This window comes from Mycobacteroides sp. PCS013, assembly GCF_049532645.1.
Lineage (GTDB): Bacteria > Actinomycetota > Actinomycetes > Mycobacteriales > Mycobacteriaceae > Mycobacterium > Mycobacterium gwanakae.
In genome coordinates, this window is the sequence record NZ_CP150131.1 from 3714833 (window position 1) to 3770066 (window position 55234).

A 55234-nucleotide genomic window follows, 5' to 3' on the forward strand; every position below is an offset into this window, starting at 1 on the left:
ATCACCAACGACTTCACCCGATTCCCTTCCGTCTACACCCAGATTGAAAGGGCCAAACCGGAACTCAAGACTGCATCGATAGCTGACTGGAACGTGCTGGAAAAGATTGCGCGGGGAGGTATCGGCGCCGACCAGGTTGTCCGCACACCCGCTATCGCCGGTGACGATTCCGAAAGCCAACTCGATGCGCAGACCTCGGCCAACGTCGCCAAGTCAATCCAGAACGACGGCCCCGACTTTCTCTTCACCCATCTGGACCAGGTGGACCATGCCGGCCACCTCTACGGCGGTGGATCTCAGCAGTACATCGGCGCACTTGAACGCACAGATACCAACGTCGGCACCATCATGGACGCGGTCCGGGCCCGGGAAGCGGCGACCGGCGAGAAGTGGACGGTGCTGGTGGTCACCGATCACGGACACCGTCCAGAGTTGGGTGTCGGGCATGGATTCCAGTCTCCGAACGAGACATCCACCTTTGTGATCGCCCGCGGCCCAGGCTTCACACCCGGCCAGATCAACCCGTCGTTCGGAATTGACGACATCACTCCGACCGCCCTGGGACTACTCGGAGTGCCGTCGCTTCCCGACTCCGACGGCACCGACCTGCGGTCACTCGTCGACCACGCCAGCACGCCAACCAATCGCAAGACGGCAATCAGCGACATGGTCAACGCCAACCACTATCCAGACCTGCTCACCCGGCTGCGGCTCGGAATCCGTTCGGTGATCAGCCTTCCCGCTGGCCCACTGCTCGACGGAATCGTCGATGGTGTCAACGGGGTACGGCAGCAGCTTGACGCGGTGGGCTCCTCCGGAGTGCCCGTGTTCTCGCAACTCGCCAGCGCCACGAGTTGGGCATTGGGGGCCTTCAACCAGGGACTCACGGCGGTGACCAACACGGTCGTCACGGTGGTCAACCGTCTCACTGGCGCGGGAGTCGTCGACGCTGCGCCCGGTGACAACGACCGCAGCCTGCCCCAGCAGGTGCTGCCGGCCCTCTGACCTAGTTGTCAGTGCGGCGCAATGCCGATGGCTTCACGGCGGTTCGATACCTGCAGTTTCTGGTAGATGGAACGCTGATGTGTCTTCAGGGTGTTGACCGACACCGACAGCTTCGCGGCGATCTCCGCTGCCGTCATCGGAGTCCGCAGGTATGCCAACACTTCTCGCTCCCGTGAGGTGAGTGCTGCGGCAGGGTTCTCCGTTGCGCCCGTCTCGCAGGCCAACAAGCACTCGGCGAGAAAGTCCGGATATGCGGTCCGTGAGCTGTGCGCCCCCAACAGCTCACGACACGACTGATCGGCGTTGTCCAGGAACGGGTAGCGCACGGATTCCGGTGCGGCCAGCGCGAGCGACTCCTCCAGGAGCCGGTGGGCTCGGGCATTGTCGGCCCGTTCCCACGCCAGCAGCGCACCGATCAGGGCGGCATAGGCACGCGTGTACGTGGCCACCGACTCGCCACGTGCATTGTCGGCCAGGGTCTGTGCGAGATCGGCGTTCCCGAGCCTTCGACATATACCCGCAACCATCGCAGAGGCGGTCGGCAGTGGGGTGACGTCGACGAGCCTCGCCGCGAGCTGTAATGCCTCGTGCGAGTGCCCCCGCATTTCGGCGATCCTCGCGAGTGCAGCGGCGCGGAAACTGCCTATCGGGACGGCCCTGTTGTCTCCCTCACCGATGCGCATGGCCACCGCTTCCAGTTGCGGGAGGGACAAATCGCATCCCTGGTTCCGCAGAGCTGCAGCACTGAACACCAACATCATGCGCCCGATGTCCGGGTAACCATCGCCTACCGCAGCATCCGCCACGGCGAAATCCTCGAGCGCCCCAGCCAGGTCACCCTGCCACATCTGGATGAATCCTGTTGTGAGACAGGATACCCCACCTCCTTCGTGGGAAAGCCAGGGAACCTCTGCCATGCTGAGTGACTGCAGGGCACGGCCGAACTGCCCGGCGTGGACATAGGCGAAGGCCAGGCTCTCGGAGGCCCTATCCGCGACCGCCGTCAGACCCAGCGTGCGGCATTCCTGTGCCGCCGACTCCAGCAGCCGCATCGAGTAACCGACGTCTCGCCGCAACCTGGTTTCGGCCCAGCCCAGCAGGAACAGTGCGCACGCATATACGCGGTCGGGCACGAGTGCACGATCGGTGAGAGCTTCGGATACCGCGTCGACAGCGGCCGCCATGACACTGTGATCGTCGGAGATCAGGATGCGGCTCAGATTCGCGACAAGGCGTACGCGCCGAGACTCGACGTGGCCATGCGCCAGGTCCTGGGCGCGTTCGAAATGCAGCTGTGCGCCCAGGCGATCACCGGCGACCTCCCGGCAGCAGGAACGCACCATCGCAATGTCGGCGGTCTCGCCGAATGCGTCGGCCACCGCGATGCAGGCACTCTCCAGTGCCACGGATCGGGCTTCCAGCAGCAGTTCGAGCCAGTGATCGGTGATTACCTCTGCGGCCAACCGCCCGTCCGCCCCGCGAACGGCATGCTCGACGGCATCCAACGGGTAGCGGTCACGCAACTCGCGTGCGGCCAGCAGGTTCAAGGCACTCCATCGCGCCGGGTCCGACTGCCTGAGCACTTCTCCACATCCGTGTGCGAACATCGAATGCCATTGGTAGATAGCATCTTCGCCAGATCCGAATCGTTCGATGAACAGGCCGGAGGTCGCGCATTCGGCGAGCAGTCCCGCGGCATCGGCTCGCCCGGAGAGCGCGGCGGCCAGGCGTTCATCCACCCGGGTGCATACCGTGGCGGCCAGCACGAATTCGGCAAGCTCGGGGCGCAGCCGCGCGAGAACGGCGGCACGGATGTATTCACTGAGTTCGAGATCATCTAGGGCACTGGGCATCTCGCTGTCCAAGAGCGCCAGCCGCACGGCCGCGGGCCAGCCTCCGGTGCTGTGCACAATGCGTTCGGCATCCCCGGCGGCAAGGTCCTGCTGGTGCACATGGCCGGCGGCCGACAGCACATCCTCGGCGGTGAAAGCCAATTCGCCCGCCGTCACCACCGCCACCTGACCATGCACCCGCAGCCTGGTGAGCAACGCCTCCGGCGCCACTGTGGTGACCAAGACCAACCGCAGCCAGGGCGGGCCGTGCTCGATGAACTCGACGAACTCCGTGGACTGTGTGACTCCGATGGCCTTCTGGAAATCGTCGAGCACGACCGTGACCGGGCCCGGCATCTGGATCGTCGACAGGGCGGTGAAGACCAGTCCCAGGGATGGCAACTCGAAGGCGGTAGCCAGTGCCCGCCGGACCTGGGCGTCGTCACCGTCACCCGCCGCGTGCCGCAGCGCCGTCATGATGCCGCGGATCAGCTCCGGGAAGTCTGCCGCCTGCTCCGTCACCGTCAGCCACCCGACCGAGCCCGGATGGTGCTGCCGCTGCGCGGCGGCCCATTGCCCCACCGCGACCGTCTTACCGAACCCGGATGGGGCGAGCACCACGACCGCCCGAGACTGCTGAACGTGCAGGTCAAGAGCACGATGCACATCCGTGCGGGCGATCATTCCCGGGCCCGATGACGGTGGCGTGGCCAAGAACCATGGGGCCGGGCTCCATGCCGTCGAGCCGGCGGGCGTCCCGCCTGCGGTCAGGTCGTCGCAGCCAGCCATCCGTTCATTGTCTCCGGAACCGCTGAACCCGAGTTAGCCACCCGGGCTCAGCGCTGTCACGTTGCCGATTGCCCGAGGGTGACCTGGACCGTGCGCGATGTTCCCGATTGGTCCGCGTAGGTGAGCGTCACCGCGTCGCCGGGTGCTTTGGACCGCACCGCGGCCACCAGCGCCTCGGGGCCGTCGATGATCTGGTTGTCGACCTTGGTGATCACGGCGCCCTTGGGCAGGCCGGCTGTTGCCGCCGCGCTGCCACTGACCACACCCGCCACGACCGCACCAGGCGCGTCGTCACCGGAGCCGAGCTGAACACCCAGCGAGGCATGCCGCACGGTGCCGGTGGAGACCAGCTCGTCCGCGATGCGCTTGGCTTGATCCACCGGGATGGCGAAGCCCAGGCCGATCGATCCGGCTTGTCCGCCGCCCTGCGAGTCCTGACCGCTGGACAGTGACGCGATCGCCGAGTTCACACCGATGAGGTCACCGTTCATGTCGACGAGTGCACCGCCGGAGTTTCCGGGGTTGATCGCCGCATCGGTTTGGATGGCACTCATCACCGAATGCTGTCCGCTCTGGTCATCACCGGTGCTGACCGGGCGACCGAGCGCGCTGATGATGCCGGTTGTCACGGTCCCCTGCAGGCCCAAAGGCGAGCCGATGGCGACGACGTTCTGGCCAACCTTCAAGTCTTTCGAGGAACCGATGGAGATCGGGGTGAGGTCGGAGACACCCTGGGCCCGGACGACGGCCAGGTCATCGTCGGGGTCGGCACCGACGACGGTGAATGGCACCGTTCGCCCGTCGGCGAGGGTCACGGTCGCCTTGACGCCGTCGCCGGTGTGGGCGGACGGACGGGTGCTGCGCCGGTCGTTGCCGTTGGGCACCTGCCCGTCACGGCCGTCTTGATAGTCGCCGGGCAGCTGTTCGCCGGGAAGGATGCCGGGCGGAAGGTTGGTGAGCGGCCCGCGCCGCGACGGGGCCGAGGGCGCCAGATCGCCGCTGCCCGACATGGCTGCGGCGACGACGTGATTGTTGGTCAGGATCAGCCCGTCAGGGCTCAGCACGATGCCGGAGCCCGACTCGCCCTCCTGCCCGCTTTGGATCTTCAGTTGCACGACGCTGGGCAGCACCTTGGCCGATACCTGCTCGACCGAACCGGCCGGGGCCGCGGCACCCGGCTGTCCGAGTATTGAACCTGTTGGCAAGGAAGGCTTTCCGGTGAGTCCCGGGCTTGATACCTGCGCTACAGGGGCGGGATGTCCGGACTGGTTCACCACGACGACGGCCGTGGTGGCGCTGGCGGCAATGGCCACCACAACGGCACCAGCGGTCAAGCCGACGGCACGAAGACGTCTCCGGCGCAGCGGGTTCGGAGCCAGTTCGGCACGGTCCGGGAACGTCTCGCCATACGCGTAGCGTGTCCGGGTGTCGGTGGCCGGACCGTGCACCTGCCGATAGCCGTGGTGGCCCAACGGGAATTCGTTTCCGTACGGCGGATGCCCAGGCTGGTAGTTCATTGATATGTCCTTCTTCCTCACGATGCAGCAGGGCACTGTCCGCCTCTGGTACGCACTGTCACAGTGCCTGCATCCGCTGAGGCCAGGCTGAGAATTTCCTCGATGCTGGCCAAGACTTTTCAGGAGGTGGCGGGAGTGGGTGGCGGTTGCTGTCCCGCATCCACCACCGCAAGAGGTGCCGTCGCGGGTTCGGACGAGTGCTCATCGCGGCCACGCCGGACAATCTCAAAGATGTTGATAGGCCACCAGAACCAGCGGCCCAATGCGGCCGCAATGGCGGGCGTCATGAATGCGCGGACGATCAGGGTGTCGACAATCAGGCCGATACCGATGGTCATGCCGAGTTGGCCGACCACGCGCAGGTCGCTGACGATCATCGACATCATGGTGAAGGCGAACACGAGGCCCGCGGCGGTAACGACGCGACCGGTGGCCCCCATACCGCGGATCATGCCGGTGTTGAGCCCGGCGTGGATCTCCTCCTTGAGGCGTGACACCACCAGCAGGTTGTAGTCCGAACCCACCGCCAGCAGGATCACCATCGATAGCGGAATCACGATCCACTGCACGCCGAGTCCAAGGATGTCCTGCCACAACAGCACTGACAGACCACATGCTGTGCCCAGGGATGCGGCCACGGTGCCGACGATGACCAGGGCGGCCACCACGCTGCGCGTGATCAGCACCATGATCGCGAAGATCAGAATCATCGAGGCGATGATCGCGATGGCCAGATCGACGGTCACGCCGTCCTGCATATCGGCGTACATCGATGCGGTGCCAGCCAGTGAGACCTTCGCATTGGCCAGCGGTGTGCCCTTTACCGCATCGGCGACAACGCCTTTGATGTCACGGACGTGCTCGATGCCTTCGACCGAGGCGGGGTCTCCCTGGTGGGTGATGATGAATCGGACTGCCTTGCCGTCCGGTGATACGAACATCTTGAGCCCGCGTTTGAAGTCCGGATTGGTAAACACGTCCGGCGGCAGATAGAAGAAGTCGTCGTTTTTGGCTTGGTCGAAGTAGAGGCCAATTTCCGTGGCGCCCTTGGCCAATTCTTGTTGTTGAGCCTGAGTACCCGCCTGGGTGCTGTGCATGGCGAGCATGAAATCGCGCATACGGCTCATCGAATCGATGGTCGTTCTCAGGACCGGCAGCATCTGCGGCATCAGCTGATCCATGCGATCCATATCGGTGACCAGACCACTCATTTGGTCGGCGAGCACGTCAACACTGTCCAAAACATCAAAGATCGATCGCAGCGACTGGCAGACCGGGATGTCAAAGCAATGCTTCTCCCAGTAGAAGTAATTGCGCAGCGGCCGGAAGAAATCGTCGAAATTGGCCAGGTTGTCACGCATCTCCTGGATGGTTGCCACCATCTCGTGGGTCCGGCCCACCATGCTGTGCATGGTGCCCGTGAGTTCCTGCATGATGCTGTACATCCGCTCCATGCTGGCGAGCGTCTTACTCAACTCGTCGGCCTGCTCCAGCATCTGAGCAGAACTGTCGTTGTTGAACTTTGCGGTCTGCAACGTGCCCGCGTTCTGCGCGCCCATGAGGAATGGGATCGAGCTGTGTTCAATCGGCGCACCGAGCGGGCGGGTAATGGTCTGCACCCGTTCGATACCGCGCATATGCACGATGCCCTTGGCCACCCTGTCGATGACGAGCATGTCTGCCGGGGTGCGCAGGTCGTGGTCGGCCTCCAGCATCAACAATTCCGGGTTCATGCGGGCCTGCGAGAAGTGGCGGTCGGCGACATCCATCGCGAGGTTGGCCGGCATATCGGCGGGCGTGAATTTCTGATCGTTGTACCGCGGCACATAGGTCATCAGGCTGACGAAGCCGATGATCGCAATCATGCTGGTCAGCAAGATAATAGGAATGGGCCAGCGCACCACCGAGGTACCGACCTTGCGCCACCCCGTGGTGGAGAGCTTGCCCCTGGGTTCCAGAAGCCCGAACTTCGAGGCCACCGTCAACACGGCGGGCGCCAGCGTTAGCGCCGCGACCACGATCACCAGCACCGAGATCGCACACGGCAAGGCCATGCTCTGGAAGTACGGGAGCGTGGTCATGCTCAAGCACATGCAGGCGCCGACAATGGTCAGACCCGATCCCAAAATGACGTGCGAGACCCCGTGATAGGCAATGTAATACGCGTCTTCGCGGCTGCGCCCTTTTGACCTTTCCTCGTGATAACGGCCAAACAGGAAGATCACGTAGTCGGTACCGGCTGCGAGCGCGAGCATCGTCACCATGCTGACCGCATAGGGCGTCAGGCCGATGACGTTCAAGTATCCGGCGGTAGCCGTAACACCCTGTGCTGCAAATAGTTCCAGGCCAATGATGACCATGGATATGAGCATGGTGACGATGGACCGGTAGATGAACAGGATCATCACGACGATCACGCCCACCGACACCAATTCCATGGTCGCCATGCTTTGGTGACCGGCAACCTGGGTGTCGGCGTTCAGCACGGTGGTGCCCGCGACATGCGCCTTGATGCCCGGCGGTGCGGGCATGGAGCTGACCATCTGGCGCACCGCGGCGACGGACTCGTGACTGGCACTGGTGCCCTGGGATCCGTTCAGGAAGATCTGCACGTAGGCAGCTTTACCGTCCACGCTCTGCGAGCCCGCCGCAGTCAGCGGATCGCTCCAGAAGTCCTGGACGTTCTGCACGTGCTCGTGATCGGCCTTGAGCTTGGCGACGATCTCGTCGTAGTACTTGTGCGCGGCATCGCCGAGTTTGTCGTCGCCTTCCAGGACGACCATCGCCGACGAGTCCGAGTCGTACTGCTGAAACACCTTGCCGATGTTCAGCATCCCCTGGTAGGACTCCGAGTTCTGCGGGCTCAGCGGCACCGACCGGCTGGCCGCCACTTCGTTGAGTGAGGGCGTGACGGTGCCCAGGATGACCGCCAGCCCGACCCAGAACAAGATGATCGGCAGCGAGAAGATCCGGATCATGTGACCGATAAACGGCCGGTGTGGTTTCGCGTGCGCGTTGCTCATACGGATTTCACCAAGCAGTAGATGAACGGTTTGACTTTGTCTGTGCTGGTTCGGTCGTCGCGCACGCCCCCGTCGACCGTCACGCGGCATCCAAGACCGCTGACGTTGCGATCGCCTTGCGCGACGATATTGGCCGACATGGACGGCATGGTGGTCACGATCGTGAAAGACCAAGGCAATGGGGCATTTTCGATGAGATGAGGCTGCCCGTTCTCATCGAGGTAGTTAAGGTTCGCGGTGCCGCCCGTCCCCACGATCTCGTAGGTGATGTGCTTCGGGTTGAAGTTGGCGGTGATTCCCGACCCCTCACCCGGCTTCGGCGGGCGCGGAATCGCCGAGCTGCGGATCTGCGCAATCGCGTATCCGCCGATCCCGACGACAATCACCAGCAGTAGCGGAATCCAAAACCGCTTCAACAGTCGGTACACCGCGCGCATCCCCTTCTGCTTCTGCCCTGCACGGGCCCGCGGATTCCTGCCGAAGAGGCAATTACCGCAGGCCGGCGCCAGGGGATTGTGTACCACCGGTCTATTACGGCAGCACCGTATCACGCTAATAGACCGGCGGTTCACTATCGAGAACCTCGTGGCGGATTAACATCGGGCCATGACCTTCCGTCGAGCGCGCAGCGAGGAGCAGCGCGAGGTCCGTCGGCAGGCCATCCTGGAAACCGCGTCGTCGATGCTCAGCGACATGCCGGTAAGCCAGATCAGCCTCAATGAGCTGAGCCGACGCACCGGCCTAGCAAAGTCGGCGATGGTGCGCTATTTCGAGTCCCGCGAGGCGGTGCTGCTGGAACTTCTCGACGCGTCACTACGCTGCTGGGTCACCGAAATTGTGGCGGAGCTCTCTTGCGACACGCGCTCCGGCTCGGCGCAGGAAAGGGTCGATCACCTGGCCGCACTGCTCAGCCGGTCGTTGCGGCAGCACCCTGTGTTGTGTGACCTCATGACCGCCCAACCAGGGGTGTTGGAGTACAACGTCTCGCCCGAGACACTGCTGTGTTTTCGGCGCTCTGCCCACAACACCATTGCCATCTACACCGACGCGATTCGCGACTTCATCCCCGAGCTTGGTGACGACGCTCGAAGCGTGTCCCTTTCCACCGTGGTGACCAGCGCCGCGCTGTGGATGTACGCCCAGCCATCGGCCAGCGCAGTCGCCGCCTGCGAGGCCGAGCCTGAATTGGCGGACATCTCGTTGAACTTCAACGATGACCTGGAGACCATGCTCGCCAGGCTCATCACCGGCGCCCTGGTCAAGCGCAGTTCCTGATCGGCCGTCCGCGCCGCACGCCCCAAAGCGGTGATGGCGCGGACTCGGAGACGTTCTCACATGTAAGCTCACACGCCGAGAGGTACTACCGGTTCCGCCGGACAGACCACTCTCCGCCGATGTAGTTCAATGGCAGAACATCAGCTTCCCAAGCTGAATACGCGGGTTCGATTCCCGTCATCGGCTCCACTCTGACCAGCGTAAATGCTGTTCGAATCTGTTCGACCGCGCCCCTCAGGGTCACAAAAGGTCACAACTCAGACGGAACTCGCGTTCGATCGGTCCAGTGATGCCCCCGCAGCCTTCAAGGCGTCATTCTGGGAGTGCGCGTAGACACGGAGCGTCAAATTGGGGTCAGAGTGCCCGATCCACGCCGCGATGACAGCTATAGGTACGCCGTCTAGGTGCATCAAAGTGGCCGCGGTGTGTCGCCCGCCATGGAGCTTTACATGGCGCATCCCGGCAGCTGCGACAGCCTTAGCCCAGTAGCGCGATAGAACGGCAGGGTTGTACGGCTCCCCAGCCTCATTGCAGACCACATACTCCCCCGCGCCGTAGTGCTCCCCAAGCGCCAGCCGTTCAACGGCCTGGCGCTTTTTCGCTGACCGCAGGACAGTTGCCAACCGACTGGGGAGCGGCAGCACGCGCCGCGACGCCGTTGACTTCGGGTCATTCTCGACAGTGGCCCCGCCAGCTGACACACGGTTATTAGCCACGCTCAAAGTCCCCGCCGTGAGGTCTATGTCGGCCCACCGGAGACCCGCAATCTCCCCGCGCCGCAGAGCGTATGTGGCGAGTTCCCACGCATGGCCAAGGCGGTCGGTGGCGAAGTGCTTCCGCAACTGTTCAATCTCGGCAACCGTGTAGGTGTCAACCTCGCTGTCGGGCACCGATACTCGCGCAACCTTCTCGGCGACATTCTTCGGGACAATCCCTTGCTCGCGCGCGTCTTCGAGCACCTGCGTCACAGTGGAGATCACCTTGTTTACCGCGACCGGGGACCAGGACCGGCGTTTACGCCCCTTGGCAGTGATGGTGCCACCTGCTACGAGATCTATTACCAGAGAATCGATATGGGCCTTAGTGAGCTTCTGTGCTTGACGATTACCGTGACGCTCCCGCAATGGCGCAAGATCGTATTCCAGCTTAGATAGTGAAGACGCGCGCAGATTATGCCGCCCCGCAACGTATTCCGCGCACATCTGCTCGACGGTGATTGTTGAGGGTGACACGTATGTGCCAGTTGCTGCCTTGTACTGGAGTTCTGACAGAAGCTTGCGTGCCTCGGCCTCGGTTCGGCAATGCCGCTTGGCCTGCTGCCGCTTGCCATCTACCGAGTTAGTCCCAACATCGACCTTAACCCGGTACCGATCATCCATTTTCCCGCTGACACGGTCTAGCACCTTGATCTTCTTAATCTGTGGTGGAAGCTGTTGCCTAGACATCGTCGCCTACCCCAAGGTCAAGTTTTAGCTGCTCAATTCGTTTGTCGTAGAACTCAATTTGTTCACGGATTTGGTCAAAATCCCCACGCTTCATCAGCGAGTATCTGTGAACCTTGGTCGTCTCTAGGTCGCGCCAGCCCTGCAGTTTTGACCTACTTTTTACCCAAGCATCCGCATCCGCCCACAATTGCTCTGCTTTGTTGCCATCCTTCTCGTCGCGGTGATCTCGATAAAATCCATTACCCGAGAACCACTCCGCTGCGCGCAGTTGAGTCAGTTCGACATGCGGGATTAGTTCCACCGTTGAGTCATACGGACCTGGGTACAGCAGCGTAACAGGCGAAATATTAAGCGCCGCAGAGATCATCGTCATTTCAACCGTCGTGAGATACCGCCGCCGACCGGTCTCCAAGTCGGATAGTACCGATCGCGATACACGATGCCCGAGCTCGTCGGTTCGATCCGACAACCACTGCATCGACCTACCTTCGCGCAGATCAAGGATCACCCGCGACAGGCGATAAGCCTCCCGCTCTGCCCAGTTCTTCGGCGGCGAGTCCTTCCAGTTCTCACGCTTGGGACGCTCAGTCATGACACGCAGGATAACGCACCCATTGCGTCGATACACGACGTGAGCGTATCCTTCGGTGTATCGACGTGTCATCTGGTCACTTAACGTCGATACACGCAAAGGAGGCGGAATGAACGATTGGGAGGCCACCGCAATCAAGCTGGGCGGTATCAGCAGGGCCATGGTTTTCCGACTATGGAAATCAGGCGGGCTCAAGTCAGTGCAGATTGGCTCGCGCAGATTCTCGACAGACGCCCAGATTGCCGACTACATCACCCAGCTCGAAACGGTTGCGGTATGAACACCCGCCCCCAAGAGGGTCACGCCGACCTCGGTCTGTGTGATGGCGACGACAACACCCCAGACATGCGAACGGCGCCCGTAACCCCTGGTGTTCGAGCACCAGGCGAGCGCCGCTCCGACTACCCATCCATTTCAAAACAGGAGCCATCATCATGCTAAACCTCAGTTCTGACACCGAGCAACCCACAACGCCCAGTTGGTGGCCACAAGGCATGGCCGACCGGGTAGACGAGACGGCTTGGGGTAAATGCCCGCCACCTCCAGGGGCCACCGAGGTTGGCGATTGGCGCATCAGTGGCGGGGCGTTCACCAATCCATATACCCGGACCATTGAGGGCGCACCAGCCGATCTCGATGACTGGGTGCGTTTCGTACCTACGTGTATCCAACTATCGGACGGGGCAGTGCGATCCGCCTACGTCGGCTTGGAGCGCATGAGTTTCGACGGCCAGTGGCTAGACACCGGGTTCGGTATCAACGCCGATGAAACACGCGCCCTGGCAAGGAAACTCAATGCAATGGCTGACCAGCTCGATTCCTGGGCGGGTGCGCGATGAACAGATGCGGATGCCGGTTCGATTGGTGTGACCAACAACCAGGCGACAACGAACACTTCACGATGGATTACTCCGGGGCCACAGCCGGTCTCGGTAATGAGGCTCAAAGCGATGACGTCAAGATGCTGACGGTCGGCGCGGGGCTCGCGTTCCATGAGGGGCTAGACGCCCAGCCGCGAATCATGGTCCACATCAACGGTGGTCGGTCCAACACCGACGCCGAGGCTGATCTGACCATCGCCGAAGCCGTCTATCTACGGATGGCGCTAGCCAAGTACATCAACGCCGCAGCGCAGGTCGTCGCCGCTGGCGTCGCCGTAGACCTCGGCGCAATAGAGCGCCGTCGAGCCGACTCCATGGGCGGGGGTGTGGCATGAGCACATGCGCGTACAGCTGGTGCATCAACGCTGGTGGACCTCAGCATCTTGATCACTACAGCGGTGGCGAGGTAACCGCAGCGTTGGATGACCCTGGGAGTGCGTTGATTTCGTGCGGCGTGGATGTCCAGCTCGGCGGAAAGATCTATGACGACGAGATCATCGTTGTCGTCAGATCAGTTGGCCAAACCGACTCGGCATCCCTCACTGTCGGCGAGGGAATCGGCTTGAGTCTGACAGTCCAAGAGGCGCAACAGCTTCGGGGCCTGCTCGACGTGGCAATGGCCAACCGTGAGGAAATTCGGGGGCGCGTTGGCTGACTACTACGACGAAACCGGGAGCCCCGAGAAGGCTAACCCGTACTCGGTGACGGGGGCGGATGTCCGCCCTTGTCCCGAATGCGGTGCGCCCTCGGGGCTCCCGTGTAAGTGGCCTAACGGGCGTCGGCGCAACATGCCCTGCTGGTCGCGGTGGCACCCTAAGGAGGTCGCATGAGTTTCGACAAGTGGAAGTGGTTCGACCTTGTCGTAGCGGAGCGACGTATCCCAGCGGGCGAGAAGATCGTGCTCGTTCGACAGGTGGTGAAAGCCGTATTGAATGGCCGGGACACATTCTGTGTGCGGCAGCAGACCGTAGCGGCCAGTACAGCGACTAATGAGCGAACCGTGCAGCGCGCCTACAAGCGCGCCATAGAAATCGGCTACTTGGAGCTAGTGACAGAGCGCCTACGCGGTAGCGGAGGCAAGTCCGACACGTACCGACTGTTGATGCCTGCCGACTCGGGAGTCGAAGAAGTACCCGACAAAAAGTCGGGTACTTCGGCCAAAAGTACCCGACTTTTAGTCGACGAGTACCCGACTATTAGTCCAAAAGTACCCGACACAGCCAACGCGCCTACCTGCGAAAACGACACCCCTATAAGTTCTTTAGAGAAGTTTCTAGGAGAAGGTGCGGCGCAGCCGCCCCCCGCCCCCAATCTCGATCATCTAGGACAACCCCGCTGCCGTAAGCACCGAGGCGTAGAGAATCCACCCGACTGCCCGCCATGCGGTCTAGAACGTGAACGCAAAGAAGCCCTTGATCAATTCAAGGCCGACCGTGTCGCGGCAGAACATCGTGCCATCCGGGCCGCTATCGACAGCTGCCCCAACAAGTGCGACGAATACGGACGCCTGACCGACCTAACTGATTGCCCCCTGCACCCGAACTTCCGGCGGAAGAGGGACGTGGCATGACGCAACTACGCCTGTACCAGAACTGCCCCATCTGCTTCCGCTTGGTCAACACCTACGAATCGGCGCCATACAGACACGGCCACGACGCCTGCGGTAAGGCCCTTTTGGGCTGGGACTGGGAAGCCATGGACGACACCGAAGACACAACTGCGGTCGTTAGCACCGCAGTTGCCAACAACTTGGCACCTCTACCGAAAGCTGAGACCAATGATCGACCTAGACGAGACCGAAGTGGAGAGGCTGTATTGGACCCCGCCACCGTGGAAAGACGAAGTGCTGGCCAATGACGACGAGTTCCGCAGGCTCGCGCGCTTGCACCTAGGCCGCCAGCACCGATGTCTAGACGATGACGAAATCAACTGGATGCTCTACCTGCAAGAGCTGGGGCACATCCTCAAAGACGAATACGACCACTGGCTCAAGGGGATTCAATTCGCCGTCGAACAACGCGGCTGGGAATGGAACCACGACAACTTCCTAAGACTCTGCAACTGAAAGGCAAGCCCAATGACCGACATGAACGACGACCAGATCGTCACCGAAGCCTTTACCCGACTCGAACTGCTCCGCGACCAGCTCAACCAGATTGACGCCGCCCGCGACAGCCAACCGGAGCGGCTGGCCGCAGCCCGCTCGGAAGCCGACGAGGCCCGTGGTTGGGCCTTGATCGAAGAACCCTGGACAGAGCTTGTCACCGCATTCCCGGCGCAGACGCTCGACGGGAAGCGCACGGGTGACGCCATCACCCTGCCGTCCATCACCGCCAAGGAACTGTTCGGCGCGCGGCTCGCATTCGACTTGCTGGATTGCGGCGATGATTTCGAGCGCATAGACGAAGTGCAGAACCGCTACTACGCGGCGCTTAGTGGCGACACGGGAACGCTGTTTCTCATCGCCTTCTCGGCGCTATCCACCATTGCCAGTGTCGTCATGCCACAGCTGCTAGAGGACATCGAGAAGCAGGGCAACTGGGACATGCGCGTGCTGCTCGCTTCGGCACGTACGAAGGCATGGCGAGATCGGGTGAGAGACATAGGCCCTGAGATCGGCGACGAGACAGTCCAGTGATCGACGGTTCTGCTGCCGCCGTCCCCCGTAAGCGCCGTTCGGGGGACAGCTGGCCAACCCATCGTGGCAAGCGCCGCAAGGCCAGCCGTGTCGCCAAGTTCAAAGCCCACCAACAACTGCAAGAGCAGTTGCGCAGCACCCCACCCCTCACACCCGGAGATTGCACACAATGAAGATCCTGATCGTGGCTCTACCCGTGTATCCCCGTGAGAGCGACTTCTGCGATGCCACCGTTGGTGAAGTCGCAGTGACTCACGGTCTCGTATGCACGAACCCAGAGAAGGCTGCCCGGTGTGGATGCGACACAACCCACCGCGGTCTCGGCTCCGGCCTGCGCACAACCACTGTCGCAGTGTCGGAGACAGACTGGTCATTCGATGAACTGGTGTCCATGTGCCGTAACGACCTACTCGAAGGCAACTGGGTGGAGATCTTCGGCGCCGACACCCTCGATGAGACAGCAGAGGAGCTGATCGTCCAGAGCATCCAAGTGGCACAGGATCACCCAACGGGGATGGTGCTGCGGCCACGCTTCGATCACACCCGTGAACTCTGGTACTACGACTGGGACGGTGAGCAGTGACCCTGATTTCTTCTGCCCATGCGCGCCCACCCCAGTTCCGTGTCCGCGATCTATCTACCGCAGAAAAAAATAACGGGGCAGCCACGCAGAAACCCTCAGTGACACCGGTTTTTTGTGCCGCCCCTGTCCACCCCGCGTCCGTGTTCGTGTCGCAATCTGTACGGGTTCCGGGACTTTTTACGGGTCTGGGATATGTCCGCTAGCGGACGGTGGGAGTCGCGGCGGCTGGAGGGCTTGACGGTCGCCGGGTCGGCGGTGGTTCTCACGGGGTCGGCGGCCAAAGCCGCATTACAGGCTGTTCTTGTGGCTATTCGCTCCCGAAAGGCCAATGGCGCTGGTGATTCCCTGGCGTACACGGTGCTGGCTCACGCCCTCGGTGATGCAGTGTCCGTTACCGGACATGCGGAAGTCCGTGAACCTGTTGATTCGCAAGACTTGTGGGTAGACGAACCAACAGTTTCGGTACCAGAAGCAGCACGGCGCTTAGGGATTGGTGAGCGGCAGATGCGGCGACTGGCCCGAGAGAAGTTGGAGGGCCGCAAGCGGGCCGGCAGCTGGTTCGTCAGAGAGCAGACGCTCAACGACTACATGGAGGACCGGAATGCCGCGATTAATAGCCAGGGCCCGAGAGCGGGTTGACCCCGATCTGGTGAAGCGGGTCGCCGTGCTCAATGAAGACGAACTACGCAGCCTGCTAGATCAGGCGCAGGGAGCCTCGCTCATCACGTTGGCGGAGATGGTGATTGAGGGCATTGCGCAGGACATCGGTACGTTGGCCAAGAAGCTCGGTGGCCGTGTGGTGCTGGACGACATCGGGCGCCGCTGCTGCACCCGCGACACCGCACGGGAGTTATTCGAGGAGAAGGCCGCAGCGGATAAGCGGCGAGCGGAGATGGACGCCCGGAACCGAGCGAGAGCCGCAGGGAACCAACCCGCCGTACGGGAGCACGTGCAGGCGGTTCGTGAACGCCAGACAGCCACAGGCGACTACTCGCTCAACATGGAACCGGACCCTTGGCACAACCGGTGAGCGCCGACATTTACACCAGGGGCAATGGTGAACTCCTTGGCGTCGAACAGAACAAGCGCATCATCACCGTCATCGCAGTGCCGTACGACGAACCGACTCAGGTGGCGATCGATGGGCAGTTGTGGACAGAGGTGTTTGACCGCACCGCGTTCCGCAGCCTGAGTGCCGCTGAAACAGTGCGGGTGAACCGCGATCACCGCAGTAGCAATGTGGTTGGCAAGGTCGTCGGCGCCAATCCCAATGACCCTCGGGGCCTGATCACCGAACTACGCATCGCCCGTACGGCATTGGGAGACGAAACTCTCGCCCTGGCTGACGACGACTGCCTCTCGGCCAGCATCGGTTTCCAGATCCGGCCCGATGGCGAGATCCGCAACAGCCGCGCCCGTACCCGCCGCGTCACCCGCGCCCGACTAGATCACGTGAGCCTCGTGGCCGATCCCGCCTACACGGGGGCACGAGTGCTGTCCGTCCGCAACAAGATCGAACTGGACATCGACCCCGACACGGACCCGGTATTCGCTTGGGCGCGCAGGCACCTCGCGCGCATAGGCGAGAACCAAGTACTGCGGAGACGACGTTGATCCCTTACCGCGTCCCACAGGGTATTTGTGCCATCACCACAGGCGGGGCCGAGTTGGTGTGGTGGGTCCACAACCACGACAGGGGCGGCACGCCAGCGTTGTGGGTGCCTACACCCGGAGGGGCCACACCCGGTATCGCCATCACCCTCACACACGAGGAACTGGAACGCATGCGCGACAGGGCCAACCAGATCCTAGAAACCACCCCCGAGGAACTGGAGGAGCAGCTCGACACCGTGGCCTCCGACCTCATGGCAGGACGGGGTGCAGACCATTAACCACAGGAACAGTCATGCGCTCCAAGAACGGCGACATCCACAACCGGCACTGGCGCAAGCTACGCGCACAAGTCCTCGCAGAAGAACCCTTCTGCCAGATCAAGGGACCCGGCTGCACGTACACCTCAACAACCGTAGATCACATCATCCCCAGAGCACACCGGCCCGACCTGACCATGGAGCGATCCAACCTGCGGGGAGCATGCAAGCACTGCAACTACAGCGCAGGTGCCACAGCACGCAAGCCACAGGCACCAGCCAAGGCGCTCTCGTTCTTCGACACCACCCCACCCCCGGATGCCCTCGGCGCCTAGAACACCCGGTTTTTTTCTACCTCGCCCCGCCCACCCCGAATGCGTGTTCGCGATCTATCTATCGCATTTTTTCCACCAACCACCAGTGATGGGTGTCTGACATGAAGTTCAAAGAGGGGTGGAGGATCTGGAGACTCGGGATTGGCCCGCTCGGTGCTCCACAGTTGGGTCCGCCACTGTCCGACAACACCTATACGTTGCCCGCGGTCTGGGACGGCAATACCGCGACGGCTCAGTGCATCCTCGGCTGCACGTCACCACCGGGACCCGAGTGCCGTTGCGGGCTCCGCTTTTATCCGCACACGGAGGGCTTCGTCAGGATCGCCGAAGGCATGGCCGCAAGGCGCACCGACGAGCTTCTGCATCACCGACCAGGATATTGGGAGAAGCCTGCAGTCATCAGCTACGGGGTACCTGTGGGCCCCTGCTACCAGGACCCGAAGACGGGCCTGCACGGGAGCTGGCGACAGTATTGGCGCACTGGGCGTTACGAGGTTCTAGCACTACTCGGCTGGCCGGAATATCCGATGCAGGTACTCAGTGCCCGCTACGGGGGCATCCCCACCTTCACCTTGGACACAATGCCGCCCGGCGAGCTCCTCGAGCGGATCGCTAGCAGCGTGGGGTAAGCACCGGGGGCAACTTCATTGGAAGGACGGGTAAATGGCAGGCATAACAGGTTGGTGGGCAGAGATTTTCATCGAGCCCGAACCGGCCACGGTGACGCTCACGGGCGGCGTACCAGATGTTGTGATCACCGAAGACGTTTTCATAGAGCCAACACCGGCAGTGCTGACGTTGACCGGTTCTCGCCCATCACTGGAGCAGACGGTACGTCCTGACCCGGCGACGCTGACCCTCACAGGCGGTGTGCCGATGGTCTCCGTCGGTCACACGGTTACGCCAACCCCAGCCACCCTGACACTTACCGGCGGCGTACCCACCGTGACGCTGACCGACAACAAGCTCATCACCCCGACTGCCGCAACATTGACCCTCACAGGCGGTGTCCCGACAGTGTCTGTGCTGAGCCCGATTTCCATCGATCAAGTCGGCACACCCGGCAGTGAGAACACGGGCAACCTGACGTGCAGCATCAACCCAACATCAGGGGCAGATGTTTTGGCGTTCGCCTGGTGTATCGACGCAGCGAGCAGCTGCTACCAAGCGACCTACAGCGGAAACCCCATGCGGTTCCTAGGCCGCGCCAAGCTCAACGGCGGCAGCCTGTCGGTGTTCCTCATCGAAAACATGAGCTCGGGTTCGGCGACCGTGACCGTCAACAAGTCCGGTTCAGGCTGGGCACAAGCTGCCGCTGTTACCTACACGGATGCAGTGGATTTCCGTCAAGCCAAGATCGCCCTCGGCTCCGGGACGTCGGTCTCTCAATCAGCCTCACCCGGACTGAGCTCTCGATCCATCCAGAGCTTCTGTCGCGGCGGCAACAGCGGCACATTTAGCTCGCTGTCCGGTGGGACCAACCGGATCAACGAAACCTCCGGGTTCGTGGCGGGAACCGTCAGTGACACAAGTACTTCGGCTACCTTCTCCGGAACACTGTCAACATCGGCGAACTGGGGCAGCGTGGTTATCGACGCCCTCCCACAAGCCATCACCACACCAAAGATCAACCACACCAGCGGTGTATGGAGCGAAGCCAACGGCGGCACACAGACATTCACCGTCAAAGCCGCGTCAAACGACTACATCGTTGTCGACATGGTGCAGGCCGCCAGCGGTGATCCATCTAGCGTGACCTGCGCCGGCACAGCCATGACGTTGATCGATACACAGACCTGGTCTCATCCGAGCACCGGCAGTGGGTTCCTCAAGCGGTACCGCAGCGGCCAACTATCCAGCGGAGACAAAACGATCAGCATCACAGCGACCGGCAGCCAGTGGTGGCATGCAGCAGGCGTGTCCATCTCCGGCGTCACATCATTTGGCGCCACCACCAAAACCAGCGGCACCAGCTCAGCACCAAGCCAATCGGTGACATGCTCTCCGGGCCAGCTAGTCCTGCAGAGCTTCGCAACAGGGGTAGCGGCTACCGATGTGAACGCCACGAACTACCACGACTCCCCAGGTGGATCACTGGTGTTCTTGTACCAGAACGTGGCCCTGGAAAGCGCCACGATCGCCGCCACGGGCTCCACCAACTGGGCAAGTCTGGCCACGGTGGTCTCCTGATAGGCGTCAGATGCCGGGATGTGACGGCTCACGCAATATCGCGCCAGATCAGGGCGTGAATGCTCAGAATGTCGTACCGTGGGCGTATTAGTTGGTGAGAACAAGGAGGACATCATGGCGATTGCCATCGCGTCGGCCGATGTGACCACCCTGGACGAGGACGGTTACGCCGATCTGTTTGATCGGATTGCCAAGAAGAACATGGGCCTGTCAGGTGCCGAGTTCCTCCGGCGTTGGGACGCCGGTCAGTACGAGGGCATCGATTGGGACTCAGTGGACGGTCTAGTGCCAGTAGCTATGTCAATCCGCCTTGTCCGTTGATCTTTGGGAATACCCTTTAGAGGGTGCCCGGTAGGTCCTGCCACGAAGCGGTCGAAAAGTATCTCGAGCCGATCTTTAATGCGGTCCGCATTCTTGTATCTAATGCCCAGCTCATAGGTGGCCCGAACTTCTACAATCGCCAAGTTGGCCAGTCGGGGTACTGGCGACTCGGTGGCGAGGACGGCCTTAGGCTTAGGAGTAACGACGGCCGCGACAGGACGTTTTACGCCGAACAGGCCTACACAATCATCGAGAGCGAACCGGATCGACGGGAAGCCGGCAAGTTCCGCGTCACCACCGACGAGTATGCCTATAACCTCACGGTCGACGGGATATTCGTTTGGAAGATGCATTGGCACCCCGAGGGGCGAAGTGAAGAGTGGCGCGCTCACTACCACCTAACATGCGGTGAAATTGCCGGAAATCACCTGCCTTCCGGCAGGCACACAATCGAAGATGCCGTCGAATGGTGCATCCGGTTTGGTGCCCAGCCAGAAGTGAGTGAGGAACGGTGGGCCGACGTACTAACTATGAGTAAGAAAAAGCACGAGCTCCACCGCGGATGGTCTGGTACGCCCGAACGGCTGAAAAACCCCTAGTCAAGGCTTTTGTGGATAGCTGTTAGGCGACCCCCGCCGACCCGCGGTACCGTCCGTTCAAGCCCCTCCGGTGGCTCTCTTGCGGAGGGGCCTTGTTTTACTCGGGGAGGTGCCACCCAACCGAGGGGGATTCGTTTAGATTGCTGGTCGTGCTGCTTGTCCCCGGACGTGAACCACAATGCGGTAGCGGCCTGCTTGGCCCAGCAAATTTGCTAGACCTAGACAACCATCTTTGTGGTGTGAGAGAGTGCGGCCACGGCTACTCACAGGAAGTTGTGAGGTTCCATGCAGAGGGGGGTTATCTGTGGTGATCAAGCATCGACGGCAGATGTCGATAGGTTTGCGCCGAGCGCTGGCAGCGGCAGGGGTGGCGGCGCTGATCGTTGGTGCGGTCAAGGTCACCAACGACTACTCAACCCCTGGCTTCTCTAGCATCGCCACGGGCGCGGCAGATCCCTCTGGCCCGACTGGGGGCCCTGGTGGGCCAGGTGGGATGAATGGCGCTCAGTTCCAACCACCCGGTTTACCGCCACAAATGCCTGATTACCAGGGCGGTATCAACCAGCCGCCGCTTGATCAAAACAACGGAATTTCGATCTACAACTCCGGAGCGCCTGGCGCACAGCAGGTTCCGGGCCAGCAAGGCGCGCAACAGCCCCAACAAGGCTGGGATCAGCCCGCGCACGGTACTCAGATACCCGACTACCAGACCGCGACCCCATACACCGACGGGCCAGGCCGTGCCAACCCCGATTACCAAGCACCGCAGCAGCAGTCACCGCAACAAGGCCAACAACCTCAGCAGCAGCCGAGTCAGGTTCCGTCGCAGACTCAGCAGCCGCAGAATAAACAGGACGACACCACGCAGCAACTCGATCAGAAAAGGCAACAGTGTCAAGCTGCTTCGGCAAAGCTGTGGAACGTTAGTACCCCGGTCGGTGGTGGCGGGCGTAGCCCGATTTGGTTTATTACGCCGCACAGAGAACCAACGCAAGATCCGGTCTATCCGACCAACATCGGTACGGTCGATGGTCCTATCTGGGTATACCCCACCCCGTACACGAAGCCACCGATTTTCTACACCCCGCCCGCTAGTGCCGCCCCGACAGGCCCGAATTACCTCCCGCCGACGAGGTTCGTGGGGTCTACGCCGGTAGATATCGCGGGACCTGAGGTGCTCGATCCGATCGCTGTCTATTGCACGGACAATTGCCCGGAGACAATTGCAAAAGACGGGCACAAGCTCTCCATGGAAGCTGCAACGTGGTATCACGATTGGAGCGAAATGGTGAAAGACATGAATGCCCTTAAAGCAAGAAGGCCATCACCGAATGACTACGCGGGAGTGGTGCGATTCAATGCCGAGTTGGATCAGCTGCTTTTGAAGCAATCCGACTTAATCTCTCAGGCAATGGATTTGGGCCTGCCGAAACCCGCCGTCAACTAAGGATATGGTGAAAGAGTGATGACCTGGATCTCTCAGTCAAAGACGTTGAGCAGTGCGCTACTTGGCGTAGTCGGCGTTGCCATCAGCGTCACCGCGTGCGGACCGACGCAAGCCGATCCCGCTAGCAGCTCCATCGATGACGCGCTGGTGGGCCTTCCAGATGCCAAGAGCCTGGCGGGAATCGACAAGCTGGAGCAGCAAGGCGACTCCCGCTCGGACCAGCCACGTCCCGACGCGAGCGCACCGGGCGCCTGTAGATCGGTCTTCGGACAGCAGGTTGCCTTCGGCACGAACTTCACCGAGTTTCGCAATGAAACCTACAGTGGGCAGGCCAACGGCGAACCGGGAAAACTCGCTCCGATGGTCGTCATATCCCAAAGTGTGGGCACATACGCTGATGATGCCGCAGCCCGAAAGAACCTGGCAGACCTCGTCCCGGCCCTCAACGAGTGCGCCGCCCTAGCCGACCCTGTCTTCAATATTCAGATAACCAAACAAGACCCGTCAGCGCTGGAATTGAAATCGCCAGCCAAGTATGCCGTCACCTACCGCGTCAAATCAGGCAAGCTGGTGAGCGTATCTGTAATCGGCCTCACAGATGCCGATCAAACCGCGAATAAGATCATCGACAAAATCGTGAGCCGGATCGCCTGAGAGTCTTCCGTGCCCAATTACGTGCGCTACCTGGCTCTGTCCACAGTTGCCGCAACATTGGTTGCGTGCCAGACACAATCCGTCGACCCTAAAAGCACTGAGACCAGCGGAGATGCTCGTGCCCTCGGCTTTGACTCAATCCCTGGACAGTTCCCACCCCAACCGGCCAACATCCCCGGTAACGCATTCGCGCCTGTGGGCGCATGCGTCAGCCTGGAACGCGTGGAGTACTCAACACTCAAGATCGTCGACTGCGGGTCGCCAACCAACGGCTACAAAATCATTCAACGCGTATCAACACCCGACCAGTGCCCGGCAGACGTTGCCCAGAAGTTCTACATGAACTACAGCGAGGGACAGTTCACCGCATGCCTGGACTATGCATGGAGCACCGCGGATTGTCTAAGCATCGGGAATATGACGGCTGTCCGCGCGGCCTGTGACGACACGTCAAAGCCAAACCGCGAGAGGCCGCTCAACATCGTCTTCAACACCACATCAAAGGCTGGGTGCCCCACGGGCGGCTTCACCCACGCGGCACGCAAGTTCACCATCTGCACCGAAACCCAGAAATAGCGACGCTAGCTAGTGTGCCCGTTGCGCACGCTCGCTGCGTTCTAAACAGGGACCTTCACGGTCTCCTGACTATCTCGTGAACGTCCTTTCACTAGAAGCATGAGGCGCAGCGGATCGGTGGGGTGAAGGTTCAAATCCGAAGTGCAAGTAGAACTGTTGGGCTTCTTCATGCAGAGCGGGGGTGCCGCCCCCAACCGTGGGGGTCCAGGGGACGAAGGGGGCGGCACCGACCGTGGGTGGGGTAATGGCTTGTGAATGAGCACCGCCCGCGGGGTTTGCAACCATGGTCACCGTGCGGGCGGCGCCCTGCGTTGATCTTGACAGAACCTGCACGTCGAACGGGGGCCATCGTCCGGATTGGGTACTGCTCTTGTAGTTCGCTGTTGTCATACCCCACGCCTATCGTTCGGTATGTGGTCGCACTTCATGTGGACAAGCTCTCGACTGGGCAGACGCGGGTCATCGTGCGCCACAACTGGGGCCGCGGAACTTGGACCGAGACCATCCCCGGCGATCTGCGTGAGGGCAAGGAATACGCCCGGTTCGAGGTCGAGCCTGGCGTTGAGGTTCGGATCCGCTGCGTTGGCGGCGAGCTCGTCGCCGAGACCCGAACCCCGAGCACGAGCTACGTCATCAAATCCACTTCCCCGCCTTGGCAGTATCGACGAGGATAGGAGGCTCATGCGTACCTACGACATTCAAGTAACCCGCGATGGCAAGTGGTGGATGATCAACGTCCCCGAGATCGACCAACTAACCCAGGCTCGCAAGGAGGGGGAAGTTGAAGAGATGGCACGCGATCTCATCGCCGTGCATCAAGACGTACCTATCGAAGACGTTGCCGTACGGATCATTCCGGGTTTTGACAGTCCTTTTGTGTCTTAAGGCACTCGGAGCATCCGCGACCGGCGCGAGGGACCACGACGATTTTCGTCGGCCCCTGGCGCGGTGTCAGGACGCGTTCGGGTGCTGGTGATTAGGTCCTCAACGTCTTGTTGGGTCATCCGCCATGTACGCCCAATCTTGTAGCCGCCGATCTTGCCAGCCCTCAAATACCGCGCCAGCCAGCCTTCGGGGTCATTCAGATCCGGCGGCAACACCATCCCCGTAACTTCAGCCAGGGAGTATGTCTTTAACGGCCGGTCACACTCTGCGACTTTCAACCGGATCCCGAGCTCGGCTCCAATGCCCACCAGGACATCAAGTGGGAACTTAGAAATCTTGCCTTGCAACAATTCAGAGACCCGCAACTCCGTGAGCCCAAGTCTCTTGCCAACCGCTGCCCGCGACCAATCTTCGCCCGCGACTCGCTCCTCGATGGCAATCATAAGTTCGGACCGCAGGCGCAAGCTCTCCGCTTCCCGCGGAGTATCGGTGATGTCATCCCAGATGCTCATAGTCCGTCCTTGCGCACACCCTCGACCAATTGGACCAGCCCTGCTAGTGCACGCACAGGGTCTTTATCCAGCCAGGACAGAGACGGAAACTCGGCCACGAGGGCAACGTATTCGTCGTCCTCGACAGACCACCGAACGCCGTAGCTGTGATGGTTCACTCGTCGTTCTCCGACTGCCGCTGACGCTGCCGGCGGCGGTCCGTTCGGTGTGACTTCTTCTTGAGCTTCTTGCGGATGCCCGCTCGCTGCATCCTCACGATCACGCGTCGCCAGCCGGTGAACGCATCCCATTCATCGGCAGTCGTCTTGTGCTCACTGCGCATGAACCAACCGTGACACCTGCAGGGCAATGCCGCAATGAGATTTAGTACCCGCCTGGCGGCTCCGAGGGCAATGCATCCAGCCACGCTTGGAGCTCCCGCACCAGATACAGAGGCTTTCGGCCTAAGTACCGCGGCGCGATGCGGCCCTCGCGCTTCTCGGTGTCCACCTGGGCTGGGGATATTCCTAGCGCCTTGGCGGCGTCTACGCGGTTCATGGCCAATACAGTCACTCGGGGATCATGGCGTAGCGCACGGCTGCCAGGGTCACGTGCGGGTCACAAGTCAGGTGGATCAGGGGATACGCAATGACACTCCGTGACACAGGTCCGCGCTGGTCATGACACTGCGGAAACCCATTGATACTCAGGGATACTCGCCCGTTCGACTTCCCAAGCTGAATACGCGGGTTCGATTCCCGTCATCGGCTCCACATCTACCAGGTCATGGAATTTCGCGAGTTTGCCAGAAAATCCAACTCAGCGAAATCCCGTACGTCCGACCAATCGCTCGACGCAGCAGCGAGTTTGGCAGCATCAACGTCGGTCTGCCCCCCTGCTGAAATCGCACTGAACAACTCGACTTGCGGACTGCCGGCCGCCGACACAATGCGGGCCAAGCGGCCTGGAACCTGTTGCACGTCAACCTGTGCAGCGAACCACTGCGCAGCAGTCCACCTCTCCGACCATCGTCCGGGCAACACCTCCACCTCGCCGTTAGGCACGGCGGGATGTGGCAGCGTGATCAGCGGAACATCAAACGCCGCAGCAAGAGTGAGCAACTCAGCCAGTTCGATTTTCGAGAGTGCCGTTCCGTGGATCGGGTGACCCATTTCTGCGCACCTGTCCGACAGTTCGACAGCGCTAATCCCCTTCGCGTCACACGCCGCCTTGACCGCGATACCGATCTGCTTAGACAACCGACGCGGCGTTCTGGTGATCGGCGCACCGTCAGGAACCGGAGCGCCTGATGCAGCATCGGCACTACCGAGCTTTTTCGTATCGCGATTCGAGAGCCCGGTCCCGGGCAGCCCCGTGGACAATGTGCGATAGCCCTTGCTGTTGGCGGTGGTTAGGGCGCCTCGAACGCCGCCGGTCAGTGATACCGACTTGGCGTTGAGATTGTTTTCAAGCCATATGCCAGCCTGACGCTCTTGCGAAAACGCACACCCATGTTGACCACTCCCTCTGGGCATCTGCGCAATGTCGCCCGGCCGAGATTAGTTGCTAGCACCGGCGAAATGATCGCGGCTTAGAGCGATCATCTGGACCGACTGAACGAGGCCTAACCCGGCAAAGCTTAGCTCTTGCGGTATTGCCCAAGCTGATGTGCTTGCCATCATCCTCGGCGAGTACGCGCTCTAGGTCGGCTCGGTCCTCGGCCAGTTCGGCAGCTTCAATGCCTTCACGCGACGGATCGGCGGACGAATGAGCAGCCTCATGACTCGGTCCTATTTGATCTAAAGTCGACTCTGTATAAAATAGATCAGGACAGGACGAGCTGTTAACGAATGTAGATGCGGGGATAGATCAGGTGTCGTACAGAACGTTGAAGTCGATCTTCCATCAGCGGGATCGTGCTGGCGTCGAAGCCGAGGAACGATCTCGACGAGAGTCTCCTGCCGCCATCCACTGGGACCTGATGATCGGCGGGTTCCAGATGTTCGCGCTGATGACGCCCGAAGTCGCAGCGTTGATCGAACGGATCATGAGCTTCGAGCCGAAGATTCAGGCCGAGTGGGACGGGCTGCCAGGAAGGGCACGAGTCGACTATCTAAACGGCATGGTGATCGACGAGATTCAGGCGACCAACCAGATCGAACAGGTCCGCTCGACCCGGAAGGAGATTAGCGCGGCGATCAAGGCCGTCCGGGCGGAAGGACCCATCGACAACAAGCGATTCACGGAGATGGTGCGGCTCTACCTCGACATCGGCAATGCCGAGGCCGAAAGCCCACAGACGCTCGACGACATCCGGGAGATCTATGATGCAGTAACCGCGGGCGAGATTCGTGACGAAGACGCCCCCGACGGCCTGCGGTTCCGGCAAGGGCCGGTGACGATCGAGTCAGGAACCAAAACCGTGCACACCGGTGTGGTGCCCGAATCGGCGATCGACGACGCGCTCACTATTATGCTGAGCCAAGGTCGCGACGACTCGATCCCCCAGCTGATCAGGGCCGTGGCCGCACACTTCATCTTCGAGTACACACACCCGTTCTACGACGGCAACGGCCGGACCGGGCGCTACCTTCTGGCCCTGGATCTCCGTCAGGTTCTGGCTTCGTACGCGAGCCTGGCATTATCGGCGACGATCGCCGAGAACAAAGATCGCTACTACCGAGCGTTCACTGACGCGGAGAATCCGTTGAACCGCGGCGATCTGACGCCCTACCTGATCGACATGCTGGAGATCATCGCTGAGGCGCAGCATCGCCTGCTACTCGACCTCTCCGACCGTCGGCAGAAGATCGACACAGTCGGGGCACGCATCCGCGTTCTGGTGGAGGACGAGCAATTCCCGCTGAACATCGGACTCGATCGCGAGTCGGCGCCACCGGTAGATCCCGATGACATCGCTAAAATCCTATTCATCCTGGGCCAAGCCCACCACTTCGATGTAAACCGCGCCGTCAAGTTGAAAACCCTGGCCGATGCGATGGGTCGATCCAGCCAGTTTGTCCGCCCGCGACTCCAGCGCCTAACCGACGCCGGGATCATTGAAACGGTGACGAGGAAACCACTACGCTTCCGACTCGCCCTACGGGGCGCATCGCTTCTCGAACTGGACGGGTAATGACTCTTCGTGGAGGACTACGAATTGGGGGGTGGTCTTCTTTCTGGGTTTCGGATTTCTCGCGCTGCGAGCGGTGCTCATGCTTGTCTAACGGGTCACCACCCCAGAGTTCTTCACCAAGAACGCATGGCACTCTGGGACGAAGAAGCCGCGCGCCGAGACACGTGAACCCGAATGTCCGGAGCCTGTCAGAGGCCTCGCCCGAACGTCAGAATTGCTTCACCAGGCTGACTGAGCGATTGACCTCCGAAAAACCCAACCCTTCATAAAGTCCCACGGCGCCGGTAGGGCTATCGGCATCGACATCCAGAACGGCGCGCTCAAACCCTTCGTTCTGGTAGGCGCGCATGGCATGCGTCAACAACGCCTGAGCGAGTTTGCGTCCGCGCCAGTCACGTCGTACACCTACGTGGGAGATGTATCCAAATGGGTGCGGGTTCAGTTCCCACTCCTGCTCATTGACTTCACTAAGCAGGTAGGCGACCACCACCTCTTCCCCTGTGACGTCGCGGGCAACGGCGACGAAGGACAGATCCGCCCGGAAAGTGCTCAGCCGCTGCTCGGATTCCCAGTCCTCGCGAGTGTCCGGCTGGCTGCCCCAATGGTCACGGAACGCCTCGTTATGGGCGTCACGGGTCTGTTCGGACCATTCTGGCCCGTAGGTCTCAACCCTCACACCAGCAGGCAGCACGATATCCCGGATGGGATCTGCGAGGTTCCTCTCCAGCTCTCGCCACCAGCGGGTTGATTCATATCCGTTGCGGTGAAACAGCTTTAGTGTCGCCGTCGCACTCTCTTCGGCTTTTGCGGCAAGCCATCCCGGCAGATGGCTATCGGATGCCACTAGGTGCTGGCGGCCTCGTTGTTCTTCCCAGCGCAGCAGGCCGGACCCAATTCCTTCACCACGGCGCTCGGGATGCACGGTGCCGTCGAGCGACACCCAGACGAGTGTCTCCTGGCTGGATTTCACAGTCGCCGAACCAAATGCGACCGCTTTCCCCGACGGATCCAGCGCGATCACCGAGTCGAGCTCCGGATTGAAGTCCTCGTCGTCGAATTCTTCTTCCAGCTCATCCAGCATGACCAGACACGTGGGTTGGTCGACGGCCCAGCTGGCGCGCCACAGCTCCAGAAGAGCAGGAAGATCACCCTTGGTGGCCGCGCGCCACGTCAAATCGCTTCCAGCCGACGGTATTTCCACCGCGTCCGGGGCATCGACTCGTTCACTCAGCCGGGTCTGAAACGCCTGAACCTCTGAGAACGTCACGCGTCCAACTTATTGATGACCCGAAATCACCGCAACGGGTTAACCACCTGCTTCCACGTGTGCCACAGTTGCCGCATGGACGACCACCGCGACCTCACGTTCGAAGAGGCGCGGCGCCGCACTCATCCCTGCCCGCTATGCCAAAGCCCCACATTCCACATGGAGCGCTATCCGCGTTCGGTCTGCGCCGATTGCGCGGCACGGGCCACCGACAGCACAGGCCGCACGATCACCGGTTACAACACGTCATTGGGCGGTGGGTTCCAGGCGGTGTTCACCGACACCCAACAGGAGTGTGACGAAGTCACCCGCAGCAATCGCTGCTGGATCGACGGGCACCCATGCGGCATCAACGAGGCGCGCTTCGGCGGCGTTGTCGTCGAAGCGCTGCCCCCATCCAGCTAGTGCCGTCCGGCCTTCACCGGCTTGTCGGGCATACTCGGCTTCTTCACCCCGATATCACAGAATGCCTTCTTGATGGTCCCGCCCAGCCCGCTCACCAGGTTCGGCGGCTTAGGACTGGGGGACGCGCCCAGAACGGGCGCGGACGGCACGGCCGGTAACGTCGGCGGGGAAATCCGGGAAGTCTGCCGCTTTGGCTTCACAGTCGTATTCGGCTGTGAAGCTGGTTCTTTCACTGGTTTGACAGCCGAATACGGAGCAGGATCGGCCACGACCGCCGGCGTGACCGGAATCGGCTTGGTCAGTGCGTCACGGATCGGCGCGATCGACTCGGAAACCCTGGTGGACACCGCCTGTACCGCCTCACCGACGTTCCCGGTGCCGCCCAGCGTCGTCAGGAAGGCATTCGGTACCCGAGTCACAATGAGCGTGAGCTGTTCTGTCGCATGGAAAGCCCACGTCCAACACCGCACTGCGCTCGGGCATGCCGGGCGGAGCATTCACACCAGCAGCTGTCGCAAGTACCGCTGACGCACATGCCACCGCGAGAAGTCTCACGCGGTAACCACGAACCAACCCACCGTCGGGTTCGATCGCGGCGAAACCGGTTAGGCCCCGGCTTCCTCCGGCACATCGTGGCGCACCACGCGGACCTTGCCGCGCGGAAGACTGGCTACGTACCCGTGGTACTTGCCATAGATCTCCCACGCCGTGTCAAAGTCGTGATGCGGCACGTCGATCGCGTGGTCATCGGAGAACTCCATGTGCAAATCGCCCTTGTCGTTCCACCTGGCCTCGGTGCACGTTGCACCCGAGATGCTGAAGAGCGGACGCTCCTCATCCAAGATCGCCTTCGGATCGACGCAAACAATTTCCCGTGGCCACCGCCCCGCAGGGGGAAGCGTGAGCCACATCGGCACGGCGATAACCACCTCGTTGTAGTCACCCAGGCTGATTACCAATCCGTCACGGAACATGATCCGCTGGACCGGCAAGCCCTCAATCCATGCTTCGGACATACCTTCACTCTGAACCCGCCCCTCAGCTAGCACAAGGGGTTGACGGCACAAGTTTTATTGTCGAAACTGGTCGAAACGTAAACGTTATTTGTGCTGCCCGCGAACCTGAGCAGCACACTGTTTTGCTTGGCTTTCTCGCCGTTTCCAGACTCCCGCTAAGACGGTGGCATCACCGTACTTGCCGGACGAATTTCGCTTGGGTGCCCTAGCATTCGCTATGAGCTAGCAGCGTGGCTAGCACAGGGGGCGAAAGGGACACCCATGACAGCGGAGCTATCGGAACCCATAGATCAACCGCGGATCACCCCGCGAGCCGCGCCCACCGAGCGCCCGCAACTGCCCCGCAGCGGTGACCTGACCTTTCGTGAACGCGCGATGGTCGAAACCTCCGCGCTCACCGATGTCGCCCTGCGCACCGTTGGCGCCCTGTCTGTGATGGGAGTCGTGGCCCCGAGCCTCATCGTCGACAGGGAATTCGTGGCGCGTGAGCGCGACAACCTGGCCTTTTACGGCGAGCTTGCCGCGATGGGCGATGCGGACCTTTCCTTCCCGGCACCGGAGACCACACCCGTGGTGTTCTCACGGCCCGCAGGTCCGCTCGCACAGGCCCTGGCCAAGGGCAACGTCGAGAACCTGGACTTCGAAAGCCCTTACGTGGCGCGCAATCCGGCCCTGCGTGACTACTGGCAACGCTTCCCGCACAACAGCATCGCGCGCGCCCAGCACTGGCGCCACGACGACGGTCCACGCCCCACCCTGTGCGTGATTCACGGGTTCTTCGGATCGCCGTATCTGCTCAATGGGGTGTTCTTCGCGCTCCCCTGGTTTTTCCGCAACGGTTACGACATCTTGTTGTACACCTTGCCTTTTCACGGACGGCGCGCCGAGAAGTACTCACCGTTCAGCGGAGCCGGATACTTCAGCCACGGGTTCACCGGTTTTTCGGAGTCGATGTGTCAGGCCGTGCATGATTTCCGGATTTTCGTGAACTATCTGCGCGGCACCGGTGTGGAGAGGATTGGGCTGACCGGTTTGTCGCTGGGCGGCTACACCACCGGATTGATCTCCACCGTGGAGCGCCGAATCGATGTCACCATCCCCAATGTTCCCGTGGTCGACGTCAAATCACTTCTGCACGGCTGGGTTCCGGCCGAACCGACGATCAAGCTGGCCGCCAAGCTGGGCCATCTCGATCAGAATCAGCTGGACGGCGCGCTCTCCTATTCGTCGCCCCTCACCTACCAGCCGGTCGTACCAAAGGAGCAGCGCCTCATCATCACCGGACTCGGCGACAGGCTAGCGCCGCCCGAACAGGCCGAGATGCTGTGGGAACACTGGGATCGCTGTGCGCTGCACTGGTTCCCCGGAAATCACATCCTGCACGTGAATCAGGGCGACTACCTACGCCGTATGACCGGATTCCTGGATCGGCATCTGAATATCTAACCCTTCACTGCCGATACCAGGCTGATCGAGTTGAACATGTACCACGCGGGCTGACTCGGCTCGGGCACGGCGCGCCCCGAGACGTTCAGGTAGTCCAGCAGCTCGGTGCGCACGGAATCCCAGCCGTGGCAATGGAACCAGGTGGAGGCTTCGCTGCGCTGCTCGTTGTAGATCAGCGAGAAGAAGTCCGAATTGGCCTGGTCGCCGCTTTCGTTAGCGCCGGCGACCAGCATGTCGAAGACCACATCGGCGTACGTCGTCATCTGCTCGATGCCCACGAAGCTGCCCGGGGCGGCCAGCTGATCAATGGACTCGAAAAGTCGCTCCTGCGCGTCGGCCGGCAGGTAGATCAACAGTCCTTCGACGATCCACGCCGACGGCGCCGACGGATCGAAGCCCTTGTCTTGGAGTGCTTTACCCCAGTCCTCGCGCAGGTCGATCGAGATCTCCTGTCGAGACGCCTTGGACTCGGCGCCATGCTCGGCGAGCACCTCACGCTTGAACTGGTGCACGAGGGGCTGGTCCAATTCGAAGATCGTGGTACCCGGCGCCCAGTCGAGTCGATAGGCGCGCGAGTCGAGTCCCGCAGCCAGGATCACCACCTGCTTGACGCCGGCCTCGATCGCCCTGGCGAAGTAACTATCGAAGTAGCGGGTGCGTGCGCCTTGAAAGCTCACGAAGTACTGTCCGAATTCCTCTGAACGCAAAGGGTGTTCGGGTACACCGCCAGCTACCAGATCGGCCCATTCGCCGCCTGCGGCACGGCAGAACACCTCCGCGTACTGATCGACCGCCAGCGGCGCGGGTTTGGTGGCCTCGAGCGCTCGGCTGGCCGCCACGAACAGCGCGGTGGAGCCGACGCTGGTGTTGATGTCCCAATTATCACGATCGGTACGCATGGTCGCGACAATACTCCGCGACTGTGACAACCAGGTTGACATGTGTGGGCGCGCGGATGGCGCGCTAGTAGGCGCCGTCGCTACGCGCCACCGCGCGGAATGTGCGCCACAGGATCGACACATCGGACACCATGGACCAGTTTTCGACATACGACAGATCCAGCCGCACTGCCTCATCCCATGGCAGGTCGGAGCGCCCACTAACCTGCCACAGACCGGTCATCCCGGGCTTGACCAGCAGCCTGCGCTTGATGACGTCGGTGTACTCCTCGACCTCGCGCCGCAGCGGCGGCCGGGGGCCCACCAGGCTCATCTCTCCGCGCAGCACATTGATCAGCTGGGGCAGTTCGTCGAGGCTGGTACGGCGCAGGAACCTGCCCACCACGGTGACCCGCGGATCTTCGCGCATCTTGAAAAGCGGTCCGGCACCGTCATTTTGTGCCAGCAGCGCCGCCACCATCTGGTCTGCGTTCGCCACCATGGACCGGAACTTGATCATGCGGAAGGGCTTGGACCGCACGCCGATGCGTTCGGCTGAGTAGAACACCGGTCCGCGCGATTCCAGCTTCACCGCAAGGGCGCAGGCCAGCAGGATCGGGCTGAATCCGATGAGGAGCAGGAGCGCGCCGACCCGGTCGAAGAGGACCTTGTGCAGCCGGGACGCACCCTCGTACTGCGGCTCGGCGAGATGGATCAGCGGCACCGACCCGGCGGGCCGCACCCGGACCCGCGGCTGATCGACATCGAACACACCCGGCGCTACCAGCAGATTGACACCGATCTCGCTGAGACGCCAGGCGAGCTCCCGCATCTTCTCCGGGCCAAGCTGTTCGGTGGCCGTCACCGCCACCGTGTCCGCACCGGCCTCCAGCACTGCCGCGACGATGCGGTCCTCCGAACCCAGGATCGGGATGACCCGGTCGATGACCTCGATGTTCTGGCCCGGCGCACCCAGGTATCCGGGGACGCACACACCCACCACCCGGTATCCGAGCGCGGTGTCACGCCCGAAGGCCTCAGCAAGGTTGAGCGCCGCGGCATCCCCGCCGAGCACCACCACCCTGAAGATCTGCTTGCCGCGCGCACGCTGCCGGTTAAGCCAGGTCCGGCTGATCTTCCGGTTAAGCAGCAGGAACACGATCCCGACGATGAGCGCCATCCCCAGCGCGAAACGCGAGACATTGAACTTGAACAGCACGCTGACAATGGCGAAGAGACCGAACATGTGGAATGTCGCGCGCAGCACCCGCTGGTACTCCTCGCCACCGCTGCCCATGAGGTGCAGGTCCCTGCTGCGGTACACACCGAGCAGCAGTGCCCAGTAGCAGAAGAAGCCGATCCGGATCCACAGCTCGACGGGAGTCATCGGGTTGGTCGCGTTACGCAGTTCGATCCAGGTCCAACCGGCACCCGCGACGATGGCGGTGTCGGAGATCAGCAGCCACCGGCCGTACTGCTCGCCCCACTGCGCTGCACGGTGCCCCGCGGAGGTCTGACCGACCGCCGATGGGGACCGGCGAGGGCGCCGCACGCTGCCGATCCGGCCCCTCAGCCGGGTCGTTGCAGACGAGCCCTCGTTCACCGCGACCACGCGCGTGTCCTCTCAGAACAGCCCCAACAGCAAATTCAAAAGTGCTCGTTTCATGAGGCGGCGGGCGCGGAAATCTCGGCGCAACCCGACAATGAGAGCCCTCGTGCAAACGACCGGCATTTCGCGCCCCCAGAAAGGGAACATCCGTTACCAGTTTTCGTACCGGGGGAAATCTAACTACTGGGGCACCGTCTGGCAACACCAGAGCCACACGCTCCCGCAATTGTGGCCAGCGTCACTATGACGATGAGGCAGACGCGCGGGACATATCGATCACCCGCGATCAAGATCCCGAACTTTTGGCCTTGTACTGCGCATATGTCGAATTCGATCACTCGCCGTAAAGTTCGCTGCGTACATTGTTAACTCCCCGGGCGTGGCATCTCTTGCGCACACAGCAATGATGGAGCCCACTTCTGTCAATGGCGGCGCAACACATCTGTCACAACCCAGGCCTGCCATGCAGCACTCGTCCGCGCCCACCAGCCCACACGCCGAGCATGTGGACGGTTTTGCCCATAACTAGACGTAGAATTCAATAAATTTGGGTAACACTCTTAACCACATGGTCACGAAGGAGATGGGGCACGCGAGGTGCCGCTAACAAGATCCACGTGTTAGCTCGGAGATCGATCAGACCAGATCGCGACCGGTGCGAATTCTCCAGTTGAGGTCGATCATCAGAGCGTTGAAGGGAAAGCGGCGCAGCGCGTTGGGCAGCAGGCGGTTCGCGACGCCAAGGAGAGTGACGACACTCCGGAAGGTTCGCTGGCGTGCCGGGCTCCACGGCAGCCTCATCTCATCCCGGAACCGCTGCGGTAAGAATCCCGTCGAGATGAGTCTCGAGAAGGCACCCACTGGCCTGCGCATGAACCGCGGAACCGCAATGGACGCCGACACGATCCGGTACAGATAGGGCCGGACGTGATCGTCGATATGAACCTGATCCAGGGACTGCTGCCAGTACGCGTCGAACTCCGCGCACGACTTCGGCCACATCGCCAGCGGCATCTGCAGTGTGGTTCCCATGACGGCGCCTTCTTGCAGGCACCGCTCGGCCATATCGGGCGACATCGGACCCACGAAAGCCTCGTACACGTCGACGAATCCCTTGTAGAGGCAGATCGCCACCCACTTCTGCAGGTCCGGGTCGAAGGCGTTGTACTGCACGGCGTCCCCGGGGGCCGAACGCACCTGCGCATGCGATCGGTTGGTCGCCTTGCGAAATGCCGCCTTCTGCTCGGGGCTGCCCATGGTGGCCACCGCCAGGTAGGTGAACGTGGTGCGCGCACGCTTGACGGGGTGCAGATCGGCGCGTCCGCTCTCAACCTTGCTATCGACAACGCCGTATCCCACACCGGGGCGCGCCAACTGCATGACGATATTGGCGGGGCCTGCCAGCAGGGCCAGCCCCATCATGTTGTCGACCATGGTGGGCTGACGCCGCCACGACCATCCCGGCGAGAGACGCGCAGCCGGTGGCACCGGCTCGCCGCGACGACTCCGGGTACCCGGACCTCCGTCACCGACGATCGATTCATCCATTTCAGACACCCGCTCGATTGTCACCGTTGACCCCTTAATCTGCGAACGATTGTTCTCAAATATCTTTCAATGGGGTGCCACCTGTCAAGATGTACTGGTGACGTCATCGCGGGTCTATGGAGGTGTACAGGCCCCTGACCGCCAGGCCGAGCGCCGGAACCGGCTCCTGGAGGCGGGTCTTGACCTGCTGACCTCCGGCCCCGCGCCGAACGTGACGGTCCGCGGCTTATGCAAGCAGGCCGGCGTGGTCGCCCGGTACTTCTATGAAAACTTCACCGACCTGGACGAGCTGACGGCACAGGTGTACGACGGCGTGATCGGCGAGGTCGCCACCTCCACCCAGAAGGCGGTGGACGCCGCACCGCTGCGCAAGAAGACCGCAGCGGGCATCGCCAACATCGTGCACGTCATCGCCGCCGACCCCCGGATCGGCCATCTGCTCTTCGGCAGCAATCCGGCCAATTCGGTGATCGCCCAACGCCGTAGCGCGGCAGAGCAGCTCTTCGCGGCGCTTTCCGGCCAGCACCTGAACAAGACATATCAGCTACCGAACGATGAATCAATGCGCGCGGCAGCCTATTTCGCGGTCGGGGGCGTCGGCCAGACGCTCGCGGCCTGGGTGTCCGGGCAGCTGGCGCTGAGTTCGGATGAGCTCATCGTCATCTTGACCCGGCTCCTCGACCCCGTCAGGCGGTAGCGACCTCCCGCGGGGTGCGCTCGGCGGCCGTCTTCGGTGCGACCGTTACGTCAGCTGCAGTGAATTCCTTAGTCCAGCAAGCAAATTCCAGGGTGATTCCATCGGGATCGAGGAAGTAGAACGACCGCACGTACACGCCCGGATGCAGCTCCTTCGATACCTGGAACTCACTCTCGTCATGGTTGAGAATGGGCCCCACCCGCACGCCCTTAGCCTTGAGCTTGACGCGGTATTCGTCGAACTTCTCGGCGGGGACGTGCAACGAGATGTGGTTCATGGAGCTCACAGCACTCACGATGTCGCCGATTCCCGGAATGGCGGGCGGGGCCGAAATGCCCGGGACGCCGTCCGGCGCGTCCTTGAACCAGAAGAATGCCAGGCTGTCGCCGCCCCCGGCGTCGAAGAAGAAGTGCTGCCCCTGCCCCATGGGCAGATCGAGCGACTTGATGAGCGGCATGCCCAGCACGTTGGTGTAGAAGTCCACGGTGCGCGCCATGTCCGAACACACAAGCGCCACATGGTTGAACCCGCCGAACTCGAACTCGGAGTTGGGGTTGTTCGGTTTGATCATCGTCACGGGGAGCCTCCTTGATCCGACCGCATGACTGTCTTGCGCTTTACGCTAACCTGAATCTAACATCAGATTCAGAAATGGGTCAATACCCATTCGGCGAGAGAGGGACGTCGTGGTCCAACCCACCGTGCGAGGCCGTCAAACCCAGGCCGCGATCGATGAGGCCGCCCGAACTGTCATAGCCCGCAAGGGAATACTCGCCACCACCGTTGCCGATATCGCCACCGAGGCGGGGCGGTCCACGGCGTCGTTCTACAACTACTACGACTCCAAAGAGGCGATGGTCGCGCAGTGGGCCATGCGATTTCGCACCGAGGCGCAGGAACGGGTATCTGCGGTCATCGGGCACGGGCGCTCCAACAAGCAGCGCGCGCGAGATATCGCCACCGCGCACTGGCTCACCTGGCGCCACCAGCTCGCCGAGATGATCAGCGTGTCTCAGCTGGCCATGATCAACGCAGAATTCGCCGAGTTCTGGAACCAGATGTGTTCCGAGCCCATCGATTTCCTGACCACCACCATCAAACGCGCACAGCGTGACGGATACAGCCCCGGCAATGATCCACACCTCATGGCCAGCGCCATCGTCTCGATGATGAACCAGTTCGCCTACAACCAGCTCAGCCAGGGCAATGCCGCCACTGTCGACGACGACGCCTGCATCGACACCCTGGCCGGAATCTGTTACCGCGCCATCTATTCCAAGGAGGTCTGCTGAATGCCCACCGAAGTGACCATCGAGCGAGAGTTCGTCGGGCTGCCCTCGCCCACCGCGGGACGCAACGGCGCCGGCGGACATCCATGCCAGGGGCTGTACCACCGGGCCGCGGGCACCCGGCCCAAGATCGCCTTCATCGCCACCCACTATCAGATCGACTTCTCGGAGCACTACATCGCCGAGTACCTGGCGCGGCATGGATACGGTTTCCTGGGATGGAACACTCGATTCCGGGGATTCGAAAGCCACTTCCTGCTCGACCACGCCCTGGTCGACATCGGCGTGGGTGTGCGCTGGCTACAGGAGCAGGCGGGCGTGGAAACCGTGCTGCTGCTCGGCAATTCCGGAGGCGGATCGCTCATGGCGGCGTATCAGTCGCAAGCGGTGGCTCCCAAGGTGACACCGCTGGAGGGCATGCGTCCCGCGGAGGGACTGGACACTCTGCCTGCCGCATCGGGCTACGTCGCCAGCGCCGCGCACCTGGGCCGCCCCGACGTGCTGACCGACTGGATGGACGCCTCGGTCATCGATGAAAGCGACCCGACTTCCACCGACCCGGCCCTGGACCTGTTCAACGAGGACAACGGACCGGCCTACTCCCCCGCCTTCGTCACCAAGTACCGCGAAGGACAGGTGGCGCGTAACCACCGGATCACCGCATGGGCGCTCGACGAGCTCGCCCGCGTGCGTGCCGACGGGTTCAGCGACCGCGCCTTCACCGTGCACCGGACCTGGGCCGACCCCCGCATGGTCGACCCCACGTTGGAGCCCACCAAGCGCCCGGCCAACCTCTGCTACGCGGGTGTACCGGTGAAGGCCAACCGCTCTACTTTCGGAATCGGTTGTGCGACCACACTGAAGAACTGGCTCGGTATGTGGAGCCTGTCGCACGCGCAGACCCGGGCCGAACCACATCTTGCCGATGTCACCGTTCCCGCCCTGGTCATCAACGCCGACGGCGATACCGGGGTCTTCCCATCGGATGCTCAACACATCTACGACGCATTGGGCTCGACCGATAAGTCCCAGGCCTCCGTCGACGCCGACCACTACTTCCAGAACCCCGGAGCCCGCCAGGAGCAGGCGGATACGATTGCAGAGTGGACAAGCAAGCGGTGGGAGTGAAGGTCCTCGCCCACTTTCCGGGCGGCCCACGCGTCCGCGAACAGCTTGCACCACACGCCGATTGGCTTGACGTGCGCTTCTGCGCCGAAGACGATGACGACACCTTCTACGCCGAGCTACCGCACGCCGAGGTGCTGTGGCATGTGCTTCGTCCGCTCTCTGCCGATGACGTCGCGAAGGGCGCACAGCTGCGGCTGATCCACAAGTTCGGTGCGGGAGTGAACACCATCGCGCTGGATGCCGCATCCGCGCAGGGGGTGGCCGTCGCCAACATGCCGGGCGCGAATGCGCCCTCGGTCGCCGAGGGCGCGCTGTTGCTCATGCTCGCGGCACTGCGGCAGCTGCCACGACTGGACCGGGACATCCGCGCTGGTCGCGGGTGGCCCACCGATCAGTCCCTGGGCGACACTGTGCGCGATATCGGCTCTTGCACAGTCGGATTGGTGGGATACGGCAACATCGCCAAGACTCTGGAACAGATCCTGCTGGCGATGGGCGCCAGTGTCTTGCACACCAGCACCCGCGACGACGGGTCCGCGAGCTGGCGCAGCCTGGATGCCCTGTTGACCAGCAGCGATATCGTGTCGCTGCATCTCCCGCTGACCGGCGCCAGCTCTGGTCTCCTCGACGCCGCGGCCCTGGCCCGGATGAAACCCGGATCGGTCCTGGTGAACACCTCACGCGGCGCAGTCGTCGACGAGACGGCACTGATCGACGCGCTGCGACAAGGCCCCCTCGGGGCTGCAGGACTGGATGTCTTTGCACAGGAACCGATCTCGCCGGACAACCCTTTGCTGACCCTGCCTAATGTGGTGCTCACACCACACGTCACATGGTTCACCGCGGACACCATGACGCGCTATCTGGAGCACGCGATAGACAACTGCCGGCGTATACATGAGGGACTGCCGCTAGCTGACCGCGTGCGCTAGGCTAGCGCCCGGAGATTTACACTAGAGAGTATTCGTAAACGAACCACAATGGCGTGGGAGGACGAATGGGAACAGCTGTACAGCTCGCGGGCAAGGTCGTCGCCATCACCGGCGGAGCACGCGGAATCGGCCGGGCCATCGCCACGGCGTTCGCCGCCGAAGGCGCGAAGGTGGCGATCGGCGATATCGATAAGAAGCTGTGTGAGAACACCGCGGCTGAGATCGGTAACGGCACCATCGGCCTGCCACTCGACGTCACCGACTACGGCAGCTTCGAGGCCTTCTTAGACACCATCGCGGCCACCGTGGGACCCGTCGACGTGATCGTGAACAACGCGGGCATCATGCCGATCACACCGTTCGGGGAAGAGTCGCTGGAATCCATCCAGCGTCAGCTGGATATCAACGTGCGCGGCGTCATGTGGGGCAGCCAGCTCGCCATAGCGCGGATGAAGCCGCGCGGCGGCGGCGTGATCGTCAACATCGCGTCGGCGGCGGGCAAGATGGGCGTGCCCGGGCTCGCCACGTACTGCGCGACGAAATGGGCCGTGGTCGGTCTCTGTGAGTCGCTGACTCTCGAACTCAAGGACGACAACATCTCCGTTGTCTGCGTGATGCCCGGCGTCGTCAACACCGAGCTGGTGGCCGGTCTCGAAGAACACTGGTTACTGGGAATCGTTCAGCCCGAAGATATTGCCGCCGGTGTGCTCAAGGCCGTACGAAAAGGCAAGTTCCCCGTCATGGTGCCCAAGAAACTCGGCCCGCTGCTGCGGACAACGGCCATGCTGCCCCGGGCGCTGTACGGTCCCGCGGCGCGATCACTGGGTATGGACCACTTCATGCTCGACGCCCATGGCACCTCGGCGCGTGCCGCATACGAGAACCGCGCCAGCCACAGCGAGCCCAGCGCCGACTAGTTAGGAAACAGCCAATGCCTATCGCCATCAACAGTGAGCATGTAGCACTTGCAGATTCGGCGCATGCGTTCGTCGAACGCGTGGTGCCCTCCGAGCTACTGCACGAGACCCTCGAAACACCTCTGCCGTGGCCTCCCCCGTTCTGGAAGGCCGCTGCCGATCAGGGTCTTACCTCCGTACACCTCGCCGAATCCGTTGGCGGCCAAGGATTCGGCGCACTGGAGCTGGCGATTGTGGTGGCCGAGTTCGGGCGGGGCGCCGTGCCCGGACCATTCGTCCCGTCGGTGATCGCGAGCGCGCTGATCAGCGGCCACGATCCCGACCACCCGCTACTGGGCGACCTGGCCTCCGGTGCGTCCATCGCCACCTTCGCCTCCACATCGTCGTTCAACGGTACGGCCTCCGGCGACGGCCTCACCGTCGATGGGCAGGCTCGTTCGGTACTGACGGCGGCCTCAGCGGCCTATGTGGTGGCCCCGGTTTCGGTCGGCGCCGATCGGGTGTGGGTGGTCCTGAGCGCCGATGACGTCACCCTCGCACCGCAGCAGAGCGTGGACCGGCTGCGACCGGTCGCCCATGTGACGGCCGCAGCGGTCCAGGTACCCGCCGATCGCGTGCTGACCAACCTGACCGACGCCCGGGCCACCAGCATCATCTCTACGATCCTGTCGGCCGAGGCCGTCGGCGTGGCCCGCTGGGCCACCGACATCGCCTCCGAATACGCCAAAGTGCGTGAGCAATTCGGCCGCCCCATCGGGCAGTTCCAGGGCATCAAACACAAGTGCGCCACCATGGCCGCCGTCACCGAACGTGCGACAGCTGCGGTGTGGGACGCCGCACGCGCCCTTGACGATGAGGACGAGACCGCCGGCATCGTGGAGTTCGCGGCCGCCGCGGCGGCGACACTGGCACCGGCGGCTGCCCAGCAGTGCGCGCAGGACTGCATTCAGGTCCACGGCGGTATCGGCTACACCTGGGAGCACGATGCGCACATCTACTACCGCAGGGCGCTGGGTCTCATTGCCGCCCTGGGGCGTTCCGGCAGCGCGCCGACGACCGTGGTGCGCACCGCCGTCGAGCACGGCCTGCGCAAGGTAGATATCGACCTGGCACCGGAAACCGAAGCGCTGCGCCAGGAGATTCGTTCCGAAGTCGCCGCCCTCAAGGAGATCCCGTCCGGGAAGCGCAACACCGCCATAGCCGAAGGCGGGTGGGTACTGCCCTACCTGCCGACGCCCTGGGGGCGCGCCGCGTCACCCATCGAACAGGTGATCATCTCCCAGGAATTCCTCACCGGAAGGGTGCGCCGGCCCCAGCTCGGCATCGCGACCTGGCTGGTGCCGTCCATCGTCGCGTACGGCACCGAGGAGCAGAAGCAGCGCTTCCTGCCTCCCACGTTCCGGGGCGAAATGATGTGGTGCCAGCTGTTCTCCGAACCCGGCGCCGGCTCCGATCTCGCCGGTCTGTCCACCAAGGCAGTCAAGGTGGACGGCGGCTGGCGCCTTACCGGCCAGAAGATCTGGACCTCGGTGGCCCAGTTCGCCGACTGGGGTGCCTGCCTGGCCCGGACCGATCCCAACGCTCCTAAACACAACGGCATCACGTACTTCCTGGTCGATATGAAGAGCGAGGGTGTCACCGTTCGGCCGCTGCGCGAGATGACCGGCGGCGCACTGTTCAACGAGGTGTTCATCGACGATGTGTTCGTACCCGATGAGCTGGTGGTCGGCGAGGTCGACCGCGGCTGGGAAGTCAGCCGCAACACCCTGACCGCGGAACGAGTTTCGATCGGCAGCTCCGACCTGCCGTTCCTTGCCAGCCTCGACGATCTGGTGTCCTTCATCAGCGAGCACGAGCTCAGCGAGGTAGCACGCGACCGGGCGGGCCAGCTCATCGCCGAAGGGCATGGGGTGAAGCTGCTGAATCTGCGCTCCACGCTGCTCACTCTGGCCGGCGGCGACCCGATGCCGTCGGCAGCCGTGTCCAAGCTGCTGGGCATGCGTACCGGACAGGGATATGCCGAGTTCGTGGTCAACCATTTCGGGCCGGACGGCGCTATCGGCGATTCCGAGCAGGAACAAGGTCGCTGGGCCGACTATCTTCTAGCTAGCCGTGCCACCACCATCTACGGTGGCACCTCCGAAGTGCAGCTAAACATCATTGCCGAGCGACTGTTAGGACTACCGCGTGACCCGTAATACCGCGACCGAAACCGCGTGGCGTCAGCATGAGGACTTTTTCACCGCCGCTGACGGCACCCGAATCGGGTTCTCCGATACCGGAAACCGCACGGCACCCGTCACCGTGCTGTTCCTGCACGGCTGGACCCAGAACCGCGAGGCCTGGGACGATGTGGCGGGCCCGCTGCACGAGCGCAATCCCGAACTGCGCATCGTCGCACTGGATCACCGGGGCCACGGCCAGTCCGATCCGGCACCCCAAGGCTCGGTGAACGTTCCCCAACTGGCCACGGATGCAGCCGACTTCATCAATGCCGAAATCCCCACCGGGCAGATCGTGATCGTCGGTCACTCGATGGGCGGCATGACCATGATGGGCCTCGGTGAATATCACCCGGACCTGGTCGCGCGACGGATATCCGGCGCGGTCTTCGTCGCCACCTCGGCGGGCAGGCTGCTGCACCGGCTCCGGGTCGTCCCGCCGGTGTTCGAAGTCGTCAAGGCGGTAATCCTGGGTGTGGTGGCGCAGGGCTGGTTCCTCCAGCAGGGCTATCTCATGCGCCCCATCATTTCGACGTTGGTATTCGGGCGTGACCCACGGCCTTACGACGTCAGCCGAGTGTGGGACCAGATCCGCTCCGGCACCCCGCGCAGCTACAAGGACGCCGCCGAAAGCATGGTGCTGCACGAGGACCTGACCGAAGGCCTGGGCGCCTATCGCGGCAAGCCTGCCGCGGTGTTGGCAGGTGCCCGCGACTTCCTCACTCCGGCAGGCGATTCCCGCATCATTGCCGCGGCCCTACAGACCAAGGAACTGCGCACCTACCCGGGCTCGGGACACATGCTGCCCAACGAGCGCGCCGGCGAGGTTGTCAACGAGATCCTCACGGTGCTCGAGGCGATAGCTCACGAGCAGCCGGCTACCCGCACCGCCACGGAGTCCGCCGGGTAAATCGGCGTCCCGGCAGTGCGCTTGCCTGCTAGCTGTAGCGGCCCTGAAGTCGCGTCAGTGTGCCCTCGATCCCTCGGGCGTTTGCCTTGACGAACCCAGGCAGCTTGTAGTTCAGCAGGGTCTGTATCGCACCGGCATTACGGAAGTCGAACGTCTCGGTGACACGGGTACTGGTGGGCGACAGGGCATCGAATTCCCAACGCCACTTGTGGCCCAGCGGATGCCGCCATTCGATGACCCTGTCGAGTTGGAGCTCCGTCACGGTGCTGGTGATGCGGTACGGAAGCCCGAACATCCGCATGCCGGTGGAAAAGCGCGAACCAACCTCGAGATGATCAGGCGTACGGATGTTCTGGCCGACAGTGCCCGACCCGTCCAGTTCGTGATGGCGTCGCGGATCGGCGACGATACCGAACAATTCCGATGCCGGAGCAGATACTTCGACCGAGCGACGAACCTGCTGGGGCCCTGCGTCTACCACTGATACCGACATACACCCACTCCTTTGTTTATCGGAGAACTAGAGTCGTTCGACTTCGACCGTCACACCCTGGGCCACCCGCAGCCGCTTCAGCAGCGGATCCCCCATGGCGGCCGCAGGCGTCAAAACCCCTAGCCTGTCCGGCAATTCGCTGCGATCGAGCGCCAGGGTCAAGCCACTTTCGCCCAGGAGCACGGCGGTCGCCTTATATCCGGGGTCGCCCTCTTGCGCGATGACCGCGCGATAACGCACACCCTGGGTTGTGGTTGTGTACGTCTCGACACGGTAGTGACCCTTGTTCCGGGTACGCTCACTGGGGCCCGAGCCTGGCTTCGGAAGTAGGCGTTGCGCAACGAATTTCGGCATGGGCACCCGAGTCCCCAGGCCGAAGCCGGCCGTTAGAAATCCGGTGACGGCGGCCGCGGCGATCGGCGCGACCACCGAACTTCCCAGGCTCATCACCTCGCGATAACGTATCCGGGTTCCGTATGCCCAGTCCAACAATGCGTTGCTACGCCGGACAATACGGGTGTTGACCGGCCCCATGAAGAATGCCCCCAGCCATTTACCCGCCAATTCCGGTGCCACGGATTCACCACGGAGCGTTTGAAATTCGCGTTGGCGCCCCACCTCCGGTTCGGCGGGACGGTCCGGGCTCAGCGAGTAGGGGTCCTGGGAGTTGCGGCGCACCTCCGGATCCTCGGCACTCGCCTCCATCACCTCGACCATGGACGCGGCCGTGCCACCGCTGACACCGCCGCGGAACTTGCTCAGCACATAGGTTGTCTCGAGCAGCTCTCCAGTGCCGTCTTCCTGAGCTTGCCGGTACAGCGCATACACGCTCAGATCCGATGGAATGGAATCAAATCCGCAGCAATGAACGATCCTGGCGCCGGTGTCGGCGGCCTGCTTGCCGTAGACATCGATGCTCTCTCGCACGAAGTTGACCTCACCGGTCAGGTCCGCATAGTCGGTTCCCGCCTCGGCACACGCGGCCACCAACGGCAGTCCGTATTTCGTGTACGGCCCGACGGTGGTGACAACCACCCGGGTCGAGGCGGCCATGGCCGCCAGCGTGGCCGGGCGCGTGGCGTCGGCCTCGATCAACGGCCAGTCGCGCGCCGCCGGCCCACACTCATCACGCACGGCAGCAAGCTTTTCGGTGTTTCGTCCCGCCAATGCGATCCGCGCACCGGTGGCCTCCACGCGTCCCGCCAGGTACAGCGCGGTAAGCCTGCCGACGTATCCGGTCGCCCCATAAAGAACCACGTCATAGGCACGGTCGTGTTCCCGGGACATCGGCTATACCTCCAAATCGCGCAGCTGGCGCTTGAGGATCTTGCCGGAGGGGTTGCGCGGCAAGATATCCAGGAAGACCACGTCACGTGGCACCTTGTACCGCGCCAGGTTGTCGCGCACGTACGCACGGATGCCGTCGGCATCCACCGTCGACTCCGGGTGGCGGACCACGAACGCCCGCAACCGAGCGCCCCAATCCGGGTCGTCGACTCCCAGCGCGGTGGCCTCGATGACCTCCGGGTGTCCGCTGATGAGATCTTCAACCTCCGCCGGGAACACGTTCTCGCCGCCCGAGACGATCATCTCGTCATCGCGCCCGGAGACGTAGAGCAGCCCATGCTCGTCGAAGTAGCCGACGTCACCACTGGACATCAGTCCGTCGATGATCTGCTTGTGCCCGCCCCCGGTGTAGCCGTCGAACGGAATCGCGTTGCTCACGAAGATCCGTCCGACGATGCCCTGCGAGACCGGCTTTCCTTCGTCGTCAAGGATTTTCACGGTAGCGCCCTTGACAACAGGGCCCACTGTGGATGGATTGATGGCCAGATCCTGCGGCCGCGCGATGGTGGCGAAGGCCACCTCGGTGGAGCCGTACAGGTTGTAGATCACCGGCCCCAGCGTGTCCAGCGCACGGGAGGCCAGCTCGCCGCCCAACTGTGATCCCGACACGAAAACGATACGCAGCGAAGACAAGTCGGGCTTGGTCGCCGCCTCGTCGATGGCGTTCAGGATGCGGTTGAGCATCACCGGAACGACCACCACAGCGGTCACCCGGTACTTCTCGATATCGGAGAGCACGTTCTCCGGCTTGAACTTGCGATGCAGGATCAGGGTGCAGCCCAGGGTGAGCGCCAGACTCTGATGCAGGTATCCCAGGGCGTGGAACATCGGCGCGGGCACCGATGTCACCTCACCGGAGCGGAACGGCACATGCGAGAACATGCCGCCGACCGGCGCCAGGGTCAGCGCCAGCTTGCGCGGCGCTCCCTTCGGCGTGCCGGTGGTGCCACTGGTCAGAATCACCAGCGAGGAGTACTTCGAGGGGCGCGGCGCGGCGGAGGTGCTGTTGCGTTTGATCACCGAGGCGATGGTCTCGTCGCCGGAGGCGGGTTGATCCGGGTTTTCCGGGTTGGTCGGCAACGCCATGATCCGGCCCAGCTCGGGACTGTAGCCGTCCAGGAACTCGGCATACTCGGCGTCATAGATCAGGACACGGGCGCCTTCACGCTCGGCGACCTCCTTGGTCTGCGGCCCGGAGAAATCGGTGTTGAGCAGGATGACGCGAGCGCCGGCGCGGTGTGCGGCGTAGTTGGCGATGATGAACCAGCGGTGGTTGCGCGCCAGGATGGCCACTCCGTCGCCGCCCTTGATACCCAGACGGTTCAGGCCGTGTGCCAGGGCGTTGACGGCGTCGTTGAGCTCGGCATAGGTGATCGAGCCCTCGTCGTCGATGATGGCGGTCCGCGCCGGGCTGCGGTGCGCTCCGAAGCCCGGTACCGCGCCGATCTCACCGAACCGGTAGAAGTCGCGGACGATTGCCGCGAGCACGTTGGGCGGATCGAGTTTGAGCATGCCCGCCTCGATGACCTTGCGGAGATAATGCAGCTCAGCGCCACCGCGCTTCGCAAGGGTCTGAAGTTTCGAGAAGAGCGGCCGTTCGGCGATGATCGACATGATCGACAGCCTATGTGACCTCCCTCTCAGCGGCACAGCCAACCGGTCGGTCGGGGGCCCGTCACCAACTACGCCCGGGAAAGTCGGTCTGCAGCCCTACGATGACGCCATGGCAGACGTCGTGCTGCAGGTCGCGGGGCGCGAGGTCACCATCACGCACCCCGACAAGGTGGTCTTTCCCCCGGGTGAGGACACAGCGGGCGTCACCAAGGCCGACCTGGTGCACTACTACCTGGATGTCGCCGAAGGGGCGCTGCGCGGCGTGCGTGACCGGCCGATGATTCTGAAGCGGTTCGTCAAGGGCATCTCACAGGAGGCGGTGTTCCAGAAACGGGTGCCCGAGAAGCGGCCGGACTGGATTGCCTCCGCGGAGCTGCACTACGCGCGCGGAACCTCCGCCCGAGAGGCCGTTGTCACCGATGCGGCGTCGTTGGCGTGGGTGGTCAACCTGGGATGTGTCGACCTCAATCCGCACCCAGTGCGTGCAGACGATCTGGATCATCCTGACGAGCTGCGTATTGACCTGGACCCCGTCCCGGGGGTGCCGTGGAGCCAGATCCTCGATGTCGCGTTCGTCGTGCGCGCGGTTCTTGAAGACCATGGGCTGACGGCATGGCCGAAGACGTCTGGCTCGCGCGGCTTTCATATCTACGCGCCCATCGCGCCGCGATGGACGTTCCGGGAGCTGCGTCTGGCCGCCGAGACGGTGGCCCGCGAGGTGGAGCGGCGCGCCCCGGAGCTGGCGACCAGCCGGTGGTGGAAGGAGGAACGCCATGGGGTGTTCGTCGACTTCAACCAGAACGCCAAGGATCGCACGGTGGCCTCGGCGTACTCCGTGCGTGCGACCCCCGATGCCCGGGTGTCGACGCCGCTGCGCTGGGACGAGGTCGCCCGTTGTCGCCCTTCGGAGTTCACGCTGCACACCGTGCGCCAACGATTCGCTGAGATCGGCGATCCGTGGCGGGACATGGACGCCGAAAGGCAAGCCGGCACCGGGGCGCTGGATCAGCTCCTGGAGCTGGCCGCCGAACTGGGCCCCGCCGAAAAAGCCCCGAAAGGCGCTTCCCGGGACGGTCGGCGTCAGTCGATCATGCCGTTGGTCGAGATTGCGCGAACCAAGACCAAGCCGGAGGCTGAGGCCGCGTTCGGCATGTGGCGGGACAAGTATCCAGCAGTAGCTAAATTACTTGAACCGCAAGATATTCTGATTGACGGCATGCGCGGCCCCAGCTCGATTTGGTATCGGGTGCGAGTCAACCTGGTGCACGTCCCCGAGGCCGAGCGGCCCGCGCAGGAGGAACTGATCGCCGACTACTCGCCGTGGGGCTAGCCCTGCTGCGCCGGTTGAGCAGCCAACGAGGCTGCGCCCAACACCACGGCCGATAGCGCCACCGTAGTGCCGAGAGTCGAAGTCAGCTTGCTGATTTCACCCCGGCGCCCGGCCGCGACCAGCACTGCCGCGTCAACCCCATCGGTCAACACATTGAGTTTCAGGAACGTGGAAGGGGCGGTGAATGCACCAAGGCGCGCCAGTCCAAACGCCAACAGCGCGTTGCGGATACCGAACATGCGGCCCATGGGTATGGCAGGCGTACCCGCCGCCTCCATCCGGAACACACGCGCGAACACGTTCGGCGTCAGGAGACTGCCTGAGGCAACGATGCTGCGCCCCAGGATGAGAAGTTTCAGGGGGTTTGAGCGGACGACCACCGACGCGGACATGAGTTCTCCTCGTTGAGTTCAGTCCATAGACGTTGCCCTACAACGATTATGGAAATCGATTCGAAATATACCAATCGGTTTACTATGTGACAGTTCCCATCGTTGCGCCATCCCCTCCCGCTGTGATGGTGGTCACACATAGGCACCCATGTGATACCGGATATTACCGACTGTTCAATTTACGATTGTCCATATACCGTAAATCGGCTTGGTGCGGCGACCCGCACGCACCGACAGACGCACAAGGAGGTGCGCATTGAGCCGTGCATCCGCTCTCCATCGGCCTCGCCATCGGTTCCAGAGTTGGCTCTACACAACACGCTTGGTGTCATCCGACCTTGAGTTCAACTTCGGAGCGGTGCGGATATCCGTGATCGCTTCTCGTCGTTCCAGAGCCTGAGCACAGCGAGCCCCACCCGGAGATCCCCGATCCCGGGCATCGCTATCCCCACTGCCCTGGAATCTTCTGCCCACGTATTGAGGAGTCTGCCCACATGTCATCAAACGTCCGCACGCAGGCCGTATTCACCGCCATCGGAATCGGCGGATTCACACTGGCGTTCGTCGTCGGATGGATTCTCCTGGCGCGCTTTGCATTACCGGCGCCAAGCCCGGCCTGGAGCGCTGAACAGCTGGCGGCGTTCTATGTGGAGAACAAGAATCACATACGGCTCGGGTGCATCGTGGCCCTGTTCTTCCTGCCCCTCTTTGCGCTGCCACTGGGGGTAGTACTCGCCCGGCTGCACCGAGCGGAAAGAGGCACCCCGGTGTTCACCTACGCATCGCTGGTACTCATGCCGATCGCGCTCTTTCTCCTGGTTCTTCCGTTCATCGCGTGGTCGGTGGCCGCTTTCCGCCCCGAACAAATCGAACCGCAGATCACCCAGGCACTCAACGACCTGGGGTGGTTCATTTTCCTCTTCACCTGGGCCGTGTTCACCGTCCTGTTCACGCTCATGGCGATAGCGATCCTGCGCGCCGAACCCGGCAACGAGCCCTTGCCACGCTGGTCGGCCTATCTCCTCCTCTGGTGCGGACTTCTGTTCGCCGGATCAGCGCTGATCATCTTCTTCAAGGACGGGCCATTCGCGTACGACGGCCTTGTCGGCCTGTACATCCCGGCAGCTGCCACCGCGATCTTCCAGGCGGGAATGTTCGCCGCGCTCGCACAGGCCCTGCTATCCGACTATCGGGCCCAGACAGGGATTTCCACCTGCCGGGAGCAGCTCAAGCCAACGGTTTCATGACGGGAAATCTGACAACCCGCAAGCGAACCACGACCGACCGGCGAGAGCCCCACGTCCCCGGAGAGCCCGGACTCTGGGTGTTTCTGTTCGGCGACCTGATCGTCTTCGCGGCATTCTTTGCCGTCATCGCACACTATCGATCATCGGAAGCAGAGGCATTCGCCTCCGGGCAATCCCAGTTGAACCTTGGCCTCGGAGCACTCAATACCCTTCTGCTGCTGAGCGGCTCACTGCTCGTGGTACTCGGCCTGGAGAAGGCGCGAAACGGATCAACACACGCGGCCCGCTATTACCTAGCGGCGGCAGGCAGTGGTATCTGCTTCGTCAGCGTGAAATTAATTGAATACCATGAGGTTACAAGCCAAGGCTTGAGCCCGATGACCAGTCACTTCTTCATGGTCTACTTCGTCTTCACGGGAATCCATCTGGTTCACACCATTGTTGCCACGGTCATACTCGGGGCGATGACATATGCATCACGCGGTGCCGCGGCCAGTTCGGACATCCGGCTCATCGAGGGAGGCTCCTGTTTCTGGCATCTCATCGACCTCTTGTGGATCGGGCTCTTCTCACTTCTCTATCTGGCATAGGCATATGAATCTCACATACAGTCGCAAAGCGACACTGGTTTTCCTGGTTCTCGTTGCGGCAACATGTATCTCGCTACTGCTTGACGCCGAGAAGGGACATGGCTACAACATCTCATCGATAATCGTCGCCATCACTTTCGTCAAGATCTGGCTAGTAGGGAACTACTTCATGGAGCTGCGCCAAGCGCCAGGGGTGCTGCAGTTCCTCTTCGGTGGATACGTCGCATCCGTCCTGGCGATACTGCTCGGGTTCTTCTATGTGTAGCCGAAGCCTTCCGGCAACTCACGCAGGATCGGTGGGCAGCTGCGCCTGCTCCCGGTACAGGTCCATCTCGGCGCGCAGCGCGTCATCGAGCGCTCGGTTCATGGCGGCGTGCGAGGTATGCGTCGCCGCACGGCGCATCGTCCCGATAAGTTCTGTTGCCCAAGCCAGTTCGTCGTCGGTGGAGGGAACCCAACCGGGCCCACGTTGACGTGCCACCTCATCGCGCGCGGCACCGATAAGCACCCGTGCGGCATCGTCGAGCTTCGCGTTGGTCCTCACGTGGATGTCGGCTAGGTCGGTCACTCTCATTCCGAGGCAGATCAACGCCGCGAAGTTGTCAATGGTGTCGAGATCGGTGACGAGATAAGAATCCGAGCCGTCAACAGGCTGGATCAGCCCGGCTTCGATCAGGCGCGCAAGGGCCGCCGAATCGATCGGGCCGAGCGTCTCTTCGAGCTCCCTCAACGAGAGATTTCCCTGGGCAGCGTTGGAGAACCGCTTCTCGAGCAGGCCCTCCAGATCCGACAGGTCGAGCACATCGGCGAGCTGGGCGCCGCGCTGCAGCCCACTGAGGAACTTCGTGATGTGTTTGAGAGTGAAACCCTCGCTGAGCAGTCGATTGATCGCCCTCAACTGGCGCAGATGCCAATCGTTGTAGATGGCTGTCCTGCCCCGGCGCAGCGGCCGGGGCAGGAGCCCTCGTTCTTGATAACCACGGATGTTCCGGGTCGTCGTCCCCGATGCCCGCGCGAGGTCGTCGATCCGGTACTCGGTCATGGTTTCGAAGCTGGCCCTGTCAGTATCAGTTCGTCACTGGTGTTCGAGACAGTGATTTTATAGTCCTGCAGGTCGAATCTCTTGAGTTGGTTGACGTACTGCGTGGCGAATCCGGGGAACATCGTCGCGTTGAAGCCGTCATCCGTCAGGTACCAGCTCTGGCAGCCCGAGTTCCACGTGGTGGATTGCAGGCGCCGCTGGATGTCCTGGTTGTAGCTCTCCTGGATCTCGGGGCGGGGCTCCACCGATTTCCAGCCGTTGTTGACCACCGCCGCGATCGCGTCGGTGATGTAGTTGATCTGCGCCTCCATGTACACCAGCGCCGAACTGTGCCCCGGTCCCGAATTGGGTCCGAAGGTAAGGAACAGATTGGGATAGCCCGACACCGCCACGCTGCGGAAGGCATATGCCCCTCCCGACCACTCGGTGGCCAGGTCCCGTCCGTCGATCCCGGTGACCGGGAAGGGCGTCCCGGCCTTGCACACGTCGAAACCGGTGGCGAAGACGATGCAATCGAACTGGTGCTCAATACCCTCTACCGTGCGAATACCCTTCGGGGCCAGCCGGGCGATGGGCCAGGTGACCAGCTTGCAGTTCTCTGCCTGCAAGGCTGGGTAGTAGTCACTGGTCATCAGCAGACGCTTGCAGCCGGCCGAGAAATCGGGTGTCAGCTGCCGGCGCAGCCACGGGTCCTTGACCTGCATGCGCCGGTGCGCGGAGCTGACCGCCTCGACCACGCGAGTGAATGGTGTATCCCACACAACACCCATGGCCACCGACTCATGTCCCCAGAACCAGGCCGCACGCGCCAGCCGCTGGCTGAGCGGCCAGTTGCGGTACAGCTGTTTGAGCCGACTGCCGGTGGCGCGGTTGACGCGGGGCAAAACCCAGCCGGGCGTCCGCTGGAAAACCTTCACCAGCTCGGCGGACTTCACCAGTTCCGGGATGATCTGGACGGCGCTGGCTCCCGTGCCGACCACTGCCACTCGCTTGCCGGTGAAGTCGTAATCGTGATCCCATCGCGCGCTGTGGATCTTGTGGCCCTCGTAGCTCTCAAGGCCCGGAATGGCCGGAAAGCTCACATTCGCGAGTGGGCCGGACGCCATGATGACGGTGCGGGCCCGCACCGGTTCCTGGCCCTCGAACTCGACAGTCCACTCCCCGTTGGCCTCGTCATACGTGAGGCCAACGACGTTGTGCCCGAAGCGGATGTACGACCGAAGGCCTGCCGATTCGACCATCTGGTCGATATAGCCCAGGATTTCACCGCTACCGGAGTACGTGTGCGACCACTCGGCATTTGGCGCGAAACTGTAGGAGTACAGCCTCGAGGGAATGTCGCACGCCGCCCCGGGGTAGGTGTTGTCACGCCAGGTGCCACCCACCGTGTCTCCGCGCTCAAAGATCGCGAAGTCGGTGATTCCCTTGTCTTTCAGGCGGATCGCTGCACCGATGCCGGCAAAGCCGGCACCGATGATGGCTACGGAGATGTTCATGCTGGCTGCTTTCAGGCGACGGGTTCGTAGGTGAGTTCCTGCGACCAGGTGGGCTTGTTCTCCACCAACCGCATGGGAATTCTGCCCGTCAATTTCACGAGCAAGTCAGCGGTGATGTGGTACTTGGACTTGCGATTGATCACCTTCATCGCATGCCAGGAGATGATGCGGTAGTTCGGCAGCCGCCGGACATTCTCGTTACGCTCGCCCACGCTCTTGTACCGTTTCATCGCCCCATAGAGACGTTCCTCGTCGACACCCATCGCCACGATGTTGTCGCGCATCTTGTTGAGCAGCGGCACATAGCTCAGCACGCCGATCAGCAGGCTGGGCTTGAGCCAGCCGCCGACAAACTCGATGAGCATCTTGCGCATCTTGGCATGGCCGAGGATGTCCATGACTTCGAAATCCACTGCAAGATGCCGCGATTCGTCGGAGTTGATCCGCTTGAAGGCCTCCTGCGCGATCGGATCCTTGACCTCGTCGGTGATGAACTTGATCAGTGCACCATCCAGAGCGACCTCCAGCATGGGGATGACCGTCCCCAGGAACGACAGCGACATCCCGTCGGAGTACTTGTCGAGCCAGTTGATCACCAACTGCACATTGATACTCGGGGAAGGGATTTCGTCGTTCTCGAGCATGCCCCACCGGCGCATCAGCGCGAGCTCGGCGTTGGCGTGCTTCTGCTCTTCGGCATGGAAGTGCTCGTAAATGCTCTTGAGAGTGGGGTTCGGCGCCTTCTTGGCCAGCGCCGCGAATCCGCGTGCGCCGACGTTCTCGATCCACATCAGATCCGCGATGAACGGCTTGAGCTTGGCATGTAGCTCTGGCTCGATCAGCTCGGCACCGGGCGCCTCCCAGTCGATGTCGGCCAGGGACCATTGCTTGTCTTTGATCATCTGCAGCATGTTGTCGAGATCCATTGACATGTAACGTTTTTCCTTTCAGTCAGGTGATACGAAGTTCAGTGAGTGGGAAGAAGGCGGCCAAGCAAGCCCGCAACGCGCGCGTGTAGCACGGGGAAGTGCCGTTTGAAGTGCCAGATGACCTTCGCGTCGAACTGCGGGACCACATACAGGCGGCCCTGGTCATGTGCGTCGAGGGTGCTCACGGCGACCCTCTCCGGGGAAAAACCGGTGAGCTCGATGAGCCGGTCGACCAAGCCCGAGGTGCCGATCTCCACCCCGGTGAGGCGAGCGTCCTTGAAGATGTTCGTTTTGACGACGGTGGGGCACAGCACGGTCACGTTGATATCGGTGCCGCTCAGCTCGGCAGCGAGGGTTTCCGACAGAGACATGACCCCGGCCTTGGACACGTTGTACGAGGCCATC

At 62.3% G+C, this 55234-nt stretch carries 65 protein-coding genes, 1 tRNA gene and 1 pseudogene (2 of these 67 cut by a window edge); 40 read left to right on the top strand and 27 right to left on the bottom strand.

All coding sequences use genetic code 11. The annotated features are described in order from the left end of the window. Positions 1 to 1005, top strand: partial view of an alkaline phosphatase family protein gene (locus tag RHO23_RS18465; protein WP_423488148.1) — the final stretch only. The gene continues 1275 nt to the left of window position 1, outside the view; only the last 1005 of its 2280 coding nucleotides appear in the window; the start codon falls outside the window, past its left edge; its stop codon occupies positions 1003 to 1005. Positions 1006 to 1013: 8 nt separating this feature from the next. Here the strand turns inward: RHO23_RS18465 and RHO23_RS18470 are convergent, their stop codons facing one another. The 4 genes from RHO23_RS18470 to RHO23_RS18485 form a co-directional block, all read right to left on the bottom strand. After that, positions 1014 to 3626 (bottom strand): LuxR C-terminal-related transcriptional regulator, encoded by a 2613-nt coding sequence (locus tag RHO23_RS18470; protein ID WP_423488149.1) that lies wholly within the window; start codon positions 3624 to 3626, stop codon positions 1014 to 1016. 56 nt (positions 3627 to 3682) lie between these two features. Continuing rightward, complete coding sequence (locus RHO23_RS18475) at positions 3683 to 4960, bottom strand: S1C family serine protease (protein ID WP_423489255.1); 1278 nt, start codon at positions 4958 to 4960, stop codon at positions 3683 to 3685. Positions 4961 to 5262: 302 nt separating this feature from the next. Next, complete coding sequence (locus tag RHO23_RS18480) at positions 5263 to 8166, bottom strand: RND family transporter (RefSeq protein WP_423488150.1); 2904 nt, start codon at positions 8164 to 8166, stop codon at positions 5263 to 5265. Next, a complete protein-coding gene (locus RHO23_RS18485) occupies positions 8163 to 8594 on the bottom strand; it encodes an MmpS family transport accessory protein (protein WP_078322917.1) in 432 nt (143 codons plus the stop codon). Before RHO23_RS18485 ends, RHO23_RS18480 begins: the two co-directional genes overlap by 4 nt. A 178-nt stretch (positions 8595 to 8772) precedes the next feature. Between RHO23_RS18485 and RHO23_RS18490 the strand changes: the two genes are divergently transcribed. Together RHO23_RS18490 and RHO23_RS18495 are read left to right on the top strand one after the other, a co-directional pair. Beyond that, entirely contained in the window at positions 8773 to 9441 is a 669-nt protein-coding gene (locus RHO23_RS18490; protein WP_070921094.1) for a TetR family transcriptional regulator, read from the top strand. A 115-nt stretch (positions 9442 to 9556) separates the two neighbouring features. After that, a tRNA-Gly gene (locus RHO23_RS18495) sits at positions 9557 to 9630 on the top strand. Between the two features lie 68 nt (positions 9631 to 9698). Here RHO23_RS18495 and RHO23_RS18500 read toward each other — a convergent pair. Together RHO23_RS18500 and RHO23_RS18505 are read right to left on the bottom strand one after the other, a co-directional pair. Continuing rightward, the gene (locus tag RHO23_RS18500) at positions 9699 to 10886 is read right to left on the bottom strand and encodes a tyrosine-type recombinase/integrase (protein ID WP_423488151.1); all 1188 of its coding nucleotides are present in this window, start codon (positions 10884 to 10886) and stop codon (positions 9699 to 9701) included. Continuing rightward, the gene (locus tag RHO23_RS18505; protein ID WP_423488152.1) at positions 10879 to 11478 is read right to left on the bottom strand and encodes a hypothetical protein; all 600 of its coding nucleotides are present in this window, start codon (positions 11476 to 11478) and stop codon (positions 10879 to 10881) included. Before RHO23_RS18505 ends, RHO23_RS18500 begins: the two co-directional genes overlap by 8 nt. 109 nt (positions 11479 to 11587) lie before the next feature. On the opposite strand from RHO23_RS18505, the gene RHO23_RS18510 reads away from it, so the two are divergent. From RHO23_RS18510 to RHO23_RS18620, 23 genes are all read left to right on the top strand, one after another. Further along, on the top strand, positions 11588 to 11758 hold the full coding sequence (locus RHO23_RS18510; protein WP_423488153.1) for a hypothetical protein: 171 nt from the start codon (positions 11588 to 11590) through the stop codon (positions 11756 to 11758). A 214-nt stretch (positions 11759 to 11972) separates the two neighbouring features. Beyond that, positions 11973 to 12317 carry a hypothetical protein gene (locus RHO23_RS18515; RefSeq protein ID WP_423488154.1) on the top strand — a complete coding sequence of 115 codons (345 nt, stop codon included), beginning with the start codon at positions 11973 to 11975 and terminating at the stop codon, positions 12315 to 12317. 62 nt (positions 12318 to 12379) lie between these two features. Next, a complete protein-coding gene (locus RHO23_RS18520; RefSeq protein ID WP_423488155.1) occupies positions 12380 to 12694 on the top strand; it encodes a hypothetical protein in 315 nt (104 codons plus the stop codon). Continuing rightward, positions 12691 to 13014 carry a hypothetical protein gene (locus tag RHO23_RS18525; RefSeq protein WP_423488156.1) on the top strand — a complete coding sequence of 108 codons (324 nt, stop codon included), beginning with the start codon at positions 12691 to 12693 and terminating at the stop codon, positions 13012 to 13014. The genes RHO23_RS18520 and RHO23_RS18525 overlap by 4 nt, the downstream gene beginning before the upstream one ends. 46 nt (positions 13015 to 13060) lie before the next feature. Next, positions 13061 to 13189: a zinc finger domain-containing protein gene (locus RHO23_RS18530; RefSeq protein ID WP_420093811.1), complete on the top strand. Its 129-nt coding sequence runs from the start codon at positions 13061 to 13063 to the stop codon at positions 13187 to 13189. Continuing rightward, positions 13186 to 13929, top strand: coding sequence for a hypothetical protein (locus RHO23_RS18535; protein ID WP_423488157.1), 744 nt, complete (start codon positions 13186 to 13188; stop codon positions 13927 to 13929). Before RHO23_RS18530 ends, RHO23_RS18535 begins: the two co-directional genes overlap by 4 nt. 207 nt (positions 13930 to 14136) lie before the next feature. After that, positions 14137 to 14424 (top strand): hypothetical protein, encoded by a 288-nt coding sequence (locus RHO23_RS18540; RefSeq protein WP_423488158.1) that lies wholly within the window; start codon positions 14137 to 14139, stop codon positions 14422 to 14424. A 12-nt stretch (positions 14425 to 14436) separates the two neighbouring features. Beyond that, entirely contained in the window at positions 14437 to 14997 is a 561-nt protein-coding gene (locus tag RHO23_RS18545) for a hypothetical protein (RefSeq protein WP_423488159.1), read from the top strand. Positions 14998 to 15166: 169 nt separating this feature from the next. Beyond that, a complete protein-coding gene (locus RHO23_RS18550) occupies positions 15167 to 15580 on the top strand; it encodes a DUF7715 family protein (protein ID WP_423488160.1) in 414 nt (137 codons plus the stop codon). Positions 15581 to 15772: 192 nt separating this feature from the next. Next, positions 15773 to 16219, top strand: a complete 447-nt coding sequence (locus RHO23_RS18555) for a helix-turn-helix domain-containing protein (RefSeq protein ID WP_423488161.1) — start codon at positions 15773 to 15775, stop codon at positions 16217 to 16219. A 10-nt stretch (positions 16220 to 16229) separates the two neighbouring features. Beyond that, positions 16230 to 16610, top strand: coding sequence for a hypothetical protein (locus tag RHO23_RS18560; protein ID WP_346419833.1), 381 nt, complete (start codon positions 16230 to 16232; stop codon positions 16608 to 16610). Beyond that, positions 16607 to 17194, top strand: coding sequence for an HK97 family phage prohead protease (locus tag RHO23_RS18565; RefSeq protein WP_423488162.1), 588 nt, complete (start codon positions 16607 to 16609; stop codon positions 17192 to 17194). Before RHO23_RS18560 ends, RHO23_RS18565 begins: the two co-directional genes overlap by 4 nt. Before the next feature lie 104 nt (positions 17195 to 17298). Beyond that, the gene (locus RHO23_RS18570) at positions 17299 to 17472 is read left to right on the top strand and encodes a hypothetical protein (RefSeq protein ID WP_346419835.1); all 174 of its coding nucleotides are present in this window, start codon (positions 17299 to 17301) and stop codon (positions 17470 to 17472) included. 14 nt (positions 17473 to 17486) lie between these two features. Further along, positions 17487 to 17786, top strand: a complete 300-nt coding sequence (locus RHO23_RS18575; RefSeq protein WP_346419836.1) for an HNH endonuclease signature motif containing protein — start codon at positions 17487 to 17489, stop codon at positions 17784 to 17786. 101 nt (positions 17787 to 17887) lie between these two features. Further along, a complete protein-coding gene (locus tag RHO23_RS18580; protein ID WP_423488163.1) occupies positions 17888 to 18415 on the top strand; it encodes a hypothetical protein in 528 nt (175 codons plus the stop codon). Positions 18416 to 18449: 34 nt separating this feature from the next. Next, entirely contained in the window at positions 18450 to 19976 is a 1527-nt protein-coding gene (locus tag RHO23_RS18585; protein WP_423488164.1) for a hypothetical protein, read from the top strand. A gap of 114 nt (positions 19977 to 20090) precedes the next feature. After that, positions 20091 to 20297 carry a hypothetical protein gene (locus RHO23_RS18590; RefSeq protein WP_423488165.1) on the top strand — a complete coding sequence of 69 codons (207 nt, stop codon included), beginning with the start codon at positions 20091 to 20093 and terminating at the stop codon, positions 20295 to 20297. A gap of 23 nt (positions 20298 to 20320) precedes the next feature. Next, the gene (locus RHO23_RS18595) at positions 20321 to 20896 is read left to right on the top strand and encodes a hypothetical protein (RefSeq protein WP_423488166.1); all 576 of its coding nucleotides are present in this window, start codon (positions 20321 to 20323) and stop codon (positions 20894 to 20896) included. Between the two features lie 304 nt (positions 20897 to 21200). Further along, complete coding sequence (locus RHO23_RS18600) at positions 21201 to 22343, top strand: hypothetical protein (RefSeq protein WP_423488167.1); 1143 nt, start codon at positions 21201 to 21203, stop codon at positions 22341 to 22343. Between the two features lie 18 nt (positions 22344 to 22361). After that, entirely contained in the window at positions 22362 to 22997 is a 636-nt protein-coding gene (locus RHO23_RS18605; protein ID WP_423489256.1) for a sensor domain-containing protein, read from the top strand. 195 nt (positions 22998 to 23192) lie between these two features. Beyond that, positions 23193 to 23573, top strand: a complete 381-nt coding sequence (locus RHO23_RS18610) for an LppU/SCO3897 family protein (RefSeq protein WP_423488168.1) — start codon at positions 23193 to 23195, stop codon at positions 23571 to 23573. Between the two features lie 413 nt (positions 23574 to 23986). After that, a complete protein-coding gene (locus RHO23_RS18615) occupies positions 23987 to 24247 on the top strand; it encodes a hypothetical protein (RefSeq protein ID WP_423488169.1) in 261 nt (86 codons plus the stop codon). 7 nt (positions 24248 to 24254) lie between these two features. Next, on the top strand, positions 24255 to 24458 hold the full coding sequence (locus RHO23_RS18620; RefSeq protein ID WP_423488170.1) for a hypothetical protein: 204 nt from the start codon (positions 24255 to 24257) through the stop codon (positions 24456 to 24458). On the opposite strand, the gene RHO23_RS18625 is transcribed toward RHO23_RS18620, so the two are convergent. From RHO23_RS18625 to RHO23_RS18650, 6 genes and pseudogenes are all read right to left on the bottom strand, one after another. Beyond that, positions 24455 to 24970, bottom strand: a complete 516-nt coding sequence (locus tag RHO23_RS18625; RefSeq protein ID WP_423488171.1) for an XRE family transcriptional regulator — start codon at positions 24968 to 24970, stop codon at positions 24455 to 24457. The genes RHO23_RS18620 and RHO23_RS18625 overlap by 4 nt on opposite strands. Beyond that, on the bottom strand, positions 24967 to 25128 hold the full coding sequence (locus tag RHO23_RS18630; protein ID WP_423488172.1) for a hypothetical protein: 162 nt from the start codon (positions 25126 to 25128) through the stop codon (positions 24967 to 24969). The genes RHO23_RS18625 and RHO23_RS18630 overlap by 4 nt, the downstream gene beginning before the upstream one ends. After that, positions 25125 to 25292: a hypothetical protein gene (locus tag RHO23_RS18635; RefSeq protein ID WP_423488173.1), complete on the bottom strand. Its 168-nt coding sequence runs from the start codon at positions 25290 to 25292 to the stop codon at positions 25125 to 25127. The genes RHO23_RS18630 and RHO23_RS18635 overlap by 4 nt, the downstream gene beginning before the upstream one ends. Positions 25293 to 25333: 41 nt before the next feature. After that, positions 25334 to 25507 carry a hypothetical protein gene (locus RHO23_RS18640; protein WP_423488174.1) on the bottom strand — a complete coding sequence of 58 codons (174 nt, stop codon included), beginning with the start codon at positions 25505 to 25507 and terminating at the stop codon, positions 25334 to 25336. A gap of 218 nt (positions 25508 to 25725) precedes the next feature. Next, on the bottom strand, positions 25726 to 26121 hold the full coding sequence (locus tag RHO23_RS18645; RefSeq protein ID WP_423489295.1) for a hypothetical protein: 396 nt from the start codon (positions 26119 to 26121) through the stop codon (positions 25726 to 25728). Between the two features lie 228 nt (positions 26122 to 26349). Beyond that, positions 26350 to 26484: pseudogene (locus tag RHO23_RS18650) on the bottom strand (hypothetical protein); the annotation flags it as partial. 353 nt (positions 26485 to 26837) lie between these two features. On the opposite strand from RHO23_RS18650, the gene RHO23_RS18655 reads away from it, so the two are divergent. Further along, positions 26838 to 28085 carry a Fic family protein gene (locus tag RHO23_RS18655; protein ID WP_234798221.1) on the top strand — a complete coding sequence of 416 codons (1248 nt, stop codon included), beginning with the start codon at positions 26838 to 26840 and terminating at the stop codon, positions 28083 to 28085. A 208-nt stretch (positions 28086 to 28293) separates the two neighbouring features. Here RHO23_RS18655 and RHO23_RS18660 read toward each other — a convergent pair whose 3' ends face one another. Continuing rightward, positions 28294 to 29286, bottom strand: a complete 993-nt coding sequence (locus tag RHO23_RS18660; RefSeq protein ID WP_081346205.1) for a GNAT family N-acetyltransferase — start codon at positions 29284 to 29286, stop codon at positions 28294 to 28296. Positions 29287 to 29427: 141 nt separating this feature from the next. On the opposite strand from RHO23_RS18660, the gene RHO23_RS18665 reads away from it, so the two are divergent. Next, positions 29428 to 29757 (top strand): hypothetical protein, encoded by a 330-nt coding sequence (locus RHO23_RS18665; RefSeq protein ID WP_116079934.1) that lies wholly within the window; start codon positions 29428 to 29430, stop codon positions 29755 to 29757. Here the strand turns inward: RHO23_RS18665 and RHO23_RS18670 are convergent. Beyond that, positions 29754 to 30176 carry a hypothetical protein gene (locus RHO23_RS18670; RefSeq protein WP_070941512.1) on the bottom strand — a complete coding sequence of 141 codons (423 nt, stop codon included), beginning with the start codon at positions 30174 to 30176 and terminating at the stop codon, positions 29754 to 29756. The genes RHO23_RS18665 and RHO23_RS18670 overlap by 4 nt on opposite strands. 186 nt (positions 30177 to 30362) lie before the next feature. Continuing rightward, entirely contained in the window at positions 30363 to 30773 is a 411-nt protein-coding gene (locus RHO23_RS18675) for a DUF6188 family protein (protein ID WP_030097214.1), read from the bottom strand. Between the two features lie 261 nt (positions 30774 to 31034). On the opposite strand from RHO23_RS18675, the gene RHO23_RS18680 reads away from it, so the two are divergent. Then, positions 31035 to 32219, top strand: a complete 1185-nt coding sequence (locus RHO23_RS18680) for an alpha/beta hydrolase family protein (protein WP_057969226.1) — start codon at positions 31035 to 31037, stop codon at positions 32217 to 32219. On the opposite strand, the gene RHO23_RS18685 is transcribed toward RHO23_RS18680, so the two are convergent. The 3 genes from RHO23_RS18685 to RHO23_RS18695 all read right to left on the bottom strand — a co-directional run bounded on the left by RHO23_RS18685 (position 32216) and on the right by RHO23_RS18695 (position 36254). Next, positions 32216 to 33118 carry a class I SAM-dependent methyltransferase gene (locus RHO23_RS18685; protein WP_070927732.1) on the bottom strand — a complete coding sequence of 301 codons (903 nt, stop codon included), beginning with the start codon at positions 33116 to 33118 and terminating at the stop codon, positions 32216 to 32218. The genes RHO23_RS18680 and RHO23_RS18685 overlap by 4 nt on opposite strands. Positions 33119 to 33182: 64 nt before the next feature. Next, on the bottom strand, positions 33183 to 34709 hold the full coding sequence (locus tag RHO23_RS18690) for a sugar transferase (RefSeq protein WP_423488175.1): 1527 nt from the start codon (positions 34707 to 34709) through the stop codon (positions 33183 to 33185). Positions 34710 to 35342: 633 nt separating this feature from the next. Then, positions 35343 to 36254, bottom strand: coding sequence for an oxygenase MpaB family protein (locus RHO23_RS18695; protein ID WP_423489257.1), 912 nt, complete (start codon positions 36252 to 36254; stop codon positions 35343 to 35345). Between the two features lie 94 nt (positions 36255 to 36348). On the opposite strand from RHO23_RS18695, the gene RHO23_RS18700 reads away from it, so the two are divergent. Next, positions 36349 to 36951, top strand: a complete 603-nt coding sequence (locus RHO23_RS18700; protein ID WP_423489258.1) for a TetR/AcrR family transcriptional regulator — start codon at positions 36349 to 36351, stop codon at positions 36949 to 36951. On the opposite strand, the gene RHO23_RS18705 is transcribed toward RHO23_RS18700, so the two are convergent. Next, entirely contained in the window at positions 36941 to 37522 is a 582-nt protein-coding gene (locus RHO23_RS18705) for a VOC family protein (protein WP_030097220.1), read from the bottom strand. The two genes, RHO23_RS18700 and RHO23_RS18705, sit on opposite strands and share 11 nt — an antisense overlap. A 115-nt stretch (positions 37523 to 37637) precedes the next feature. Between RHO23_RS18705 and RHO23_RS18710 the strand changes: the two genes are divergently transcribed. The 6 genes from RHO23_RS18710 to RHO23_RS18735 all read left to right on the top strand — a co-directional run bounded on the left by RHO23_RS18710 (position 37638) and on the right by RHO23_RS18735 (position 44349). After that, positions 37638 to 38243: a TetR/AcrR family transcriptional regulator gene (locus tag RHO23_RS18710; protein WP_030097221.1), complete on the top strand. Its 606-nt coding sequence runs from the start codon at positions 37638 to 37640 to the stop codon at positions 38241 to 38243. After that, positions 38244 to 39368 (top strand): alpha/beta hydrolase, encoded by a 1125-nt coding sequence (locus RHO23_RS18715; protein WP_030097222.1) that lies wholly within the window; start codon positions 38244 to 38246, stop codon positions 39366 to 39368. It begins immediately after the preceding gene. After that, positions 39344 to 40300 carry a 2-hydroxyacid dehydrogenase gene (locus RHO23_RS18720; RefSeq protein WP_235687318.1) on the top strand — a complete coding sequence of 319 codons (957 nt, stop codon included), beginning with the start codon at positions 39344 to 39346 and terminating at the stop codon, positions 40298 to 40300. Before RHO23_RS18715 ends, RHO23_RS18720 begins: the two co-directional genes overlap by 25 nt. 65 nt (positions 40301 to 40365) lie before the next feature. Then, positions 40366 to 41217: an SDR family oxidoreductase gene (locus RHO23_RS18725; protein WP_046255035.1), complete on the top strand. Its 852-nt coding sequence runs from the start codon at positions 40366 to 40368 to the stop codon at positions 41215 to 41217. A 14-nt stretch (positions 41218 to 41231) separates the two neighbouring features. Further along, positions 41232 to 43415, top strand: a complete 2184-nt coding sequence (locus tag RHO23_RS18730) for an acyl-CoA dehydrogenase (RefSeq protein WP_064409805.1) — start codon at positions 41232 to 41234, stop codon at positions 43413 to 43415. After that, positions 43405 to 44349, top strand: a complete 945-nt coding sequence (locus tag RHO23_RS18735; protein ID WP_423488176.1) for an alpha/beta fold hydrolase — start codon at positions 43405 to 43407, stop codon at positions 44347 to 44349. Before RHO23_RS18730 ends, RHO23_RS18735 begins: the two co-directional genes overlap by 11 nt. 28 nt (positions 44350 to 44377) lie before the next feature. Here the strand turns inward: RHO23_RS18735 and RHO23_RS18740 are convergent, their stop codons facing one another. The 3 genes from RHO23_RS18740 to fadD2 are packed head-to-tail and all read right to left on the bottom strand — an operon-like array spanning position 44378 to position 47803. Then, positions 44378 to 44842 carry an SRPBCC family protein gene (locus tag RHO23_RS18740; RefSeq protein ID WP_423488177.1) on the bottom strand — a complete coding sequence of 155 codons (465 nt, stop codon included), beginning with the start codon at positions 44840 to 44842 and terminating at the stop codon, positions 44378 to 44380. 27 nt (positions 44843 to 44869) lie between these two features. Then, positions 44870 to 46129, bottom strand: a complete 1260-nt coding sequence (locus tag RHO23_RS18745) for a saccharopine dehydrogenase family protein (RefSeq protein WP_070915768.1) — start codon at positions 46127 to 46129, stop codon at positions 44870 to 44872. A gap of 3 nt (positions 46130 to 46132) precedes the next feature. Beyond that, on the bottom strand, positions 46133 to 47803 hold the full coding sequence (fadD2, locus tag RHO23_RS18750; protein WP_070950527.1) for a long-chain-fatty-acid--CoA ligase FadD2: 1671 nt from the start codon (positions 47801 to 47803) through the stop codon (positions 46133 to 46135). 121 nt (positions 47804 to 47924) lie between these two features. Between fadD2 and ligD the strand changes: the two genes are divergently transcribed. Next, a complete protein-coding gene (ligD, locus tag RHO23_RS18755; protein WP_423489259.1) occupies positions 47925 to 49133 on the top strand; it encodes a non-homologous end-joining DNA ligase in 1209 nt (402 codons plus the stop codon). Here the strand turns inward: ligD and RHO23_RS18760 are convergent. Further along, positions 49130 to 49525 carry a hypothetical protein gene (locus RHO23_RS18760; protein WP_423488178.1) on the bottom strand — a complete coding sequence of 132 codons (396 nt, stop codon included), beginning with the start codon at positions 49523 to 49525 and terminating at the stop codon, positions 49130 to 49132. The two genes, ligD and RHO23_RS18760, sit on opposite strands and share 4 nt — an antisense overlap. A 494-nt stretch (positions 49526 to 50019) precedes the next feature. Here RHO23_RS18760 and RHO23_RS18765 point away from each other — a divergent pair, with 494 nt between their 5' ends. The 3 genes from RHO23_RS18765 (at position 50020) to RHO23_RS18775 (ending at position 51627) form a co-directional block, all read left to right on the top strand. Next, on the top strand, positions 50020 to 50772 hold the full coding sequence (locus RHO23_RS18765; RefSeq protein ID WP_423488179.1) for a hypothetical protein: 753 nt from the start codon (positions 50020 to 50022) through the stop codon (positions 50770 to 50772). Positions 50773 to 50849: 77 nt separating this feature from the next. Beyond that, positions 50850 to 51362 carry a cytochrome c oxidase subunit 3 gene (locus tag RHO23_RS18770; protein WP_423488180.1) on the top strand — a complete coding sequence of 171 codons (513 nt, stop codon included), beginning with the start codon at positions 50850 to 50852 and terminating at the stop codon, positions 51360 to 51362. 4 nt (positions 51363 to 51366) lie between these two features. Then, complete coding sequence (locus tag RHO23_RS18775) at positions 51367 to 51627, top strand: cytochrome C oxidase subunit IV family protein (RefSeq protein ID WP_217340170.1); 261 nt, start codon at positions 51367 to 51369, stop codon at positions 51625 to 51627. 18 nt (positions 51628 to 51645) lie between these two features. Here RHO23_RS18775 and RHO23_RS18780 read toward each other — a convergent pair whose 3' ends face one another. The 4 genes in view from RHO23_RS18780 to RHO23_RS18795 are tightly spaced (at most 35 nt apart) and all read right to left on the bottom strand, a layout consistent with a single transcriptional unit that may run on beyond the window. Next, positions 51646 to 52404: a MerR family transcriptional regulator gene (locus tag RHO23_RS18780; RefSeq protein ID WP_423488181.1), complete on the bottom strand. Its 759-nt coding sequence runs from the start codon at positions 52402 to 52404 to the stop codon at positions 51646 to 51648. Continuing rightward, positions 52401 to 53900 (bottom strand): flavin-containing monooxygenase, encoded by a 1500-nt coding sequence (locus RHO23_RS18785; protein ID WP_070951946.1) that lies wholly within the window; start codon positions 53898 to 53900, stop codon positions 52401 to 52403. The genes RHO23_RS18780 and RHO23_RS18785 overlap by 4 nt, the downstream gene beginning before the upstream one ends. A gap of 11 nt (positions 53901 to 53911) precedes the next feature. Further along, positions 53912 to 54832 (bottom strand): reductase, encoded by a 921-nt coding sequence (locus RHO23_RS18790; RefSeq protein ID WP_046255047.1) that lies wholly within the window; start codon positions 54830 to 54832, stop codon positions 53912 to 53914. 35 nt (positions 54833 to 54867) lie between these two features. Then, positions 54868 to 55234 carry the final stretch of an SDR family NAD(P)-dependent oxidoreductase gene (locus RHO23_RS18795; protein ID WP_052399558.1) on the bottom strand. It continues 518 nt past the right edge of the window, so only the last 367 of its 885 coding nucleotides appear in the window; the start codon falls outside the window, past its right edge — the gene reads right to left on this strand; the stop codon is at positions 54868 to 54870.

Excerpts from the sequence above, each read along its gene's own strand:
- RHO23_RS18470 (WP_423488149.1), bottom strand. The coding sequence starts at position 3,626 with ATGGCTGGCTGCGACGACCTGACCGCAGGCGGGACGCCCGCCGGCTCG.
- RHO23_RS18580 (WP_423488163.1), top strand. The coding sequence starts at position 17,888 with ATGAAGTTCAAAGAGGGGTGGAGGATCTGGAGACTCGGGATTGGCCCG.
- RHO23_RS18510 (WP_423488153.1), top strand. The coding sequence starts at position 11,588 with ATGAACGATTGGGAGGCCACCGCAATCAAGCTGGGCGGTATCAGCAGG.
- RHO23_RS18535 (WP_423488157.1), top strand. The coding sequence starts at position 13,186 with ATGAGTTTCGACAAGTGGAAGTGGTTCGACCTTGTCGTAGCGGAGCGA.
- RHO23_RS18680 (WP_057969226.1), top strand. The coding sequence starts at position 31,035 with ATGACAGCGGAGCTATCGGAACCCATAGATCAACCGCGGATCACCCCG.
- RHO23_RS18695 (WP_423489257.1), bottom strand. The coding sequence starts at position 36,254 with ATGGATGAATCGATCGTCGGTGACGGAGGTCCGGGTACCCGGAGTCGT.
- RHO23_RS18780 (WP_423488181.1), bottom strand. The coding sequence starts at position 52,404 with ATGACCGAGTACCGGATCGACGACCTCGCGCGGGCATCGGGGACGACG.
- RHO23_RS18740 (WP_423488177.1), bottom strand. The coding sequence starts at position 44,842 with ATGTCGGTATCAGTGGTAGACGCAGGGCCCCAGCAGGTTCGTCGCTCG.
- fadD2 (WP_070950527.1), bottom strand. The coding sequence starts at position 47,803 with ATGTCGATCATCGCCGAACGGCCGCTCTTCTCGAAACTTCAGACCCTT.
- RHO23_RS18525 (WP_423488156.1), top strand. The coding sequence starts at position 12,691 with ATGAGCACATGCGCGTACAGCTGGTGCATCAACGCTGGTGGACCTCAG.
- RHO23_RS18500 (WP_423488151.1), bottom strand. The coding sequence starts at position 10,886 with ATGTCTAGGCAACAGCTTCCACCACAGATTAAGAAGATCAAGGTGCTA.
- RHO23_RS18620 (WP_423488170.1), top strand. The coding sequence starts at position 24,255 with ATGCGTACCTACGACATTCAAGTAACCCGCGATGGCAAGTGGTGGATG.
- RHO23_RS18675 (WP_030097214.1), bottom strand. The coding sequence starts at position 30,773 with ATGTCCGAAGCATGGATTGAGGGCTTGCCGGTCCAGCGGATCATGTTC.
- RHO23_RS18665 (WP_116079934.1), top strand. The coding sequence starts at position 29,428 with ATGGACGACCACCGCGACCTCACGTTCGAAGAGGCGCGGCGCCGCACT.
- RHO23_RS18760 (WP_423488178.1), bottom strand. The coding sequence starts at position 49,525 with ATGTCCGCGTCGGTGGTCGTCCGCTCAAACCCCCTGAAACTTCTCATC.
- RHO23_RS18790 (WP_046255047.1), bottom strand. The coding sequence starts at position 54,832 with ATGTCAATGGATCTCGACAACATGCTGCAGATGATCAAAGACAAGCAA.
- RHO23_RS18715 (WP_030097222.1), top strand. The coding sequence starts at position 38,244 with ATGCCCACCGAAGTGACCATCGAGCGAGAGTTCGTCGGGCTGCCCTCG.
- RHO23_RS18585 (WP_423488164.1), top strand. The coding sequence starts at position 18,450 with ATGGCAGGCATAACAGGTTGGTGGGCAGAGATTTTCATCGAGCCCGAA.
- RHO23_RS18775 (WP_217340170.1), top strand. The coding sequence starts at position 51,367 with ATGAATCTCACATACAGTCGCAAAGCGACACTGGTTTTCCTGGTTCTC.
- RHO23_RS18545 (WP_423488159.1), top strand. The coding sequence starts at position 14,437 with ATGACCGACATGAACGACGACCAGATCGTCACCGAAGCCTTTACCCGA.
- RHO23_RS18725 (WP_046255035.1), top strand. The coding sequence starts at position 40,366 with ATGGGAACAGCTGTACAGCTCGCGGGCAAGGTCGTCGCCATCACCGGC.
- RHO23_RS18685 (WP_070927732.1), bottom strand. The coding sequence starts at position 33,118 with ATGCGTACCGATCGTGATAATTGGGACATCAACACCAGCGTCGGCTCC.
- RHO23_RS18515 (WP_423488154.1), top strand. The coding sequence starts at position 11,973 with ATGGCCGACCGGGTAGACGAGACGGCTTGGGGTAAATGCCCGCCACCT.
- RHO23_RS18520 (WP_423488155.1), top strand. The coding sequence starts at position 12,380 with ATGGATTACTCCGGGGCCACAGCCGGTCTCGGTAATGAGGCTCAAAGC.
- RHO23_RS18785 (WP_070951946.1), bottom strand. The coding sequence starts at position 53,900 with ATGAACATCTCCGTAGCCATCATCGGTGCCGGCTTTGCCGGCATCGGT.
- RHO23_RS18505 (WP_423488152.1), bottom strand. The coding sequence starts at position 11,478 with ATGACTGAGCGTCCCAAGCGTGAGAACTGGAAGGACTCGCCGCCGAAG.
- RHO23_RS18540 (WP_423488158.1), top strand. The coding sequence starts at position 14,137 with ATGATCGACCTAGACGAGACCGAAGTGGAGAGGCTGTATTGGACCCCG.
- RHO23_RS18640 (WP_423488174.1), bottom strand. The coding sequence starts at position 25,507 with ATGAACCGCGTAGACGCCGCCAAGGCGCTAGGAATATCCCCAGCCCAG.
- RHO23_RS18745 (WP_070915768.1), bottom strand. The coding sequence starts at position 46,129 with ATGTCCCGGGAACACGACCGTGCCTATGACGTGGTTCTTTATGGGGCG.
- RHO23_RS18730 (WP_064409805.1), top strand. The coding sequence starts at position 41,232 with ATGCCTATCGCCATCAACAGTGAGCATGTAGCACTTGCAGATTCGGCG.
- RHO23_RS18590 (WP_423488165.1), top strand. The coding sequence starts at position 20,091 with ATGGCGATTGCCATCGCGTCGGCCGATGTGACCACCCTGGACGAGGAC.
- RHO23_RS18555 (WP_423488161.1), top strand. The coding sequence starts at position 15,773 with ATGTCCGCTAGCGGACGGTGGGAGTCGCGGCGGCTGGAGGGCTTGACG.
- RHO23_RS18635 (WP_423488173.1), bottom strand. The coding sequence starts at position 25,292 with ATGCGCAGTGAGCACAAGACGACTGCCGATGAATGGGATGCGTTCACC.
- RHO23_RS18765 (WP_423488179.1), top strand. The coding sequence starts at position 50,020 with ATGTCATCAAACGTCCGCACGCAGGCCGTATTCACCGCCATCGGAATC.
- RHO23_RS18490 (WP_070921094.1), top strand. The coding sequence starts at position 8,773 with ATGACCTTCCGTCGAGCGCGCAGCGAGGAGCAGCGCGAGGTCCGTCGG.
- RHO23_RS18480 (WP_423488150.1), bottom strand. The coding sequence starts at position 8,166 with ATGAGCAACGCGCACGCGAAACCACACCGGCCGTTTATCGGTCACATG.
- RHO23_RS18605 (WP_423489256.1), top strand. The coding sequence starts at position 22,362 with ATGACCTGGATCTCTCAGTCAAAGACGTTGAGCAGTGCGCTACTTGGC.
- RHO23_RS18625 (WP_423488171.1), bottom strand. The coding sequence starts at position 24,970 with ATGAGCATCTGGGATGACATCACCGATACTCCGCGGGAAGCGGAGAGC.
- RHO23_RS18705 (WP_030097220.1), bottom strand. The coding sequence starts at position 37,522 with ATGATCAAACCGAACAACCCCAACTCCGAGTTCGAGTTCGGCGGGTTC.
- RHO23_RS18645 (WP_423489295.1), bottom strand. The coding sequence starts at position 26,121 with ATGGGTCACCCGATCCACGGAACGGCACTCTCGAAAATCGAACTGGCT.
- RHO23_RS18550 (WP_423488160.1), top strand. The coding sequence starts at position 15,167 with ATGAAGATCCTGATCGTGGCTCTACCCGTGTATCCCCGTGAGAGCGAC.
- RHO23_RS18575 (WP_346419836.1), top strand. The coding sequence starts at position 17,487 with ATGCGCTCCAAGAACGGCGACATCCACAACCGGCACTGGCGCAAGCTA.